Origin of the sequence: Sinomonas humi, assembly GCF_000802235.1 — a bacterium.
Lineage (GTDB): Bacteria > Actinomycetota > Actinomycetes > Actinomycetales > Micrococcaceae > Sinomonas > Sinomonas humi.
The window spans coordinates 1-57,523 of the sequence record NZ_JTDL01000145.1; the positions used below are offsets into that span (position 1 = coordinate 1).

Sequence of the window (57,523 nt, forward strand, 5' to 3'; positions counted from 1 at the left end):
CCCTCGTACACCGCATTCCGCCACCGCCGTATCCAGTCCGCCTTCAGGCCCCGCCCCGCCAGCCAGGCGCCCTTGTCCCCGTGCCGAACCAGCTCGTACTCATGGACCAGCTCACGGACCTCCTCCACCGTCCTGCCCAGAATCATGGACACAGACCTCCTCCTTCGCCGATCGGAACTGACTCACAACCAGCTTGGCAAAGAGGGGAGAGGCGACTTTCTGTACCCGAGACGCAGATAGGCGTGAATATCTGTACCCGAAACGCTAGTGGGAGGGGGTGCTTTTCGTTTCGGGTACAGATAATCTCCTCTGGATCCATTTCGGGTACGCGAAATTCCCGGAAGGACGACGGCGGGTGGCCGCCGAGCAGGTGGCAGACACCCGTCGTCGTGCTTAATGCCGGGGACGCGACTTTCTGTACCCGAGACGCACATAGGCGTGAATATCTGTACCAGAAACCCTGGTGGGAGGGGCCGCTTTTCGTTTCGGGTACAGATAATCTCTCCTGGATCCTTTTCGGGTACGCGAAATTCCCGGAAGGACGACGGCGGGTGGCCACCGAGCAGGTGGCAGGCGCCCGCCGTCGTGCTTAATGCCGGGGACGCGACCTTCTGTACCCGAGACGCTGATAGGCGTGAATATCTGTACCCGAGACGGTGGTGGGAGTGGAGCGCTCAGGCGGTGAAGGGGAGGCGGGGGTCGGTTTCCTGGACCCCCCAGGTGCTGCGGATCCAGCCGTGGTGCGGATCATCGCTGATGAGCCAATCACGCACCCGACCGGGCCCGGCCATGACGTTGAGGTAGTAGAGGTCGTAGCCGGGGGCGGCCATGGCGGGACCGTGCCAGCCGTAGGGGACCAGGACGACGTCGCCCGTTCGGACCTCGGCGTTCACATCAATGGGCCGCTCGTCAGAAGCGTAGACGCGCGCGTAGCCGACCGGGTCCTCGCCCGCGCCTTCCAGAGCGCCGACCGGGGAGTCGGGTGCGAGGCGCGTCTCGAAATAGTAGATCTCCTCGAGCGAGGTCTCGCCCTCCTTCTCCTCATCGTGCTTGTGAGGGGGATACGAGGACCAGTTGCCTGCGGGCGTGATGACCTCGCAGACAATGAACCGATCGGCCTCGAGGGCAGCCGGCGTTCCGAAGTTGTGCACTTGCCGAGAGCAGTTCCCCGCGCCGCGGAGCTCGACCGGCGTATCCTCGGCACGAATGAGCCGGGTCGGATACTCCGCCTTGGCCGGGGCAAGGGCGATAGCGACGCGGCCGCCCTGCAGGCTGGTGATCCCGACGGCCTTGCCGATCCCGGAGTAGAGGACATCGCTCGGCCCTGAGAAGACCGAGTCGCGGCCACCAAGATCGAAGATCTCGCCCTCGACGGTCACCTGGAAGGCGCCAGCCAGCGGGACGATGATGCGCTCCTCCGGGGCGGCCTCGAGTCTGATGCTCGCTCCCGGGGCCAGTTCGGCGACCTTGATGCCCGTGTGCTCCCAGCCGCTGACGCGGGTTGCGGAGTCGTGGGCGCCAAGCGAAACCTGCCACTCGCCGTCCGACGCGGAGCCGAGGGGGTAGACCCACTCTGCCATAGGGTGTGTTCCTCTCTCTGGGGTGCCAGCGACAATTGGCGCTGGCGTGTCTAGCGCTGAACTAGCGTCATTTCAAAGCTGTAGGAGTCGGCGCGGTAGACGTGACGGCCGGTCTCGACGTTCCGCCCCGTGTCGTCGACGGCGGTGCGCTCCATCGTCACGAGCGCCGAGCCCGGCAAGGTCTGCAGCAACTCGGCTTGGTATTCATCCGCGACCGTAGCGCCGATCCGCTGATTCGCGAGCCGGAAGTTCACGCCGGCTTCGCGCAGAATCTGGTACATGCCGCGCTGGCGCAGGCCTTCCTCGGTGAGCTCGGCGACGTCGTCCCTCACCCAGTTCTCCATGAGCGCGAGCGGCTTGTCCCCAACCGACCGGAGGCGGGTGAAGTGGTAGACGCCCGTGCCCGCTGGGAGCTGGAGCGTGTCGGCGATCTCGTCCTCCGCCGGGCCGTGGCGGAACGCGAGAACTCGTGTGGTGGGCTTTTGGCCACTTTGGGACAAGTCGTCGAAGAGGCTCGAGAGCTCGAGGTGGCGGCGCACTTGGCTCGACACCACCTGCGTCCCGACGCCGCGCTTCCGCACCAAGAGGCCTGCCCGCACGAGCTCGTCCATCGCCTTGCGCATCGTCGGGCGGGAGAGGTTGAGCTGGGAAGCAAGTTCTATTTCGTTCTCGAGCTTGGAACCGGGCTCAAGGGCTCCCGTTCGGATCATCCCCTCGATGCCCTGGACCACCTGATGATAGAGCGGAATCGGAGACGAGCGATCGATGGAGAACCCATGAGGCTCAGTCCGCGCGAGCAGGAGAAGCTCATGATCGTCGTCGCGGCGGATCTCGCTCGGAGGCGGCAGGCCCGGGGCCTCAAGCTCAACTATCCGGAAGCTGTCGCGATCATCAGCTACGAGCTCGTTGAGGGCGCCCGCGACGGCCGGAGCGTCGCCGAGCTCATGAGCTGGGGCACCACGATCCTCAAGAGGGAGGATGTCATGGAGGGTGTGCCGGAGATGATCCACGATGTCCAGATCGAGGCCACTTTCCCCGACGGCACGAAGCTCGTCACCGTCCACGAGCCGATCCGCTAGGAGGACCCCATGAGCGAGCAGGACGAGCCCTTCATTCCTGGCCAGACCTTTCCGGCGGCCGGCGAGATCGTCCTCAACGAGGGCCGTCCCGTCACCGAACTCGAAGTCACCAACACGGGCGACCGCCCTGTCCAGGTCGGCTCCCACTACCACTTCGCGGAGACGAACCGAGCCCTCGACTTCGACCGGGACGCTGCCCACGGCCTCCGCCTCGACATTCCGGCCGGCACCGCCGTGCGCTTCGAGCCCGGCGACCGCAAGATGGTCCGCCTCGTCCCGCTCGGGGGCGCGCGCGAGGTGTACGGGCTGCGAGATCTGACCGACGGCCCGCTCGACGCCGCCCGAGCGGGCGGTGAGGCGTACGACGACGGCGGGCTGGCGCCGTCGTCCGTCCCGCCGGAGGCCCGGCCTACCGAGGCAATCCCCAACCGCACTATCCCGCGCTCGCAGTACGCCCAGCTCTACGGCCCCACGGTCGGGGACCGCGTGCGCCTCGGCGACACGGGCCTGTTCGCCGAGGTCGAGGACGACTTCACGGTGTACGGGGACGAGGTCGTCTTCGGCGGCGGCAAGGTGCTGCGTGACGGCATGGGGCAGAACGGCCGGCTGACGAGAGGTGCGGCGGGCGGTTTGGAAGGAGTGCCGGACACCGTCATCACGAACGCCCTGATTGTCGACTACACGGGCATCTACAAGGCCGCCGTCGCGCTGCGCGACGGCCACATCCAAGCCATCGGGAAGGCCGGGAACCCGCTCCTGCAGGACGGCGTGGACATCACGGTCGGCGCGTCGACGGAGATCATCGCGGGGGAGCGGAAGATCCTCACGGCGGGCGGGATCGACACCCACATCCATTTCATCTCCCCGGATCAGGTCCCGACGGCGCTCGCCTCCGGGATCACGACCATGATCGGTGGCGGAACCGGCCCCGCGGAGGGAACGAAGGCGACGACGGTCACGCCCGGCGCGTGGCACATCGCCCGGATGCTCGAAGCCGTCGAGGGCCTGCCGATGAACTTCGGCTTCCTCGGCAAGGGGCACGCGAGCCGGACCGAACCGCTTGCCGAGCAGATCGAGGCGGGCGCGATCGGGCTCAAGATCCACGAGGACTGGGGTGCGACGCACTCGTCAATCGATACGTCCCTGCGTGTTGCCGACGAGTACGACGTGCAGATCGCCATCCACACCGACACCCTCAACGAGTGCGGGTTCGTCGAGGACACAATCGCCGCGATCGGCGACCGCGTCATCCACACGTTCCACACCGAGGGCGCGGGCGGCGGCCACGCTCCGGACATCATCGCGATCGCAGGGCGCCCCAACGTGCTCCCGGCCTCGACCAACCCCACCATCCCGTACACGAGGAACACAGCCGAGGAGCACCTCGACATGCTCATGGTGTGCCACCACCTGAGCCCCCAGATCCCGGAGGACGTCGCGTTCGCGGATTCCCGGATCCGACCCGAGACGATCGCGGCTGAGGACGTGCTCCACGATCTCGGTGTCTTCTCGATCATGTCGAGTGACTCGCAGGCGATGGGCAGAGTGGGGGAGGTCATCACCCGCACGTGGCAGCTCGCGGACAAGATGAAGGCCCAGCGGGGGCCACTCGCCCCGTCCGAGGGTGAGGCAGGGCCCGCCGACAACTTCCGCATCAAGCGCTACATCGCGAAGTACACGATCAACCCCGCCATCGCGCAGGGGATCAGCGACTTCGTCGGCTCGGTCGAGGTCGGCAAGTTCGCCGATCTCGTCCTGTGGGACCCCGCCTTCTTCGGCGTCAAACCTGACCTCGTCATCAAGGGCGGCACGATCGCGAATTCAGTCATGGGCGATCCCAACGGGTCGATTCCGACACCGCAGCCGCAGACCCTCCGCATGGCGTTCGCCGCCTACGGTGGAAGCGTCCAGAGCTCCTCGATCACGTTCCTCTCGCGCGCGGCGGTCGATCTCGGCGTGCCAGAGCGGCTCGCGCTCAAGAAGAACATCCGCGCGGTCGGGGGCATCCGCTCCCTGCGGAAAGCCGACCTCCCGTTCAATGGCGAGACGCCCGAGATCGAGGTCGATCCGGAAACCTACGAGGTGAGGGTCGACGGCGAACTCGCCACGTGCGAGCCGGTCGAGACCTTGCCGCTCGCCCAGCGCTATTTTCTCTTCTAGGTAGGGAAGCCATGATCGTCACCGAGATCCTCGGCAACATGTACGACGACGAGGCCGCCGTCGCGTACGAAGGTCGCCATCGCGAACGTGTCGTACTCCCGAGCGCGGACCTGGCAAAGCGCATCCTGCGCGCCCGCACGGACCACGGAACCGAGATCGGCATCCGGCTCCCGGCCGGCTCGCCCGACCTGCGGGACGGGGACATCCTCGCGGTCGAGCCCGGCAACGTCATCGTGGTGGCCGTCGAGCCGAGTGACGTACTCGTGATCGCGCCGAGGACCATCGGCGAGGCCCTCTTCACCGCGCATTCGCTCGGGAACCGGCACCTTCAGGCCCAGTTCTTCGGCGCGGGCAGCGGATACGGCGAGTCCGAGGTCATGGTCTGCCAGTACGACCACACAGTGCAGGACTTCCTGGACCGCCACGGCGTCCCGTATTCGCGCGAGGAACGGGTCATGGCGGTGCCGTTCCGCCACGCCGAGCACACGCACTGACATGTCCCGGACCAGCACGCTTCTCCAGCTCACCGACTCGGCCCTGCCCACCGGCGCGTTCAGCCATTCCTTCGGGCTCGAGGCCTATCTCGAGTCCGGCGAAGTCCGGGACGAGGCAACTCTCCTCGCGTGGCTCGAGGGCTTCCTCGCGACGCAGCTCACCCACACGGACGCGGTTGCGATCCGCCGCGCGCACGTTGCATCCCACGCCGAGGACATCGCCCAGATCGAGGCCCTCGACGCCGAACTCACCGCGCTCCTCATCCCCGTCCAGATCCGGGCGGCGAGCCTCAAGATGGGGCGCCGCCTGCTGGAGATCGCGCGGGACGCCTTCCCATCCCGGATTGTCGAGGAGTACAGCACCGCCGTTGCGGAGGGCGGGTGCCGCGGTCATTACACCATCGCATTCGCGCTCGCCGGCGGGGGCCAGGGCCTCGACGAGGAGACGCTCGTCGAGGCGTACCTCTATTCGACTCTCACCTCCCTGGCGTACAACGCCGTCCGGGCGATCCCGCTCGGCCAGCTTGCCGGCCAGCGGGTCCTCGCGACGCTCCGCACGAAGGTGCCCGCCGCCGTCGTCCGTTCCCGCGCCGCAGACCCGCGGCACTTCGGCGCCGCTGCCCCCGCCCTCGAAATCCACCAGATGCAGCACGAGCATCAACGCGCGCGGCTGTTCATGAGCTAAGGAGATTGACGTGAGTGATCCAGTGATCATCGGCATCGGCGGGCCCGTTGGCGCCGGCAAGACCCAACTCGTGGAGCGCGTGACGCGGGCGCTCATCGGCGACCTCTCGATGGCGGCCATCACGAACGACATCTACACGATCGAAGACGCCAAAATCCTGGCCCGGAACGGCGTGCTCCCAGAGGACCGCATCCTCGGCGTCGAGACTGGAGGCTGCCCGCACACCGCCATCCGCGAGGACACGTCGATGAACACCGCAGCCATCGAGGAGCTCAAGGAGCGGCACCCGGATCTCGAGCTCATCTTTGTCGAGTCCGGCGGTGACAACCTTTCGGCGACGTTCAGCCCAGAGCTCGTGGACTTCTCGATCTACGTCATCGACGTGGCCCAAGGCGAGAAGATCCCGCGGAAGGCTGGGCAGGGAATGATCAAGTCGGACCTGCTCGTCATCAACAAGACCGATCTCGCCCCCTTCGTCGGCGCCGACCTCGAGACCATGGAACGCGACTCGAAGTCCTTCCGCGGGGACAAGCCGTTCTGCTTCACCAATCTGAAGACGGACGAGGGCCTTGACTACGTGATCGAATGGATCCGGCGCGACGTGCTCATGACGGACCTCGCGTGACGCTTTCGGTGCATCCCGCCGTGCCCCACACTGGCGAGCTGCGCCTTCGCGTCGCCCGCCGCGGGAGCCGGAGCACCGCCGTCGGCCAGTTCACCTCCGGATCCCTGCGGGTGCTCCGAGCCCACTATCCCGATTCTTCGGGCCAGCCCTCGTTCACTTTCGTCAATCCGGGCGGCGGCTACCTCGGCGGCGACTCGTACGCGACGCGGGTCGAGGTCGAGGAAGGGGCGTCCGTACTGCTCACGACGCAGTCCGCGACGAAGGTCTACCGGACCCCTCAGGGGCCAGTCCGCGCTGTGCAGCACCTTCATCTCGGGCCCGGCGCCCGGCTCGAGTCCGTCCCAGACCCCCTCATTGCCTATCGCGAGGCGCGGTACCACCAGGACACGCACGTGGAGATGGCGCCAGACGCTTCGCTCGCGCTGGCCGAAATCGTCACTCAGGGCTGGTCCCCGGACCGCAAGCCGTTCCGCTTCGAGGAAGTCTCGCTCGTGACCCGCGTCCGCGTCGGGGGCCGGTTCGCGGTCGCCGACAACCTCCTCATCCAGCCCAGCGACGGTGGGACGGGGCCGCTCATGCTCGGCGGCCGGTCACACGTGGCCTCCCTGCTCGTCGTCGACCCGAGGGCCGACGACGGAGCTGTCGCCGCCGTTCGCGCGCTGCTCGCCGAACGGTTCGAGTCGCCTGGCGGTCGGGCGGCCGCGCACTCTTCTCGTGAACCGCTCGTCGGCGTCTCGCGCCTCGCCGTGCCGGGATTCGCCCTCCGCGCGCTCGCAGACTCCACACAGTCCGCCGAGGCCGTGATCCACACCGTGCTCAACTGGATGCGCGCCTCCTGGCACGGCCAAGCCCCGCTGGACCTGCGCAAGCTCTGAGGCCGGACCCCTGAAACCGCGCTCCTGGCCCGGCCGCGCCGTCCGGAATCGCGGGGGCCCGGCCTGTGATAGACCGGACGGCATGACGACAGCAGAACCGATCGGTGGCTCGCTCCCGGGCGAGCCCGCAACGGGCGGCGCCGGAACTCGCCTGCGAGTGCGCGTCCCCATGCGCTGGGGCGACATGGACGCCTACGGCCACATCAACAACGTGCAGATCGTCCGCATGCTCGAAGAAGCGCGTATTGCGGCCTTCGGTCCTCCCGGCGGCACGGGCGCCTCGGGCGTCGACCCGATCGTTCCCCTGTTCTCAGACGTCCCGGAGGGCACGCTCGCACTCGTCGTCGAACACCGGGTGCGGTACCTCAAGCCGCTCGACTACCGGAATGTGGCTGCCGAAGTCGATGTCTGGGTGAGCGGGCTCAAAGCCGCCGCCCTCACGCTCGACTACGTGATCCACGATCCGGTCGACGGCCATGAATGCGTGCGGGCGACGACGGCGGTCGCCTTCGTCGAGGAGTCTTCCGGGCGCCTTCTGCGCCTCACCGACGAGCAACGGGGCCGCCTCGCACCGTATGTGGGGAAGGGCCTGTTCGAGCGCTGAGAACTGGCGGGACGTACGGCCCTTGACAGGACTGCACTCCGGTCTATGCTGAACCGGTCTGCAGTGCAGCGCTACCCGGCCGGATGCTGGAGGCCGACGGGCGGCGAACGCGCCGGCTGTGGGAGGGGTCTATCCGCCCGGCGCCATCCGTTAACCGGGCCCGCACCCCCAAAGAGGCGCACCATGCCGACCAACGTCGTCACCTCCCTCACGCAATCCCTGAATCGAACAATACGTGCGTTGGGGGCCGCTGCTGCGCTTGTCCTGCCCCTCATCGTGAGCCCGTCGTTGCTGGCCGTGCCTGCGTCTGCCGTGACGTGCCAGCCCGGGACGAGCGCACCGAGCGACAGCTATCCCGGCACCGTCGTGAAGGCCGACAACTTCGAGTCCGGGAGCCTGTCAGGGTACGTCGTCCAGACCCAGGGCACCGGAACGGTGTCGGTGTCTTCGGCTCAGGCCCACGACGGTGCCTGCTCGGTCTACATCCATGCGACCACCGATTCGACCTCGCTCGCGGACATTTCAACCCCGTTGCCCACGGGCAGTCAGCAGGTCTACGCCGACGGTTGGTTCGACATCGCCCAGGCGGGTGTCTCCGGCAATGACGTCCCGTACTTCCGCTTCTTCTCAGGCAGCACGCGCTTCGTCGACGTCTACCGGTACAACAGCAATGGGCAGCTGTGGCTGCGAGTTCTCGCCCCCGACGGGACGTTCACTTACACGCGGCTGATCAGCTCCGCCATTTCGCTGAACGCCTGGCACCACGTCGTCGTGCATGTGATTCCGAACGGGGGCGCGACCACCGTTCAGGTGTGGTTCGACGGTTCCGCGGTCTATTCCAGCTCGCAGGTCGTCACTGTTGCCTCCTCCGTCACCAGCGTGATGAGCGGTGCCGAGCACTATCAGCAGATGGAGGACACCTACCTCGACGACCTCATCGTCAAGGCTGTTGTCCCGGCACCCGCGCCCGTTGCCTCCTTCACGGCGTCTCCTGCCTCTGGGGCGGCCCCTCTCAACGTGGCCTTCACCGACACATCTACCGGCTCGCCGACGTCGTGGGCTTGGGACTTCGGTGACGGCGGCACGTCCACTTCGCAGAACCCGACCCACACCTACGCCAGCGCCGGGACCTACACGGCCAAGCTGACTGCCACGAACGCCGCCGGGTCGAACTCGACCAGCTCGCCAATCACGGTCAACGCCGCTCCCGCGCCCGTTGCTTCCTTCACGGCGTCTCCCACCTCGGGTGCTGCTCCGCTGAACGTGGCCTTCACGGATACATCCACGGGCTCGCCGACGTCGTGGGCTTGGGACTTCGGCGACGGTGGCACGTCCGCTTCGCAGAACCCCAGCCACACGTATTCCGCCCCCGGGACGTACACGGCGAAGCTGACCGCCACGAATGGCGCGGGCTCGAGCTCAGCGAGCTCGAACATCGTGGTCGGCAAGGTGCAGCCGACCGTATCGACGGCGCAGGACATGATCCCGAACGACAGCTTCGTGCTGTCAGGCGGGTCCAGCCCCACGGGAACGATCACGTTCAACCTTTACCCCCCGAGCGACTCCACATGCTCTCTCGCCCCTGCCCTGACCCAGACGGTGCCGGTCAGTAGCGGCAACGGCACATACAGCACCACGAACACGACGTTCCACGCCGCCACCGCGGGGACCTGGCGCTGGGCCTCCAGCTACTCGGGGGACGCCAACAACCAAGCGGCCTCGTCGGCTTGCGGAGCCGAGGCGTTCACCATCGCCAACGGGTGATGGGGTGGTGCGACGACTCGCGTGGGCGTCACATCGTGTTGTACACGTAAAATTGTCGGTGCCCCGTGGCACGATGATGCCGACGCCGGAGATCGTCGGTATGGGGCCGGGGACATGGCGTCCGGAATCCTCAAGGGGGAAAAATGTCCACCACGCCCGGCTCGCCGACTCAGCAGCAGCCCTTCTACGGCACGCCTCAGCCTCGTCCGAGTGCAGCCCTTGCGATCGTCTCGCTTGTTCTCGGAGCGATTGCCATCCTGTTCAGCTTCATGCCCGTCGTCAACGTAGTGACCTTCATTCTCGCGGTCGCAGCCTTTGTGTGCGGGCTCATCGCGCTCATCCGCAAGCTCGGCGGCAAGGCGATGGCGATCATCGGCCTCGTCCTTGCAGCAATTGCTGTGATCATCGCGATTATCGTCGATGTGATCGTAGCCGCGGCCATCGGCTCCGCGGCCAATGAGGCCTCGAAGTCCATCGCGAGCTACTCCGCTCAGGCCAGCGCGCAGCATGCTATCGAGTACAAGATCACGACGAACGGAGCCGCATCGGTGAACTACTGGACACCGAATGGCACGAGCCAGGCAACCGTTAGCTCGGCGTGGACGAAGGACGTCACTTCGACCGGATTCACCTCGGCGCTTGTGAGCGTCACGTCTTCTGATTTTCAGAATGCCTCGGCTTCCGTCTCGTGCGAGATCATCATCGACGGCAAGAGCGTCGCGAAGAACACCGGTAGCGGCGCGGGCGCAATGGCATCCTGCAACGCCACGGCCCAGTAAGGACTTGTAGTCCCAGGGGTCCTCAGCGGCGGCCGGTCCTTCGGGACCGGCCGCCGCTGGCGTCTTGATTGCGCTCAGCCCTCGCAAAGGCCGATGAAGGCTCCCAGATCCTCGAGCGTTGCGGGCTTTGTGGGGAGGTAGGAGGTCAGGCGAGGTGAACGGACGACGACGGCCCGCCACATCGCGCGGGAGACCGCAACGTTGATTCGGTTCCGGTTGAGGAGGAACTCCATGCCGCGTGGAGCTTCCGACGGGTCCGAACACGCCATCGAGACGATCGCGACGATCGCTTCCTGGCCCTGGAACCGGTCGACGGTTCCGACGGGGGTCGCGCGGAGCCCGGCGGCGTCGAGCTCCGAACGGATGAGGTTGACCTGCGCGTTGTATGGGGCGACGACGATAACGTCCTCCGGACCGAGTTCGCGCGTTGCGTGCCCGTCATGCCAAGCGAGGCCGAGGTGCTTGCGCACCTGCCTCACGACTTCGGCGGCTTCCTCGGCGGATGCCGTTGCGTTCCCCTCGTGGTCCACGAACACAGCTTCGAGGCCTGGCGGAACGCCTTCAAGGGAACGCTCCCAGGCTGCTGGCGCTGATTCCAGACGGCCGGCGTAGGAGAGTCGCGAGACCTTCTCGCACAGTGCGGGCGACATGCGCCACGACTGCGGGAGGAAGTAGCCGAAGCGTTCTGGGAGCACGGCTTCGCCCGCGGCAAGCCAGCCGAGGGCGGAGGTGTCGACCGCTTCTGGGTGCTGGCCTTGGCTCACTTGGGGAAGCTGCTGCGGATCCCCGAGGAGAAGCAACCGCGAGGCGGCCCGGCTCACAGCGATCGTGTTCGCGAGGGAGAACTGGCCTGCTTCGTCGACGACGAGAAGGTCCAGCGAACCGGCCGGAACCGATGAGCCGGTCATGGTCCACGCGGTCCCGCCGACCAGGCATCCGCCCGGAAGGCCGAGGAGGGCCGCGACGGCCTTGTCTCCGACGTGATTCCATGGGACTTGTGTTCCCGGGTCGGCGCCGTCCTTGAGCTTCTTTGCGACGCGGTCAGCTGGAACGCCGGCCTCGACGGCCCTGCACAGCACATTCTCGACCACAGCGTGAGAGTTCCCGACCACGCCGACCTTCCAGCCCGACGCGACGAGCCGCTCGATGACTTGGCTCGCTACGAACGTCTTCCCACTCCCGGGAGGTCCTTGGACCGCGAGGTAGGAGCGGTCGAGCAGTCGGACCGCGGCCTCGACAGTGGAGGACAGTTCGGCGGCCTCCGCCGCGCGCGGTAGGGCAGCCCCATTCCGCGTCCGGGGCGAAATGCGTCGCAGGAGGTCGACGGAAGGCTGCTCAAGCATTCCAGGGAGCGTCTCGGCAGCCCGGACGGCGAGCTCTCGCTGCGCCGCCTCGATGGATTTCGAATCCGGCGGAGGGTCTTCGGTCAGGGCAACGGGGAACTGCGCGTAGGGCTCCATCCCCTTCCGGGTCTTCTCGAAAATGTCCAGCACATCATCCACACCATCCGAGCCCACGCTGAGCAACACGGTTCCCGCAATGCCATTCCGACCGAGGCCCTGAGCATCCGTTGGCTGGAGGGGCGCGGGAAGCGGCTGCGAGAACTCCCGGAACCACTTGCGGCTCGTTCGGAAGTCCGAACCAGGGGCGATCTGCCCTTTGAGCCGAACCGTCCGGGCCCACGTCTGCTTGTCCGGCTTCCAGTCGTCGAGAACCTGCGCCTCGCGCACCACGAATGCGTCGCGGACGGCTTCAAGCTCGGCGAGAGGCCGTTCGAGCCGATCGAAGTGCGACCACCAATAGGACTTTCGCTCCCTCGGGTAGAAGCGCACGGCCGCGGCGAGGAGCGCGATGGCTGTGTCGTCGGCGCCCTCCTGAGCATCCTGGGTCCCAGCCTCTGTCCCGTCACTGCCACGTCCGGAGAGGTACTCGAGCAGCGGCCTCTCCGCAGGTTCCAAGTCCGGAAGGATGGGCGGCTCAACGTCCTCGCGCGTGAGAGACCGCGCGCCCGGTCGGAGGCTGGCGAGGCCGCGCAGCCAACGATCCAAACGCAGGGTCGAGACGCAGTCGTCTTGGTTGTACTCAAGGATGAGGTCGATGAGCCGCTTGGCCTCGACGTCGTCCCCGTCCGCTCGCGCCGCGCAGAACGCCGCGTACATCTGGACTGATCCAGCCGCGCTCTGAAGCTCTGCCGTGCGCAGGTCGCTGCCCATGTAGAGCGGTTCGAGCTTCTTGATCGAGTACGAGCGCTCCGAGATCCGGATGCTGTGGCGGACGGTTTCGTAGAGGTCGACGAGCAGCCCTTCGCGAAGCCATTGGTCGATGATGCCCTCGGCAGCTGCATGCCGTTGGGAGAGGCGCCGCAAGGCGGTCTTCTCGTAGGACGCATAGTGGTAGACGTGCATCCGCGGGCGCCGCGCCCGCCGCTCCTCGATGTACTCGACGAACGCGAGGAACGCCGCCTTCTCCTCAGCCAACGTGTGGGCGAGGAAAGGGCGGAAGCGCGGTGCGTCGTCGTCTGCTGCCGGCTCTAGGACGCCGAACAGGTACTCGATGCCCCACAGGCCCGTCGTGGAGTCCTGCCAGAGTGGGTCCCCTTCGAAGTCGAAGTACACATCTCCGGCGTCCGACGGCGGGAGGGCGCCGATCGTGTGCTGCGGGAGTACCTTGAAGCGCACCTCGTGCGCGGGCTCGTCGCCGTGGGCGGGGGCGAGAACGCCGCCGTCGCCCGCCTCGAGGCCTGTCTGGAAGCGTGCTTGGTCCCGAAGCCGCGCGAGAGTCGGGTCGTCCGATGGTTCGGGGATGGCGGCGAGTTCGTCAATGGTTCGAATCCCACAGCTGCCCAACTTCTTCCGCCGCGCGAGATTCATGCCAGCGACGAGCAGCACGTCGCGGTGCTCGGCCACTTGGACGGTGCAGTACTCGCAGCGTCCGCATGCTGCAAGATGAGGCGAGTCCCACTGCGCGGGGGCGCCCAGCGCAAGGTGCGCCGCAGTGAGATCGGTGACCCTCCGGCGTCGTTCGCGGTAGGCGGGAAGCAGGTCGGGGAGGCTGAACGATGCCTGTTCGCCCGTGCCGAGGATGAGTGCCACCTCGTCCGACGGCGGGAAGCCCGCCTGCGCAAGCTGCTCGCCGTACGCGGCCAGCTGGAGAAGCGCCTCGACTTTCGCATGACGCGCGAGCTTCGTGTCGAACACCTGGTAGCGTCCGTCTGCTTGACGGACGAGGAAGTCCGAGCGCCCATGGAAGTGCCCGTCGAAGAAGCCGGCCTGATAGACGACGTCGGCGCCGGACCTGAGGGCCTCGAGCGACTCGGCGTGCTTTGCCTCGAGGATGGTCCGCTCCATGGCTGTGGCCTCTGCAATTTCGGCCACACCGCCCTCTCGGCCAGACGACCAAGGCCCGTATTTGCGCCGGAACTCCTCCAGAATCGACTGCTCGTGGCGGTCCCCCAGAACGGCTGCGCGTTCCCGCATCGGGTCGCTCACCACGAGCCGCGGGACGAGGCCGAGCTTCTCGTCGAGCTGGCGCAGCAGCGCGAACTCGCACTTCGCCGCCGTCACGATGTCCGAGGCTGAGAACACGAGCTCGCTCTGGTCGTCGAGAAAGAACATGAGACCCCTTCCGTTCCCTCGACACCATGAGATCATCCCGGTCCGACATTTTTGTTCGACCCACCTGCGGCAAACCGTAGTCTGCAATTAAGATGCTGAATACCCGGAGCGTCTACTCTGGGCAGACCGGCCTGTGCGGCACACGTGTGCGTCACAGTCGGTCACCTTGTCTCGAACCCACGAGTAACCCGCAAGCATGGGGAGGCAAGGTGTGTGATCCACGCAATGAGAGGGGATGGGATGGCGAAGAACGCCTCCGAGAAGCTGGATGCTCGACTCAAGGCGGTGCTCGACGGGCTGGCCGAGGCCCGCTGGGCGGGGGAGAACCCCAACGCCGGCACCGTTCTCGCCCAGGCTGTCGAGCTCGTCCCGTTCGATGAGAACGAGGCAACGCTGCTGTCCGGCGGGATTCCGCGCGGCCACAAGGCACTTACGACGGCCACGGCTAAGCTCGTGAAGGCGGGCTGGATGGTCAAGGGCCGCTCGGGCTGGTCGATCACGGATGAGGGGCTCCGCGCGCTTGTGGCGTTCCCCACCGTCGACACGCTTGCCGAGGCCCTCGCCCAGGGGACGCCGATCCCCGAGCATGTGGCCGTGCCTGCGGAGTCGCCGGTCCAGAAGAAGGCCGGCAAGAAGGCGAGCGCCAAGCGGACGACGGCGCAGAAGGTCGCCGAGAAGGTGGGAGAGGCCGCGGAGGTTGTAGCGGAAGCCGCTGAGGCGCTTGTGGAGGAGGAAGCTGCGGCCGAGTCGAACGCAGCCGAATCGAACGGGTCTCAGGCTCCCGTCCACCAGCCTGGTTCGGTTGCGATAGCAGGTGACTTCGGTGCCGCGCTGGGTGCCGAGGCTGACTGGGAGCCCAGCCTCGATGCTGTCCAGATGGGTCTTGACCAGGAGACGTCGATTTGGCGCCGTACGGTGGAGCTTCCGGCAGGAACCTACTCATTCAAGATCGCCATCAACCGCTCGTGGGACGAGAACTACGGTGCGTTCGGCTTCCCCAACGGGGCGAACCACGAGCTCAAGCACAGCGGCGGTCCGGTCACTATCGAGTACAACCATGCGACCAAGGATGTGGCATTCTCCTGAGGTGATTGGGGGCGGTTATCCACATAGCCCCTGACGCAAGGAAGCGGTGCTGTCCCTCTCGCCTAGAGTCGAGGGACAGCACCGCTAACTTTTTTGGGGGAGTCCATGCCGCCGCCCGTCCGAGCTGCCCGTCGAGCCGGGCGGCTTCGTCGATTCGTCTCGTTCATCGTCGTCGCAGCTTCGGCTGTGCTCGCAGCGTGGCTTGGGGGACTCATCGACCCGCCGGGTCTCGCCTCACCCGCGCCATGGGCGGCCTCACAGATAGGGAGCGTCCCCGGCGAGCGACTTGCTGCTGCCAAGGCCGCGCTCGGCCACATTGGCGTCAAGGGGCGTGCGCCCAAGACGGGGTATACCCGGGAACGCTTCGGGGACGCCTGGGACGATGTCGACCGCAATGGGTGCGACACGCGCAACGATGTATTGGCTCGAGACCTCAGGGACGTCGTCTTCGCCAAGAGTTCGGCCCGATGCATCGTCTCGTCCGGGACGCTCGACGATCCGTACACGGCGAAGCACATCAGCTTTTTGCGGGGGGAGCGGTCCGCGGACGTTCAGATCGACCATGTTGTGCCCCTTTCGGATGCGTGGCAGAAGGGTGCGCAGCAGTGGTCGGCGGAGCGACGACGCGCCTTCGCGAACGACCCAGCCAATCTTCTGGCCGTGGACGGCCCGGCGAATCAGGAGAAGGGCGACGGCGACCTAGCGACGTGGCTGCCGCCGCGGCGGACGTTCCGCTGCGAGTATGCCGTCCGGGTCGTCGAGGTCAAGGCCCGTTACGGGCTCTGGATGACCGATGCCGAACACGGCAAGGCGGCCGCCTTGCTCGGCCAGTGCAAGGTGGCCTGAGCGAGGGAGCTAGCCGAGGTAGGGCTTGACGGCGGCGATGAGCTGGTCGCGGACCTCGACCGAGGAGAGCGAGAGGTCGACGGTGGCCGCCCCCAGACGGTGCCCTGCTGTCACGAACGACTCCGCGACCGAGCAGCCGACTGCCGGGTAGAGCAGCAACCCGCCCGCGGACGCCGCCAACCGATCCAGCGAGGCCTCCTGAGCCCGTACGTAGGTGTAGAGCTCGTAGAGGTGGCCGCTCCGCAGCGTGACCTTCGCGAAACGGCCAGCGGTCAGCGCGGGTGCGAACTTCGTGTCGAGGATGAGCCGACGTCCTCTGCGGTCATCCTCGATCCACACATCGGTCACCATGTGCGGCAGGAGCGCGCCCAGACCCATGGTTGCTTCGCTCGCCTTCCAGTCGACCTTCCTGCCCCGCTGCACGGTCCAGCCACGGGCCGTCCCGTGCGCGGCGTAGAAGCCGCCGACTGCTCGCTCGAACAAGTGGCGAAACTGCCGCTCGGACAGCTCCCCGCGCCCGTGGCCAGGCGTCATGTAGCCGGAGGGCAGAGCGAGCTCGAGGGCGAGCTTCGCGGCGAGCAGCACGGACCGGTCCCGGGCGTCGTTCCGAGTGATCCGCACCTGCGCGTCGCGCTCGCCCGCACGGCGGTTCAGCAGGCCGACCCCGAGCCCGGAGAGCCGCTGGGATTGCGCTCGGCAACGCCGCGAGAGCTCCTCGTCGGAGCACAGCGGCGCGACCGATTCGAGCGCGGTCCGAATCATCCGATTCCGGGGGGTGTCGGCTGTGAGCTCGTCGAATCTGCACGCGACGAGTCCCCGGGACAGCAGCTGGTGCGATTCGGTGCGCAGGGTGTCGATCCCGCCGCGGACGCGGCTGAGGTCGCGGGACGTCCGCGCGAACGACGGCGTGAGAGGGCGCCTCAGGCGGTCCTCGGTGCTCGCCACAAGCAGTTCGGCCAGGAGTTCGGGAAGCTTCTCCGGGTACTCCTCGATCCCGTCGAATGCCTCGGGGCCCGACTGGTAGAACTCAGAAGCGTAGAGCACCAGGAGCCACACGTTCCGGACGGGTATCTCGGCTCCGCCGGCGGGGACGACGCCGGTTCCTCCCGGCGTCGTCATCCACCCCGAGCCCGTCACACGAGTCCTTCCGTCAGCGCTTCGGTCGCCGCCGCTGCCTTCGCCGGGTCGTCGAACCAGTACTCCTCGAGGGTGGGAACGATCTCGGTGTCCACGACCCCGCGGAACCAGTCTGGGAAGGAAGCCACCCGCTCCTCCGCCGGTGGCGTCACGAAGCTGTGGCCGAGGCGGAACTCGCCGCCGAGCGCTGGGTCCTCTGCGATGCGCTCGTTGAGCGCTTGGAAGCGGGTGCGGACCAGCTCGAGGTGCTCGGGAGCCACATTGTGCCGGTTCGACATCCACTCCTGCCACGCCTCGTTGACGTTCGGCTCAAGGGAGACGAAGGCGAAGCGCCGGCGGAACGCCAGGTCCATGATGGCGAGTGAACGGTCGGCCAGGTTCATCGTTCCGATGATGTACAGATTGCTCGGCACGTGCACCGATTCCGAACCCGACCGAGGGTACGCGAGCTGGAGCGACTCGCGGGGCGAGCGCTTCCCTGCCTCGATGAGGGTCAGGAGCTCGCCGAAGACCTGCACGGGGTTCCCGCGGTTGATCTCCTCGATGAGCATGACATGAGGCACGTCGGGGTTCGCGTTGGCGCGCTCGACCATCTCGAGGAAGGGGCCATCCACAAGGGTGAGCTTGCCGTCCGAGCCGGGGCGCCAGCCACGGACGAAATCCTCGTAGCTCGAGTTGGGATGGAACTGGGTTGCCCGGAGGGCGGACTTATTGTCCTTGGTGCCTATGAGCGCGTATGCGAGCCGCCGCGCAAGCCATGTCTTGCCGGTGCCCGGGGGGCCTTGGAGGATGAGGTTCTTCTTGGACCGCCAGCGAGCGAGGTACCCGTTGAGCGCCGGCTCCGGGATGAAGCAGCCGTCGGTCACGATGTCGTGCACCGTGTAACTCGCCTGCGGGGAGACGGGCGTGGGATCGTCGTCGTCCTCGACCTCGGGCGCCTCGGCCGTCTCAGCGTGGGCGCCGCGGCCGTCGCGCTCGAGGTAGGCCGTCCACGAGAGCTCGGGGAACGAATGAACTGCGAACTGCGGATCTTCGAACTTGGACGCGAGCGTGTCGAGGAGCTGCACGTACGCGATGCCGTCGGCCGCGAAGAAGTCCTGATCGAGCATGAGCTCGGTCTTGAGGTACTGGCGCGAGCGGCCGTCGAGCGGAACGAAATTCCAGGGCCGGATCCAGAACAGCCCCATGGTGAGCTTCGTGCCCACGCGGTAGATGTCCCGGGCCCGGCTGTAGGCGTCGGCGAAGCGGAGACGCTCGTGGTCCTCGCTCGAGTCTGCCGCCGCGAGTGCGCCTTCGAAGACGTCCCAGAGGGTGTCGATGTCGTCCTTATGCCGGGTTGCAGCAGTGGGAAAGAACCACGAGTTCTGATTGTTGAGCAGTGGGATGCCGTCAAAGCTCGTGGGTGCGGGTGTCTGCACCCCGAGGAGTTGGGCCCACCCCGCCGCGATCTCGGTGCGCTTCTCAGGCGTCGCGCCTCGGTTGAAGGTGCCCATGACAGTGAAGGGGCAGATGTCGCGGAGCGGCATGGGATTGTCGCGGCGGTCGCGGTCGACGAGGAAGCCGAGTTCCTCGTGCTTCTCCTGCATGTCCTTGAGATGAGCGAGGAGCTCGGGGCGGCGGCTGCGGTAGGCGAGCAGCGCCGTCGCCACCTCCTCGTAGAACGCCGTCCAGGCGAAGCGCTGCTCGGGCTTCGGATCCGCGTCTGCGAAGCGCTTGGCCCAGGCCGGATCGTTGCGGAACCTCTCCACGTCCTGGGGTTCCTTCCAGAACGCGAAGCGGATCAGCGCCTCGCGCATCCAGTGACTTGGGGTGACCTTCCAGATGGTGTGGCGGCCGGTGTAGAAATACCACTCGCGCGGCTTCTTGAGGCGCGTCCAGTCCACCTCAACGCGTCGGCCGTCGCCTGGATTCGCCGTCACGACGCCGATTGCCTTGATGCTCAGGACCGGTACTGCATGGCCGCGGGGGTCGAACGGCAGCCCGTCCTTCCGGACATAGGTGGACTTGATGGCGATCTGATCGCCAGCCTTCATGGACTTGACGGTCTCGAGGTAGCGGTCTTCGAAGCCGTTCTCCCAGATGCCCTCGGCCAGGAACCGATCGGTCTGGTCCTGGGGTTCCCGGTCCGAGTAGTACGAGCCGACGAACCAGTACTGGCCTTCGGGCACGCTCGCGTCCGCCATCATTCCTGCTCTCTGCGCCGTGTGCTAGGGGTGGGCACCCCCAGAATTAGATCACGGGAAGATGACGTAGCGGCTAACGGGAGAGTAGTCCAGCGGACCGGCACCCAAGTGTCAGAGAAGGATCATTTCTGGGACAGTTTGGCTTCGATATCCGCCACTCTGAGCGAGATGATCTCGCGGAGCACTTCGTCCGGGACGGGGTGAGCGGCCGAGAACCGCAGGGTTCCCGTCGCCCAGTCGAAGCCCTCGAGCTTGTCAGCGATTCTGGGGAACACCTGCCCGCTGAAAGGGTAGATCGCGAGGTGCTTCTTGGTCTCGAGAGTGCTGAGAAACGCCTTGCCGTGGACCATGAGCGCGGGCATCGCGTAGCTGGTCCCCTCGGTCGCTTCAGGAACGACCTCCCGAGCGATCGCGACGACGTGCTCGAGCGCCTCGCGGTTCGGCCCGGACAAGGTCGCAAGATAGTCCGTCACGGTTCCCATGAGCCAATGATGAGCACCTTCGGGCCAGAAGCAACCCTCAGCCGAACACTTTGCCCGGATTGAGAATGTTCGCAGGGTCGAAGACTGCCTTGATCTGCCGCTGAAGCTCATACTGCGTCGGGCCGAGTTCATCTGCGAGCCAGGCCCGCTTGAGCACTCCTATCCCATGTTCGCCCGTGAGCGTGCCGCCGAGCTCGAGAGCATAGGTGAAGAGCTCTCCCGCCGCTACCCAGACCTGCTCTGGAACCGTCTCGCCTTGGAACACGAAAGTGGGGTGGAGATTGCCGTCTCCCGCGTGGCAGGCGGTCGGTATGACGAGCCCGTATCGCTCCTCGAGTTCTCGGATCTTGGCGAACGCCTCGCTCAAGCGATCCCGCGGCACGGCGATGTCTTCGACGAGTACATGACCCAGCGTCTCCATCGCGGGGAAGGCCTGGCGTCGGAGGTCGACGAGGCGCTGCGACTCGGTGGGGTCGGCTGTTGCCTCGGCCCTGCCGCCGGCCGCACGGATCGAGTCGCTGATGAGTTGCGCCGTCGTCATTGCGCCGTCGCCGTCGCACTGGATCAGCAGGTACGCATCGCCCTGACCCACCAAGTCTTCCCCGATGAACCGGCTGACGCACTCGAGTGTACGGCGGTCCATGAGCTCCATGATTGCTGGGACATGGCCATTCCTCGTCACCTCGGACGCTGCCGCTGCGGCGGATTCGATCGAATCGAAGAAGGCCCCGATCGTCACGATCTCGCCCCGCACGAGAGGGCGCAGTTTGAGCGTGCATTCGACGATGACGCCGAGGGTGCCCTCGGAACCGATCATGAGTGCGCACAGGTCGTATCCGGTGACTCCCTTGACGGTCCGGTGGCCGACGGAGATGAGGCGCCCGTCAGCGAGCACGACCTTCAGCGCGAGGACCGCCTCACGCGTCACGCCGTATTTCGCGCACAGCAGCCCGCCGGCGTTCATCGCGATGTTTCCGCCGACCGTGGAGATGTCCTTGCTCGCGGGGTCCGGCGCCCACCAAAGTCCGCGTGACGCGAGCGCATGGTTGAGTTCCCCGTTGAGGATTCCCGGCTGAACGACGGCAAGCCAGTTCTCCTCGGAGACCTCGAGGACTTGGTCCATATCCCGCATCGAGAGCGCGATTTCGCCCGGTCCTGCGATCGCCCCGCCTGCCAACCCGGTCCCGGCGCCACGTGTCACGATCGGGGTCCCGGACGACGACGCTATCCGGCACACCGCCTGCACGTCGTCGACGCTGCGCGGATAGACGACAGCGAGCGGAACCCCTGGGGACCTGTGACCGGACCGGTCCGAGGTGTAGGTCAGGAGATGTTCCGCGTCGGTTTCCACCCGTCCGGGCAACGCGGCCCGCAAGTCCTCGACGACGTGAAGTGGCTTAGTCACGGCGGTTGTCACGGACGCTTGGTCTCCTTCATGGCGAGGGTGGGTTTCATGGCCGGAGGCGATAGTGAAGGTGGGCGAAGCCGCTCGCAAACCTGCCTGCGTGGAGGAGCTCCAAGTCCACACGAAAGTCCGGCATTGCGGCCGTTCCCCCGCCGACGGACACGGGCGCAGGGAACAGATGCACCTCGTCGATGAGACCCGCGGCGAACGCCGGAGCGGCCAGAGTGGCGCCGCCGAGAACTAAGTCGGTCTCGGCCGTTTCCTTGAGCTCTCGGACCGCAGCAGGGTCGAAGCGCCTCTCGATCCGGGTGCGGGCCGTGTCCACCTCTGACAGCGTCCCAGAGAAGACGACCTTGTCCGCCGCCCGCCATAGCTGTGAGAAATCGGCTACTGCGGGGGAACCCTCGGCCGCGAACTTCGGGTCTTCCCACACCTTCATGACCTCGAACATGCGGCGCCCGTACAGATAGGTGCCCACCGGCCGGAGGAGGTCGTTGACGAAGGCGTGCAGTTCTTCGTCGGGGACGGCCCAGCCGAATTCAGCGTCGCGGTCGGCGATGTAGCCGTCTACCGACGTGATTGCGGAGTAGATGAGCTTGGCCATGGCCTCCTCCTTGAGGGCAGCGTCGGTGATTCAGAGGGATTTGAGGGCGTCGGTGATGAGCGTTTCGCCCTGGTTGAAGCCGATGAATTTGCCGACGGTATTCGGCATCTCGAGGACCGCTGCGACGACCGCCGCCACATCGTCTCGACTCACGTTGCCGGGGCCCGTGTGATCAGCGAGCTCAATCCTGCCTGTGCCCGGGCTGAGCGTGAGGGTGCTCGGTGCGACGATGGTCCATTCGAGCGAAGTGCCTCGGAGGTACTCGTCGGCGGCAGCCTTGGCCTCGGCATAGGGGAAGAAGGCGTGGTCGGGGGAGACCCCGTGATCCTTCCGCGCCCCAAGGTAGGAGACCATGACGTAGCGACGCACACCCGCGTTCGCTGCAGCGTCCATCGAGCGGATGGCTGCGTCGCGGTCCACGGCGTAGGTGCGCGCAGGGCTTCCACCGCCCGCGCCCGCGGACCACACGATCGCGTCGTGGCCGTGGAGCAGCTCAGCCAGTCGCTCGGTGTCGAGCTGCTCGACATCGGCGACGACCGGGTGCGCACCGGCCGCGGTGACATCCGTGGTCTGCTCGCGACTGCGGATCACCGCGCTCACGAAGTCCCCTCGTCCGGCGAGCAGTGGTTCGAGCCTCAGCGCCACCTTCCCGTGCCCTCCGATGACGGCAATCCGTGCCATGAACGCTCTCCTCCCGTGCCGTGTGCTCGACGACGTTCACGAGCCACGCTAGCGAGTGCGCTGTCCCGCTTCTAGAGGTGCAGAAGCCGTGTCTCGCCCGATCCGCTGCGCTCCGGCCCGTTTGTGAGGCGCCAGGCTCGGTGTCGAGCGAGACTCGCCGCGCTCCCGACTGATTGGGAAAACACAATCGGGCGGGAGCGCGGCGCGTCCTCCTCTCAGCGGCCGAGCTGAGGGTCGCTCGTGAGCGGACGGCCGTTCTCGAGACGGCCTGCGAGCACGCGCACAAGCGCCGGGTCATCAGTCGAGGTGACGGCAAGGTCGTACCACCCGCCCTGCGTTCGAATCACGACCGCCTTCGCCTGGCCCGGATTGAGGGCAACGTTCTGTGATCCGCTCCCATACGCGTCCTGAAGCGCCAGCCGGACAGCCGTCGAACCCTTGTTCTCGAGCCGGAATTGGGCATGCGCGGCATCTCCATCACGCACGACAGTGACTCGGACATCCGCAGCCGCGGTCGTGCCCGCGAATCGGCGATACCAACCGGAAGGCCCGTGCATGTGGACGTCGTAAGTGGCGCCGAGGTCCCACGTTGCGTTGAGGGATGCACCCGCCCCGACCGTGTACGAGTACGGTCCCGTCGCGAGGAGATTCGAACGGACCTGTACGTGCGCGCCCAAGCTGCCGGCATTCGTCCAGTGCGCTGTGAGCTTTCCCGCGTTCAACGCGGCATCGACATCCAGCGCGTAACCGAGCGGGCGGGACGGGCGGACGCCCGGCTCCTGTTTTGGCATGGAGTTGATGGGAGGCGGCGTTGGAATGTAACTCGGGTGCCTGTTCTGGTCTGTGGGCTTGTAGGACGAGGTATCGGGCATTGCCGGAACAGCGGTGCCGGTACCCGCGAAGTCGAAGGCGCTCGTGAGATCACCGCATACGGCACGGCGCCACGCTGAGATGTTGGGCGACTCGGCCCCGAAGCGTGCCTCGAGGAAGCGGATGATCGAGGTGTGGTCGAACGTCTCCGAGCAGACCCACCCGCCCAGGCTCCAGGGAGAGGCGACGATCATGGGCACGCGGACGCCGAGGCCGAAGTGGCCGGGGACGTCGCTCTTCCCGGAGAAGGTCATACGGCCGTCGTAGTACTCATCAGCCGTCGAGACCGTCGAGGCTCCCGGGATCTGCGGTGTGTTGGGGTGTGGTGGAACGGCGTGGTCGAAGAAGCCGTCGTTCTCGTCGTACATCACGAACAAGGCGGTCTTGCTCCACACCTCAGGGTTCGACGTCAGGATGTCGAGGACGTTGGCCATGTACCAAGCGCCGAAGTTCGGGGGCCAGTTGGAGTGTTCCGAGTACGCCTCGGGCGCGACGATGTACGAGACCTGGGGCAGGTTGCCCGAGGCGACGTCATTGCGGAAGATCCGGAAGAGGTCATCTCCGCTCTTCGCGGTCGTCCCTGTGCGGGCCTTGTCGTAGAGCGGGCTCCCCGGCTGCGCGTTCTGGTACTGCTTGAAGTAGAGAAGCGAGTTGTCCCCGTAGTTTCCGATGTAGGCGTTGCTCGTCCAGCCCCAGTAGCCGGCCGCATCCAGCCCGTCGCCAGCGTCCTGATAGACCTTCCAGCTCACGCCCGCCTTCTCGAGCTGCTCTGGGTAAGTGCTCCACGAGTAGCCGACCTCCGCGTTCCACAGATCCGGCCCCCCGCCCGTCCCATCGTTGCCGTCCCAGCCCGAGAACATGAAGTAGCGGTTGGGGTCGGTCGGGCCAAGGACCGAGCAATGATAGTCATCGCAGATCGTGAAGGCGTCTGCCAGTGCGAAGTGGAACGGGATGTCCTTGCGCTCGTAGAACGCCATGGTGGCGTTCGACTTGGCGGGGAGCCACTTGTCGTAGTTGCCGTTGTTGAAGGCCTCATGCGTGAGCTTCCATGAGTGGTCGAGGTCCTCCATGAACTGCATTCCGAGATTCGGCGCGTCCGGGTGGTAGGGGAGAACGTCGCGGGTCCCGTTGTTCTGGTGCCACACTGTCTCTCCGCTCGGGAGGAGGGCAGGGTGCGGGTCGCCGAAGCCGCGGACGCCCTTGAGGGTTCCGAAGTAGTGGTCGAAGGCGCGGTTCTCCTGCATGAAGACGACCACGTGCTCGACATCCTTGATCGAGCCGGTTGCTCGGTTCGCTGGTATCGACGCGGCGCGGGCGATGCTCTCGCCCAGCATCTCTGAGATCGCGGTGGTCGCGGCGGCGGCCGCCGAAAGGCGAAGGAAATGACGACGGTTCAAGCCAGGCATATGCAGTGCTCCTTGTGGGTTCAGTGCTGCTGTCCCCCGCGGGGAGCCTGACATGGCTAAGTGAAGGGCGGGTTGCGTTGGGTTGAAGTCCCGCGATCAGAGCGGCCAGCGGGCGTGAGAGCGGCGTGTGCTGGCTTATCGGTCCGAACCGCCGCGCTCCAGCCCATTTCTCATGCCCCAAGGACGGTGTCAGACGTGACACGCCGTGGCCCCGACTGATTGGGAAAACACAACCGGGCGGGAGCGGGGCAGGAAGCCCGGCGCGAGCCCCGCCGACATGAGGCACAGGGGCCCGACGCGGGGCACGAAGGCAAGGCCTAGGCTTCGAGCCGGGCACTCTCCCACTCGTCGAGCAGCTCGGGCAGCCTGGCCATGAGGAACCGGTAGAACCTGCCCATCTCGTCGACGCGGCTACGCTCTGCCGAATCTTCGGGGAGCGCAGCCGCGGTTGTTTCCGCCAGATCAGCGAGCCGTTCGTACACGGGGTTCTGCCTCATCGACGCGATGTACCAAGCGTTCTCGGGGAGGGCGTAGCGGTCGCGCCGGCTGCCGGGCTGCGAGACACGGTGCACGAACCCGACGGTCTGGAGGTATCGGACCGCCCCGGACACGGCCGCGGGGCTGGCGCTGAGTATCTCGCCGAGCTCGGCTGCGGTCAGTGCCCCGTCGGGAGAAACGACGAGCGCCATCAGCGCGCGGGCAGGCATCTTGGGGAACCCCGCGGCCGTGAGGACGGCCGCGGAGGTCTCGGCAGAATCGGGCATCCTGGCGGGTTCGCTCACGCGGTGCCCACCTCCCTGCGCGGCACAGTCACGAGCGCGATCACGGCAATGACGGCCGCGATCCCCAGCATCCAGAATCCGCCGCTCCAGTCAGTGCCCGTGTCGGTGACAACAGGTGTGTGCGTGAACGGCGAGAGGTCCACGATCTTCTGGTCGAGGCCGACCATTCCGCCATACACACCGAGCACGACGCCGATTCCCAGGAGTGCCCAGCCTGCCGGGATGGTCGCGCGCGGCCACACGACGAAGACGACCGCGGGGACGGCGAGATAGATGAGCGCTGCCGGGAGCTGGGCGACTCCGGTCGCCCAGACGTCGCCGACGGCGGTCGACGTGTCGCCCGAGGCCACGAGCGAAAGCCATGCGCCGAGAGCCGTGAACGCCATCACGAGCACCACCGAGATCGCGCCGAGCCCCATGAAGCTTCCGAGCCAGCGGACGCGCCCAACCGGCTCGGACAGCACGAACTCGGCGGTCCCCGCGGCTTCCTCCTGCCGCATCCGCAGGATGGCTTGGACGCCACAGGCGGCGGCGAGCACGCCCGCGATCTCGAAGAGCGCGGCCACGAGCAGCTGCGTCATCGAGGTGCCTTGCGCCTGGATCATTTCGCGCAGGGCAGCAGTGATCGAGGCGTTGCTGTTGAGGGTCGACTGGATGGCCGAGCCGAGCGACCCGGTGATGAGGCCGGTCGCGAAGCCTCCGGCGCACCATCCGATAATCGACCCCTGCTGGAGGCGCCACGCGAGGGCGAACGGTCCACGCAGCCACGGCCGGGCCTCCCAGCGGCCCCGGCGCCCGACGAGGATACTCGCGCCCACATCGCGCCGCGACATAATGAGGACGACGACGGCGCCGCACACCGTGGCGAGCCCCACCGGCAGCAGGAGCGGCCAGAGCTGGTTGCCCGTGTAGGCGAAGGTCTGCTGCCCCCACCCGATGGGCGAGATCCAGCTTGGCCACGCGGCCGTGACCGTCATGCCGTCGGGGCTCACGCTGCCGGTTGCATCACCGAAGCCACGCAGCAGGTAGGCGACCATCACGAGCGTCGCCGAGATCCCGTTTGCGGCCCGCGACGTGCTGAAGAACTCGGCAGCGAGAAGCCCGACCCCGAGAAACGCGAGGCCAACAGCTCCGGTTGCGAGCCCGGCCACCACCGAGCCGGCCGGAGCGAGGCCGCCGCCCATGAACCCGAGCGCGACGGCCGCGGCGAGGACCAGATTCGCGACGATGCCGTGCAGCACGGTCGCGGCGAACGGAGCCCACCGGCCCGCTGCGGTGGCCGAGACGAGCTCCGCCCGCCCTGACTCCTCTTCGGCCCGCGTGTGCCGCACCGCCATGAACGTATTCATGAAGCCGGCCAGCAGCGCAAGGAACGTGAAGATCTCGAAGAACGTGAACGAATCGAGCCCCGGCCCTCGGGCCAGCCCGCGCAGTACGAGGATCGCGGGCGTCGCGGTCGCGAGCTTCAGGACCTGGGCGCGCGAGGCCTCGTCGCCGAACGTCTTCGTGATCGCTTCAACGGCGAACCACGCGAGCACACCGATAGAGAGCACCCAGCTGAGGAGCTGCCAGCGGTCCCGCCGGAGCCGCTGGCGGTAAAGGACCCAGACCGTAGGCATTTCAGGCTCCCGTCTTCGCAACGGTGCGATGACGACGGCGGTGCGGGGCGCCGTCGTGCGTAGGCTCCGGAGCGGCGGGGGCGACCTGGTCGCCGTAATGACGGAGGAAGAGTTCCTCGAGTGACGGCGGGGCCACGAGGAGACCCTTGACGCCGAGGCTGCCGAGAAGAGGCAGGACCTCGTGGACGCGGTCGGAATCGACGCCGAATTTGATCCGGCCTTCCGCAACGGCGAGGTCGTGGATCTGGCTGAGCGCGGCAAGCGCAGTCGTATCGACGCTGTCCTGCGCGAACGAAATCTCGGTGCGGGTGAGGTGACGCAGGGAATCGAGCGTGCCCCCGTCCACGATTCGTCCCGACCGGATAATGCTCACACGGTCGGCGAGCTGCTCGACCTCGGAGAGAATGTGGCTCGAGAGGAGCACGGAAGCGCCATTCTCACGTGACAGGCGCCGCACCTCGCGCGTGAAGACCGCCTCCATGAGGGGGTCCAGGCCGCTCGTAGGCTCGTCGAGAAGGTAGACCTCGGCAGGCGTGACGAGGGCTGCGATGAGCGCAACCTTTTGTCGATTTCCCTTCGAGTACGCGCGGCCCTTCTTGCTCGGGTCGAAGTCGAAGAGCTCACAAAGCTGCTGCTTGCGCTCGCGGTACGCGGCGTCGTCCACCCCGCCGCGAAGCCTCGAGATGAGGTCGATCGCTTCGCCTCCGGAGAGGTTGGGCCAGATGCTCACGTCGCCGGGGACGCTCGCCACACGACGGTGGAGTTCGACGGCGTCGCCCCACGGATCCTTCCCGAGGACGCTTGCGCTGCCGGATGACGCCCTCGCGAGCCCCAGGAGGATGCGCAGCGTCGTGGACTTCCCCGCGCCATTGGGGCCGAGGAAGCCGTGGATTTCGCCCGCGTGGACCTCGAGGTCGAGGCCGTCGAGCGCCTTGACTGGGCCGAAGCTCTTGTGGAGGTCGGTCGTCTGGATGACGGTGTCCATGCGCCCCAGTGTGCGCTGTTTTCACAAATTTGTGAATGTTCCGAAGGACCCTTGCGAGGACGGCCGCCGAGTGCTTCCCCCGGACGACGACGCCGGGTGCGGCACTGCAAAACCGTCGGGCGCATCCAGCGGGACGACGGGATGTGAAGGGAGGGTTGACGAAGCAGCTGTGGATATCTTGTGACAAGTTATTCGTTGAACCGAGAGTGTCAAATACATTTTCTAAATCCTCATTATCCGGTAAATTTCATCTCGTTGGATAAATTCAAGTCTCTTCGAAAGACTTGCGGGGAAGGGGAAATTATGGGGGACAGCTCTGTCTTTTTTCGGGGCGCACGGTCAGGTCCAGTTCGTGCCGCTTTCGTATTTCTCGCGGTAGGAACTGTCCTGGCGAGTGCCGCCTGCAGTACGCCAGCCGCCGCGAGCAAGGCCGCTGCTGGAGCCAGCGCCTCAGCGACGGCCTCGCCGACTGCAACGTTTGCTTGCCCGTCGCCGGCTCCCACTGCGACGGTGACGGTAAAAGCGAGTTCAGCAGCAGACGCTGCTGCAGCGGGTTCGATCACTGAGTCGGCCACGGCGGCCGATCCCTGCCCGACGTCGACGATGAATGTTGTCGTTGCTCTCTATGCCGATGGCGATTCGTGCGTCACTGTCGGAAGCCGTTACACCCTTGCGGGAGCTGACCTGACGTGTGAGGAGGTCTCGTCGGGGAAGGACGTCTGGATGGCCAAGGCTGCGGCGGATGCATTGGAGGCGAAGAAGAAAGCTGACGCCGCGGCTGCACAGCAGGCCGCCCAGCAGGCCGCCCAGCAGCAGGCTGCTCAGCAGGCCGCCCAGCAGCAGGCTGCTCAGCAGGCCGCCCAGCAGCAGGCCGCACAGCAGGCCGCCCAGCAGCAAGCGGCCCAGCAGCAAGCCGCCGAACAGCAAGCCCAGCAGCAGGCTCAGGCCCAACAGCAAGCGCAGCCCCAGGCGCCGGCCAGTGTCTACTACGCCAACTGCACTGCGGCGAGGGCCGCGGGCGCTGCTCCGATCTATCGCGGACAACCCGGATATCGCCCGGCCTTAGACCGCGACGGAGATGGGATTGCATGCGAGTAAAGCGAGCAACCCCGTTCGCGGGCAGGGGCGTCGGCACTCGGTGCCGGCGCCCCTGCCGCGGCGGGTGACTCACTTCGGCGGCAGCGAGCTCGCGTACTCGACGCCGACCTGAACCCAGCGCCGCAGGTCGTCGTCGGAAGCGACGGCTTCCGGGGAGACCCGCAGCCAGCCGTCCATGGGCCGCCCGCGCATGACGGCGAGTTCGACGCCGGGATGCGAGCAGAGCTCATCGCTCGCCTCGGGATCGGCGCGGAGGAGCATGCCGCCCTGCCCGCTAGCGCTCACGGCCATGTTCCCGCCGATCAGGAAGGCGAGCCCGCCGAACATCTTCTTCTCAGTGAAGCCAGCCGTGCCGGCCAGAACCTGGCCGGCCAAAACGCTGCGGATCCTGCCAGCGAGCTCCTCGTCGAATGCCACGATTCCATCCTTCCAACCCGCCGGTTGCGGGGGCAAGCAACTGGGTATGGGAACGGGTGGAACAAACGAGACCTGGAGGCGCAATGAGCATGTCAGTGGCAGTCCTTGGAACGGGAATCATGGGCAGCGGGATGGCGAAGAACCTCATCAAGGCGGGGTTCGACGTCACGGTTTGGAACCGCCACCGCGAGAAGGCCGAGCCGCTCGCGGAAGCAGGTGCGAAGATCGCCGGCGACCCGAAGGACGCAGTCGCGGAGGCCGACGTCGTCCTCACCATGCTCTTCGACACCGACGCTGTGGAAGGCGTCATGGGGGAGGCGCTCCCCGCAATGCGCGAGGATGCGGTCTGGATCCAGAGCAGCACCGTCGGCCTGCCCGGCGTCGCCCGGCTCGCCGAGCGTGCGGGCTATCAGGGGATCGCGTTTGTGGACGCGCCCGTGCTCGGTACGAAGCAGCCGGCCGAGGAGGGGAAGCTCCTCGTGCTCGCGGGCGGTCCCGAGGATCTGCGAGAGAGAGTCCAGCCGGTCTTCGACGCGATCGGTTCGAAGACCGTCTGGGTCGGGGAGCTGCCCGGCGACGGGCACAAGCTCAAGCTCGTCGCCAACTCGTGGGTGCTCTCGATCGTCGGAGCGACCGCCCAGGCGATCGACCTCATGAAGCGTTTTGGCCTCGATCCGCAGCTGTACCTCGACACGATCGCGGGCGGAGTGACGGACTGCGCCTATGCCCAGCTGAAGGGCAAGGCGATGATTGCGGGCGAGTTCCCGCCGTCGTTCCCGCTCACCGGCGCCGCCAAGGACGCGCAGCTCATCGCGGAGGCGATGGACCACGTCGGGACCCGGCCGGTGATCATGGAGGCCCTCGCCGCCCAGTTCCGGGACGCGATCGACGGCGGCCACGGCTCTGAGGACATGGCGTCCGTCATCGCCGCGTTCGACGGCGGCGGTCAGGACCGCGCGAGCCTGTAGGAGTGTTCGCGGAGCCGGCGCGTCCATTCGTACGTGCCGGCGCTCGGCAGGACGCTCAGGATCGGGTCGAAGCGGAGGGCCGTGTCCTGAACGCGGCCCTCGGCGTCGAGATCTGGTGCGAGGGTCAGCGAGCCGAACCTGCGCCAGGGCCCCAGCGGACTGGCCCAGAAGAGGTCGAGCTCCCACACAGCGTCAGGCCTGATGCGGCCGGGTGCCCCGGGGTCCGCGCTCGTCGTCTTCGCGCCGATCAGCACCGCGCCCGCTCGGCCGCGGTAGGGCATGAGCGAGGTGAGCCGCGCGGCCCCCGCCGTTCGATGCCACGTCAGCGCGAATCTTTCTGGAACGCGCCAGCCGGTCGAAGCGAGCAGGACATCGCCGTCGCCGTCGTCCGTGTGCACACGGATGGCGAGCCCGATGATGTCAGGCCAGGAAATCGGGACGCCGAGGGAGCGTGAGAGCCGGGCAGTGACGGCATTCGTGCCGGCCGTGTCAAGGAATTCAATGCCCGACGCCGCCCCGCCGCCTATGCGTTCAAGCGTCCCCTTGAGCAGAACTCCCTGGGGATGGATGGGCCGGCGAGGCCGATATGTCTTGAGAACGTCGAAGGCGGCGGCGAATAGCTGTCCGAAGGAATCGGTCGGATGCATCACCCCTTGGAGTCTGCCAAAGACGAGCCGCTTGTCATAGGGTCCGTCCCGCCTTTCGTGTGGGGCCTAGGGTTGGGGTCATGAGCATCTCCCGCACCATCCGCGGTGCCGTCCTGAACGCGATGGGCGCAGAAGCGCCGTACGCCGAGAGCCGCCCCATCACCATTGACGAGCTCGAGCTCGCGGGCCCAGGTCCGGGCGAGCTTCTGGTCCGGATCGAAGCGGCGGGGCTGTGCCATTCGGATCTGTCGGTCGTGAACGGCTCGCGTCCTCGCCCGCTGCCGATGCTGCTCGGGCACGAGGCCGCAGGAATCGTCGAGGAGGTCGGTCCTGGCGTTGAGTCTGTGCGTGTGGGCCAGCGAGTGGTCATGACCTTCCTGCCCCGGTGCGGCGAATGCGCGGCGTGCCGCACCGAGGGGCGCTTGCCGTGTTCGGCAGGCAGCGCCTCCAACGGGGCCGGGACCCTCCTGACCGGAACGCGGCACCTCACGAGAGGCGGCGAGCCCGTCGCCCACCACCTCGGCGTCTCCGGCTTCGCGACGTACTCCGTCGTCGACGAGCGTTCGGTCGTCCCCGTGGGCGACGACGTCCCGCCAACCCTCGCTGCCCTGCTGGGTTGCGCCGTGCTCACTGGCGGCGGCGCTCTGCTCAACGCGGGGAGGATCACCGCGGAGACGAGCGTCGCCGTCGTCGGCCTCGGCGGAGTGGGCATGGCCGGGCTCCTGACCGCCATCGCGACTGGGTGCCGCGTCGTCGCCGTTGACGCGCAGGAGTCCAAGCTGACGACAGCGCGCGAGTGGGGAGCGTCGGAGGCGTGGACCCCCGAGGAGGCGGTCGAGCGGGGTGTCGAGGCGGATGTCGTGCTGGAGGCCGTCGGGCACCCGCGGGCGTTCGAGACGGCGTTCCGACTCCTTGGCCTGGGCGGAACGCTCGTGACGATTGGCCTGCCCGCGCCAGGTGCGACTGCGACCATCGAGCCGCTCCAGCTGACCTCACGCGCCCAGATGATTGTGGGGAGCTACCTGGGCTCGGCTGTGCCGAAGCGCGACATTCCCGTGTTCGAGGGACTTTGGCGAGAGGGCCGGCTGCCGCTCGAGCGGCTCGTCTCGCGGGAGATCGGCCTCGAGGAGATCAACGAGGGCATGGATGCTCTGGCTTCAGGTCAGGTGATCCGGCAGGTGGTGACGTTCGACGGCGGAGGGCTGGGCTAGTCGGCGAGACGCCTTACCGCATTCTTAGACCTCGACAAGCGACCTAACCAGCGCTTTTACGTTTTCCGAAGGTTGCCCAAAGGATCAGCCCCAGCAGCGGAGCTGTCCAGATGAGTGCAATCCACAGGATTTTGGATTGCGAGTTCTGCCAGCTCTCCAGAATGCTTGTTGTCACCTTGAAGAGGATGGCACACCATATCAGGAAAATTGTGACGAGGAAGGCAGCTTCGACTCCGCCCATCGCCTCAACTAGTCCTTCCAGTCGAATTAGTCAGCGGCTCTCGACGCCGCTTCTGATACAGAATTAGCGCGTTGAGAACGGCGAGCATGCAGGCCACGAACTGCAGGATTCCCAGCATGATGTGGGAACTAAGGCTCAACACGCCGGATGCGAGCATGAGCAGTGCCGCGATCAGGTTAAGGGCAATCATGCTCGACCCTAACCTCGAGCCGGTCCACGCAGAGGACGCTTGCCCGTGATCTCAGTGGCGAAAGCTTCAGGCTTCCGTATTGCACCCGTGCGGTCCCTGTGTAAGGGGATTTCGGTTCGGCTTCGCCGACGCTATCTGCTTCTCTGGCGGAACTTGCAGGGAAGGCCTAAACTCGCCTACCACAGGCTTATTTGGGGGTGCAGCGTGGCTTACGACGCGTGGGCAATGGCTCGTAACGGGATCCAACCGATGAATTGGGCTTGGTATAGAGCGTTCGGCGGCGCGCATTTCAACGCGACTCCAGATGTGAAGAGAGCGAATCGGAAGATCGTCATGGTAACCGTCGCCCTTATGGCGGTGGACGTGCTTGCTGTCGCGGCGGGAAACGTCTGCATCTACTCGCTGGCGGTTCTGACGCATACGAGCCTCACGGCGTGGAGTCTCCTCACTCTGCTCGTCTTCCTGACAGGACTCGTCGCATTCATCCGGATTCCGATCCGTGGTTCCCATAGAGTACGGGCGAACTACACGGCAGCTGCTAAAGCAGCCCGGGATGCGAGAGTCTTCGGCATCCCAGGGGGCGTTCGATCAGCGGCTGCACGGTTCGGGGCAGGGAAGGTGGAGGCTGGCGCTCAGGGCGAGGAGAGCACTGCCGCGCTATTGGAATTGCTGCTGGGAATTCCGGGCACGGCCGTTTTCCACGGACTCCAATTTCCCGGAAGCCCCGACGCCGACGTGGATCATGCTGTCTCCCACGGCAATACCGTCTTCCTGCTCGATTCCAAGCTCCTGCGCTGGGGGACCTACGAATGGCGGTCGATGGGGGACCGCGACCTTATTGTCCGATCGGACGGCTACGGGGCCCCGCGTTCTAACGCGATGCACGTCGCCGCGGCCGGTTACCGCTACCTTCTTGGCCCTGATGTCGAGGTGATACCCGTCGTCATGATCCACGGCAGGAACACCTCGGTGGGGCCGTTCAGCATTTCCAAGCACGGTGTTCACATGGCCACCGCGGAGCAGGCCATGGAGCGGATCGGCGATACTTTCGCCTTCGCACTCGAATTCTGGCAGGACAACCCTTCGGTCCGTGCTGCATTGGCGAGCAAGCTCAAGACGTTCGGGGGAGCGGAGCAGAGCCCCACGTAGACCGAAGGCTCACACCCACGGAGACCGGATTGGAGCCGGGCCAGGGAGGAGGAGTAGCCGCCTACTCCTCCTCCGCCAGATGCAGCGCAGCAGCCTGGAGGATGCCGTCGATGTCGGCGTCCGGCACGTCCCTCCGATACGCATCGGCAACGGTTTTGAAGCCCGCGGCCATGCCGAGCACCAGCCGTGTGTAGTCAGGTGCGAGGGCCTCGATGACGCCCGCGACGATTTGGGGGAGAACGTCCCGGAGCGCTTCGATCTGCTCCTCGCTGCCGCCCGTGAAGGAAACCGACACCCCCTCGTCGAGCCGGACGAGCGACTTCAGCGATTCCTTGAACATCTTCGTCGCCGCCGGGTCGTCGGGTTCCCACGAGAGGGTCGCCGTGAGGATCCCGATGCCGCGTTGGACCATTTCCGTCTCATCGCTCATTAGCCCATCATTCCGCCTTGCCCCGCCGGGAGTACACCAGCACGACGGCGCGGCGCGGCCGCCGTCGTCGCCCGCGCCTTCGCTGCCTCTCGCCAAAGGGAAGCGTCTGAGTAGACGCTGGGGACTCGCCGTCGGGCCTTTACTGAATCCCCAGAGTGTTCAATACTCCGAAGGGTGCCGAGCGCAGCGGAGTTCAGGCGCCATGCCGAGCGAGCTCCCGCCCCGCCCTAGACCTCAAGCCCAAGACCGTCAGTGATCGGAAGCGAATACGGGATAGGAGACCCAGCCGTGTCTGAGAGTGGCAGCGAAAGCGAGAACCCGGTAATCCCGACTCCGACTCCGAAGGCGAGCCGGCCCAGGACGATCCAGGACTGGTGGCCGAACCAGCTCAACCTTCAAGTCCTGCATCAGCACTCGCCCAAGGCCGACCCGATGGGCCAGGACTACAACTACGCCGAGGAGTTCAAGACCCTCGACGTCGAGGCGCTGAGGCAAGACCTCATCGAACTCATGACCAACTCCCAGGATTGGTGGCCGGCGGACTACGGCCACTACGGTCCGTTCTTTATCCGCATGTCGTGGCATTCGGCCGGCACCTATCGGATCGAGGACGGCCGAGGAGGAGGTGGCAGCGGAGCGCAGCGCTTCGCGCCTCTCAACAGCTGGCCCGACAACGCGAGCCTCGACAAAGCACGCCGCCTCCTCTGGCCCATCAAGCAGAAGTACGGCCGGAAGATCTCGATGGCGGATCTGATCGTGTATGCCGGCAACGTCGCCATGGAGTCGATGGGCTTCAAGACGTTCGGGTTCGGCTTCGGGCGGGAGGACATCTGGGAGCCCGAGGAGGTCTTCTGGGGTCCCGAGGACACGTGGCTGGGCGACGAGCGCTACACCGCTCCCGGCGAGTTCGAGAACCCGCTCGGCGCAGTGCAGATGGGCCTCATCTACGTGAATCCGGAGGGTCCGCAAGGCAACCCGGATCCCCTCGGAGCAGCCCACGACGTCCGCGAAACCTTCCGACGGATGGCCATGAATGACGAGGAGACGGTTGCGCTCATCGCAGGCGGCCACACGTTCGGCAAGACCCACGGCGCCGTGAAGCCGGAGAACCTGGGCCCCGAGCCCGAGGCAGCGCCGCTCGAGCAGATGGGCCTCGGATGGAAGAACTTCGCCGGGACGGGCAACGGCCCGTACACCCTCACGAGCGGGCTCGAGGGGGCGTGGACCAACGAGCCGACCAAGTGGGACAACGGCTTCTACGAGAACCTCATGAAGTACGACTGGGAGGTCACCGAGAGCCCTGCGGGTGCGAAGCAGTTCAGGCCCACGAATCCGGAGGCCCAGAACACCGTTCCCGACGCCCACGATCCGTCGAAGCGGCACGCCCCCATGATGCTGACCACGGACCTCGCCCTGCGGGAGGACCCGGTCTACGGGCCGATTTCCCAGCACTACTACGAGAACCCCGACGAACTCGCCGACGCGTTCGCGAAGGCCTGGTACAAGCTGCTGCACCGCGACATGGGCCCCGTGTCGCGCTATCTCGGCCCCTGGGTGCCCGAGCCGCAGATCTGGCAGGATCCGGTTCCCGCCGTCGACCACGAGCTCATCGGGGAAGAGGATATCGCCGCTCTCAAGGCGAAGATCCTTGATTCCGGGCTGTCCATCTCCCAGCTCGTCTCGACGGCCTGGGCGTCGGCCTCGAGCTTCCGCGGCACGGACAAGCGGGGCGGCGCCAACGGTGCGCGGATTCGTCTCGCGCCGCAGAAGCATTGGGAGGTCAACCAGCCGGCCGAGCTGGCGAGGGTCCTGCAGACCCTGGAGCAGGTCCAGCAGGACTTCAACAACTCGCTTTCGGGCGGCAAGAAGGTCTCACTCGCCGACGTGATTGTCCTCGGCGGCTGCGCGGCCGTCGAGCAGGCGGCGAAGAAGGCGGGCGTTGAGATCACGGTCCCCTTTGCGCCAGGCCGCACGGATGCCTCGCAGGAGCAGACGGACGTGGAGTCGTTCGCAGTGCTCGAGCCGAAGGCGGACGGCTTCCGCGGCTACCTGCGAGCGGGGCAGAAGCTGCCGCCCGAGACGATGCTCGTGGACCGGGCGTTCATGCTGAACCTGACCGCGCCCGAGATGACGGTCCTCGTGGGCGGCATGCGGGCGCTCGGCGCCAACTTCGGGCAGTCCAAGCACGGTGTCTTCACCGATCGGCTAGAGACCCTGACCAACGACTTCTTCGTGAATCTGGTCGACATGGGAACGGAGTGGAAGGCGTCCGAATCCGAGGAGAACGTCTACGAGGGGCGCGACCGGGCGACTGGCGAACCTAAGTGGACGGCCACCGCCGTCGACCTCGTCTTCGGTGCGAATTCGCAGCTGCGCGCGATTTCGGAGGTCTACGCGTGCAACGACGCGAAGGAGAAGTTCGTGCGTGACTTCGTCAAGGCATGGGACAAGGTCATGAACCTCGATCGGTTCGATCTGCGCCGGTAACGGTCCTTCAGTGAAAGGCAGGCGGGCCGTGGCCATCGCAATGATGGCCACGGCCTGCCTTTTCTTGGCCGGGTGCGGCGGAGTGGGCGCGCCCAGTGGGCGGACGACGACGGCGCCGCCGAGCTCCACAGCATCGTCGCCTCCAGCGCCCACCGCCACGGGGACGACATCGGTGCCTCCTTCCGAGCCCTCATCCGGCACGGGCGCGTACGGGTTGGTGACAGCTGGACCGACTTGTCCTGTCGAGAGGGAGGACCAGCCGTGCCCGCCGCGTCCGGTCGCAACGGACGTTCAGGCGCTGACCGCGAGCGGTGTCGTCGTCTCCTCGACGCGTGGTGCCCCCTTGAGGGACGACGACGGCGCGCACCCCGGAGTGCGCGCCGTCGTCGTTCGCTACTCGGTGATCTCGCCCCAAAGGCGGGGTGTTCACATCAAGGCGAGACGTGGTCCAGGTGCCGGTTCCGGGTGTGCGGCGTGAACTGGACGATCACCGCCGAGACGACCATGAACGAGGTGATGAGGAGCAGCGCCCACAGTACGGAGAGGTGCGGCAGCAGGGGAGCGATCGCAAGGACGCCGATGCCGCCTCCGATGTGCCCCACACCGTCGACGAGCGCGAAGCCTGTGGTTCGTGCGCGGGTCGGGAACAGTTCGGCGGTGAGGGCGTAGGTGGGGGAGACCCACATGTTGAAGCCGGCGAAGATCAGCGCCGCGCCGATGAACGCGATCACGATGTCGGTGCCCGCGAGAGCCACCGTGAACGCGCCCGCGAGGGTCACGACCGCGGCGATCGGAAGCCAGACCCGCCGCTCGAGCTTTTCGACGATGAAGGACATGATCACCGCCTCTGCGACGAAGCCGAGCGTTCCGACGGCGGCGATGACGCCAGCCTCCGGCGGGGCGTAATGCAGCGACGTGAGCACAGCGGTGAACCCGGCCGCGAACGAGTACACCGTGATGTACCCGATGAACCACATGACCAACAGCAGGAGGATTCGCTTGAGGTAGAAGCGGTTCCCGAACAGTTCGCGGTATGGCGAGGACGACGACGACCGGTCGCCTTCCGCTGCCAAGGCGGCTTCGGCGTCGGACGTTTCAGGTGCAGCGGCAACCTCGGGGAGCGGGCCCTTCTTGAGGGCGCGCTGCTCCAGGTCGGCGACAGTCTTGTCTGCTTCCTGGAGCCGTCCCCGCTGGGCGAGCCATCTTGCCGACTCAGGGAGTTCGAACCGGAGCAGGATCGCGACGACGGCCAGGATCGCGCCGATGCCGTACATCCAGCGCCAGCCATCCTCGAAACCGGGGCCCGCGGCGGCGAACGGGAGGCCGAGGGGCCACGGCGTCGCCGGGGTCGTGAGCCAGAGGCCGAGCCAGATCCCGAAGAACGCGCCGAGGGCGGACATGATGAAGATGACGGTGGTGAACTTCGCGCGCGAACGCCTCGGTGCCACCTCGCTGATGTAGGTGTTGACGATCGCGAGGTCGGCGCCGATGCCGATACCCGTCACGATGCGGGAGATGGTGAAGTTCAGGTAGTCCGTCGAGAACGCCGTGTACAGGGAGCCCAAGCCGGTGATGAGCATGGTGAACAGCAGCATGTTGCGCCGTCCGATGCGGTCGGCGACGGGGCTGAGAACGAGCGTGCCCACCACGTAGCCGGCGAGGTTGAGTACCACCGGTAGGGGCAGGGCGTCGAGCGCCGTCTCGGGTGTGCAGCCCTTCTGGAGGCTCACGCACGTCTGGATGAACGAGACGTTGATGTCGAAGATGTCGTAGAAGGTGAACAGGAACCCCAGGCCGATGATGGCGATGAACGACGGCGAGAGCGACCAGACCTGGAGACGGTCGAGCCGGGCGTTGATGCTGCGCGCTGAGACCGCGGTCGGTGTGGCGCTCACCGGAGGCTGTTCTCCGGTGGGATGGACGCGAGGACCGGAAGAGACATGAGCTTCCCTCAATTCACATCGTTGTGACTGGCACTGGATCGGTGTTCGATATTAGAACTGGGTGTTCCCATATCGCCTAGACGATAGTAGGGGGTGCTCCCTTGACGGTTCAAGTGTTTTCTGGGGGCCAGAATCCTGGTGCTTGTCGAGGGGGCATCGGACAGGCGCTCCCCAGGGTGGCGTGCTCTTGTGACGGCTTGTACTTGTCGCGGTAGGGGGCCCTTACGGTAGCGACTGGGACAAGGCTGATGCCTTGAAGGGGCTGCCTGTCGCGCTTGGGCGGAAGGCTTGGCTCGATCGGCCCACTTGTATTTCTGACTTCTTCCGGCGCTCTCAGGGGAGGCTCGGCCTCCTCAATTCGTGGACGCTTTGAGCAAGGCCGCGGCTAGGGCCGTGGACGTCAAGAGCAATGAACAGACATGGAATGGGGGCAGGGATGAAGCTCTGGAAACGGGCTGCGGGGACAATGGCTGCGGCCGCGGCGGCTGGTGTCCTGGCGGTCCGCATCTTCTAGGGGCGTTTGAAGGCGGCATGAAGAAGATCATCGCGAGAGCGTCCCTAGTGTTCGTCGGGATGGCCTCAGTTGGGTGCGGGGCCAAGACTGTGCCCAGCAGTTCGTTGCCTATGGCGGACCCCAGCGAGCCGTATAGCGCGTATCTGGCCGACGATCTATTGAGCATTAACTCGGCAACCAGAGAGCTCGAGTACCGATGCTACGCGGAAAATGGATACCCCGAGTTTCTTGAGGTTTTATCTGAACAAAAGGCTAACGAGTTCCGATCTTCGGCCGCGACTCCAGATTTCAAGACGACTTTTAGGTCGTTTTCTAAATCGCCATGGTTTTCCTCTGAGCAGGATGCCCGAACGAGAGGCTACGGGAATACTATTCCCGGGTTGGATGCACAAGTCGTCACTATGGACGATTCGTTCGGCAAGACAGCCGACGCCTGTCGTGAAGCGACCCTGAAACGGACCTCAGGCAATGAGGATGTGCTCCAGGAGTATATCCAAGTGGGAAACGCGCTCGCTGAAGCCCTCGCGGTCATTCCGAATCAGGCCAAGGACTCTGGGACACAAAAAGTCTTCGCATGTATGAATAAAGGCGGATACCCCGTAGACCCAAACGGTCCTAATAAGTCAATGGGCTGGAACGTGGATTTTGGCGTCCCCCTCGGTGTCGAACCTCGGATGCCTCAGGCAGAGGATCTGACCAAGGGAGCAGTGACGAAGGTGATCCCTGCCGAGCCTGCTCTAGAGTATGTCCCCACGGCCAAGGAATCAGAGTCGGCGGCTGCGATGTACCGGTGTTCGGTCGAAACCGGAGCACATGACGACTGGCTGAAAATCGTCAATGATGCCAAGAACGCTGCGCTGGCGAAGAACGAGGCAGCCCTGATTGAGCTGAACCCGAAGATCAAAGAGTTGGCAAAGTCTGCAGCCCGCGCCTTGCAGGAGAAATCGTAAGCCAGTGGGGCAGAGTAAAAGGAAACGACTTTGGGTAGCTGGGGGAGTGGCCGTCGTCGTTATTGCCCTCGTTGCGGGTCTGGCGCTGTTCGTCTTCCCGCAAGTCCGCACGCCACAGCAAATGGCTGCGGAGGCGGCACCGCCCCCGCCGTCACTGATAACGGCGGTGGTGGAAAGGCGTGCGCTGAGTGCGAAAGTTGTCATGCGGGCCACCGTCGCCCCTGGTCCAGCCTTTGATCTCAAACCATCCGATGCACTGGCGACGGCAGGAATGATCGTCACTTCGATTCCGGCGGCATCCGCAACGACGGTGGCATCTGGAACGGTGGTCGTCGAGGCAAATGGAGAGCCGCTCATTGCGATGAACTGGGCCTTCCCTGCCTATCGTGACATTCGAGCGGGTGACGCAGGCCCTGACGTCGTCCAGCTGCAGAAGACTCTCGCGCGCCTCGGCTATGCCACTGGCGGTACCGGAATTTTCGACGCTAGCACCCGCAGGGGCCTCCAACAGCTCTATTCTGACCGCGGCTATAAGGCTCCCGCTGGGCAGGCGTCGTCTGGACAAGGAACGGGCCAAGGTTCCGCAAGTGGGGATCGAGGAAGCAGTTCGTCCGCTGTGTCGATCGGCTCCAACGAGGTGTACTTGGCAGCACGTCAGGTTTTAGTCATCCCTAAGCCAAGCAGCGCGGTGACGACGATACCCATCAAGGTCGGTGAAAGGATCGCGGCCGAGACAGTGCTTGCCAAGCTCGACGGGCAAGCCAGCAGCGTCGTGGCATCAACCACGCCCGAGCGGGCTTCGAAAGTCAAGGCCGGGGCGATCGGGAGGCTCACGAGCGCCGGCGGCGAACAATACGAAGTGAAGGTGACCGCGGTTGCTTCCACCGTTGCCGAGGTCTCCGGGCTGGGACAAGGCGTGAAGATCGACCTGGCGTTTGGGGACTCGGCAAGGGCCGCGCCAGTTTCGGCTGAAGGCACCACCTCGAGACTTGAAATTTCCACAGGATCGACCGCGGAAGGGCTCGTCGTGCCGGTGACCGCGATCTACTCAATGGAGGATGGATCGAGCTACGTGGTTCCCCGCTCGGATGCGAACAAGCGGATAGCGGTGACAGTCGGAGCGAACATTGATGGATCAGTCGAAATTAAGCCCGGCTCAGAACTCAAAGAAGGCGACGTCGTCGTTCTTGGAACAATGCCGTCCCGATGAAAGGCGCGGCTTGTTCTGATCCAGTCATTGAACTGCGAGACGTGACGAAGAGGTATCCGGGCCGTATCGCCGTTCACGCCCTTCAACCCACTAACCTCGCAATAGGACGAGGCGAATCTCTCGCCGTCGTCGGGCCCTCGGGCTCCGGGAAATCCACGCTACTGAACATTCTCGGGTTGCTCGACGCTCCCACTCATGGAACCTACCTTCTGGAAGGGGTGGATATCACGGCGGCTGACGAAGCCGTGCGCGGTGTTGTTCGCGGGCAAATGTTCGGTTTCGTCTTCCAAGCGTTCCACCTCCTGCCTCACCGAACCGTGGTTGAGAACGTCGAACTTGCCATGATGTACGCCACGGTCACCGTCAAGGACCGGCGCGAGCGGGCTCTGGAAGCGCTCGAAGCCCTTGGCCTCATGCATCGTCGAGACGCCGATCCTCGTGACCTTTCCGGAGGCGAGCGTCAGCGGACGGCGATTGCACGGGCCATCTGCCTCAGACCCAAGGTTCTCTTCTGCGACGAACCCACGGGCAATCTTGACACCCGCAACAGCGCGATCGTTATGGATGTCCTGGCGGACCTGAACGAGAAGGGACAGACGCTCGTTATGGTTACGCACAATTTGAGTCTTGCGAGTTCGTTGCTGCGGACGGTCACGGTCGAAGACGGAATAGTCGCGGACGGCGCAAGGCCACCGGCATGAAAGAGAACCGTCGAAGAAGCCGGAGGCATGAGCGGGAAGTCCTGACGCGCCTCGGACTGCGGAAGAGCCGTCTTGGGATTACAGATCTTCTTCGGGAATCGTGGCGGTCCGTGACAAGGGATTTCGGCCGATCGGTGGTCTCGGCGCTAGGGGCACTCTTGGGCTCCGCAGCCTTTGTTGTGACTCTCGGCCTCACGGGGACTGCCAGCCATCAGGTGTCCGCTGCCTTCGATATCCGCCGAGCCACCGAGGTAAGCGTGACGGAACGCGATACGGGCAGGGCTTCAAGCGAGGCGGCCGAGACGACGCCGCGATGGTTTACGCCCCTGGCGGCCCAAAGAGCGGGCGACATGGCCGGCGTCGTTCATGCTGGCCGCATCGCAACCGTGAAAGCGGTCGACGTCCGGCGGTTTTATCTGGCTGCCGGCGATGAGGTCCCGACTGACGTGTACGCCGTCGACCGCGAGAGCCTGGCGGCGATTGAGCCTCAAGGCATTGTGGGCAGGACGTTTGACGGCGGCCATGTGCTCCGCGCGGACGCCGTCGTGTTGCTCTCGAAGTCCGTCGCAGCCCGGCTCGGTGTGGTCCAACCTGGCGCTGCGGTGTTCATCGGAGACCTCGGCCTAACGGTCATCGGTATCTACAGTGACGTCGCCCGCGTACCGGGTGCAGCCGGAGGAATCATCCTTCCGATAACCGTCCAGGAAAATGCCAAGGCCTTCGATAAGCAGATGCCCAGCCGTCAGATCTTCTTCGAGACGGTCCCTGGTGCCGCCTCTCAGCTTGGTCTGCAAGCCGCCCTTGCGGTGTCACCCGCCCAACCGGACCTCGTCGAGGTCAATGCGCCACCAGATCCCAAAACCCTCAGGCAAGAAGTCGAAAGCAGTGTCCTTCAGCTGAGCGTTATTGTCAGCCTTGTCATCCTCGCTCTCGGTGCGATTTCCATCGGAAACACCACCGCCGTCCGAGTCGTGCTCCGCACCGGCGAAATCGGTCTTCGCCGAGCCCTTGGGGCACGCCGGACCGATATCTTCTGTCAGGTCCTCGGGGAGACCGCAGCACTCGGCCTTCTCGGGGGCACTCTGGGGACCGTAATAGGTGTCCTTGTCACCGTCGCGGTATCGCTCGGGAACCGATGGATACCAGTCCTCGACCCTACGATTCCAGCTCTTGCGATCATCGCTGGCGCGGCTGCGGGAGTCATTGCTGGTGCGTATCCAGCAATCCGAGCCACCAGAATCACTCCTGCCCAGGCGCTCAGCCGCTAGCTGGGGTAGGCACTGAGATTTTCTGCTCATGCTCAACCCGATTCGACCCACTGAAGGAAAATGCCGTGAATCGCAGTTCCACCATCTGGCTTTTACTGGCACTCGTACTTGGCTTCTACTCTCTCTACGTATTCTCTTCCGGGCCCCGAGAATCACTTTGGGTAGCGGTTTCGGGAGGTGTCCTCGCCGTCGCCTCCGTAGCGGCGCTGGCAAGCTTCGTGCGCTCCATCAAGTCTCGGGACTAGTGCGTCGGCTCCGGGGTCTATTTCGCGCGCTCCTTGAGCTGCCGTCAGCACTCCGAGCCATCAGAATCACTCCTGCCCAGGGCTCAGCCGCTAGATGCCTACGTCACCTTCCCCTCCCGGATCACTGCTACCGATATTCGGCCCCGTCATTTCATCGTCGAGACGAGCGTGGACTGCAGGGTGCTGAGGGCCTCGGTCGGGGTGGCCTTGAGGGAGAGCAGACTCTGGGCGAACGTCGTCATTGCTGGCGTGCTGTCCACCGTTGAGACATTGGCGAAGAGAGCACTTCCTCCCGGAGCAGCCCAGGTCTTGCAGATCGGCTGCCAGACATTGACCATCTTGACCGCGTTGGGATCTGACTTGAATTCAGGTGTTGAGGCGATTGATTTGAGAACGGGAAGCCCTGGTCCTGTCTTCTTGGTCCACAGCGGGCTCATGTTCTTGTAGTAGTAGGTCAGGAATGCTTCCGAGCCCCGCTGGCTGGAGGTGTTCTTGTACATCATGATGTTGTTCGGGAAGTACAGCGCGCCCTTGGTGCCCCTAGCACTGACCAGTGGATCACCGATCATCATGTCGTTAGCGACGGTTCCACTGAGTTGCTGGGCCAGGCCAGGACTTTCAAAGCCCATGGCGAACCTGTCGTTCTTCCATTGAGACTGGGCGTTGGTGGTCGAGTAACCGACACTGCCCGGATCCATATACCCCTTGCGGACCATTTCTACGATGTAGTCGAGGGCCTGAATGTTCTCCGGCGTGACGCAATTCGGCTTCTGGTTCTCGTCGAACAGCCCGCCGCCGTTGTTGATCATCAGTCCGACGATCACTTGGAACCCGTTGCCCTGTGCTCCAGCAGCGATCCCGAATCCGAACATGCCAGCCTTCTTGAGCGCCTCGCATACGTCGAGGTGGGACTGCCAGTCAGTGGGCGGCTCCACGCCGGCCTTCTCAAGCAGTGACTTCCGGTACCACAGGGCTCGCATGTCCAGGTTGTAGGGCACGGCTACGTGACCTTGCGAGGTCTTCATCGTGTCAATCAGACCGGGGAGGAAGTCATCGTAGAGGCCGGAGGACTTCCAAGACTCGAGCAGGTTGTCCGCCATCGCAATTTGGTTCTGCTCCGCGAACTGGAACGCCTGAGTACCGCTCCCGCTGCTAACGGCCGGTCCTGTGTTCGAAGCGACCGCCGAGGCGAAGGTGCTGGTGAAGTTGGCCCACTGGACGGACTGGTAGGAGGCCGCCGGCAGACCCTGGGCCGGTGCGTACTTGAGGGTGATCTCCTTGTCGAGCTGAGTGAACTCCGTATTTCCCCACGGCATGTTCCAGAACTTGAGCGTCCCAGAGCTTCCAGAGGCCCCTCCGCTCGGCCCGCACGCCGTCAGTGCGGCGAGGGCAGCAAGTCCTCCTGCGCCGGCGAGCAGTCCTCTCCGCGAGATCGTTGCCGCGTGATCGACGGGGGTCATCGTTCCTCCATTCCCGGCGTCGCCGGTGGTCGTCGTTGAGTGCATGGAGCTGTCATGAGGAGTGGAGCTTGGCAAAGAAATTTGCGCAAACTTGTCGTTAGAGCCGTTCAACTTGCCGATCTTGACAGAGCAAATATTGCGGAAACAAGGGAACCGACCAACGAAACTTTTTCGAAATCGAAACTAGGGTATCCTCACCTCATGCCGTCTCCTGGACCTGTGCGCGCGAAGCAGCCGACGCTCTCGGACGTTGCCGCCGTAGCCGGCACAAGCGTGCCCACAGTCTCGAAGGTGCTCAGAGGCGGGACAGACGTTTCTCCTGCCACTCGGGAGCGGGTGATGGACGCTGTCCGCGAGGTGGGGTACGCCAAAGGGGGCTCGCGCCCACGCGCAAAGGTGTCCGTCTCGGAAACCCCGCCCCTCATACACCTGGTCGTCAATCACGTTGACGGAAGCTGGGCCAACCGCGTTCTCGTCGGCGTGGAGCAGGCAGCGACGGCAGCCAATGTCGACGTCGTCATCACCATTGCCCGGGGCGACGGGGAGTGGGTGTCGCGCCTCCTTCGCCGCCCGTCGCAAGGGGCCGTCGTCGTCCTCGTCGATCCCACCAGCGTTCAGCTCGCCGTACTCTCTGCCGCTCGAATCCCTGTCGTGCTCGTTACACCGATGAGTCGGCCCGCTGCGGCGGTCCCGAGCGTCGGGGTGACCAACTGGGAGGGCGGACGCTCGGCGGCCGAGCACCTGCTTGGTCTTGGCCACCGTCGGTTCGGTGTCATTGGCGGCGGGCGGGAGCACCTCTACAGCACCGCGCGCATCGACGGGTTTCGCTCGGCCCTCCGTGAGGCTGGGGTGGAAGACTGCGAGGTCGCGTACGCAGACTGGAGCAGGGAGCAAGCCGCCCAGCAGGCGGCGGCGATGCTGTCAGCAGATGACCGGCCCACTGCCGTTTTCGCGTGCTCAGATGTCATGGCCCTTGGTGTTGTAGATGCCGCCTCCGAAGCAGGCCTTGGCATCCCAACTGAATTGAGCGTCGTCGGGTTTGACGATGTGCCGGAGGCGGAGTGGGCGAGCCCGCCGTTGACGACGGTGCACCAGCCGATCGCAGAGATGGGTGCAGAGGCGGTCGGCCTGCTCTTTCGGTCCCGGGCGTGGCTAGGAAGGCCAGAATCCAAATCGGCTCCGCCCCGCGTCGACTTGTCGACAAATCTGGTGGTGAGGCGCTCCACCGGCCCCGCGTCGACCGACAGGATCGCTGCTTCCTCATGAAGAAGATGAAGCTCCGCTACGCCGGAACGTGTCGGATGTGCAGCCAGCCGCTTCCCGCCAAAACCGAAGCGATGTATGAGAGCGAGACAAAGACGGTCCTCTGCTTGAAGTGTGCCGACGAGACGGGGCTGGTGATTCCGCAGGACCTCGAACCACCGGTGGCCGAGGAGCCCGCATCCATTGCTTCCGGGGTTGCCGGGTCGTCGGCACGGCGTGAATACGAGCGCCGGAAGGCCAAAGACGAGGAGAGGCTGCGGGAGAAGTGGGGCCGACTGGGAGGCTTGGCCGTCGCGCTCTCCGATGAGCGGCAGAGCACCAAAGCCTGGGAGCGCGGTGCGGTCGGCGAAGAGCGCCTGGGCGCGAGGCTGGACTCCCTCGTCGGCGATGGAATTGCCGTGCTGCACGACCGGCGGATTCCCGGCTCGAAGGCCAACATTGACCACATCGCCATAACGCGCGCTGGCATCTGGGTGATCGATGCCAAGCGTTACCAGGGGCGGCCTGAGCTGAAGATCGAGGGCGGTTTCCTGCGGCCGCGCGTCGAGAAGCTTCTGGTGGGTCGCCGCGACTGCACGAAATTGGTCGACGGCGTGCTGAAGCAGGTCGAGGTGCTGCGGGACGTGATGCCGGATGTGCCCCTCACGGGGGCACTCTGCTTCGTCGAGGCCGACTGGCCGCTGATCGGCGGCTTCTTCGCGACCCGGGGAGTTCACGTGCTCTCGCCGAGGCGGTTGGCCAAACGGCTCGAGCAGGAGCAGACCGGCGAGATCGATGTCCCTGCGGTGCTCGAGGTGGTGGCTTCTCGGTTCAAGCCGGCCTAAGGCGCTAGCCGTCGGGGCGCGTGCGGCTCCAAGCCACCAGAATCACTCCTCAGGCACCCAAGGTCCTCAACCCTCCGGAAGCGCCGAGTCTCTCGCTTGCGGAAGCCCGCTTCTCGGCCCAAGCAGCAAGTTCTTTTGATCCCGGCCGTGCTGTTAGGTAGAAGAATCCTTGGGAACGAGGTTTGGTGTCTCCGCCCCACCCAACCAGACCGGCGCAGAATGAGAGGATGTCGCGGACCGCACGTACTTCGTGATCGAACATTCCGTTGTCGGCGCCTCGAGGGAAGAAGCCGGGAAGGATGTTGATGGCGGTTCCGGACGCGCAATTGCCGAACGGACCCGCGCCTCGAACAGTCGAATTGAAGCCGACGAGGGCGCACCTCGAGATCGGAGTTTTCTTCCGTGAAGCTCGTAGTGGCTCCATCGATGGGTAAAGGGACGGCGGCAGCGACGGGAGTCGTGATTCGGATCATCGTTCGGCGGGAAATGGATCGATTAGTGGAGACAACTAACTCTCCTGATCAGAAATTGGATTGAATAAAGAGGATGCTGGGCGCGGCCACTCCGATGGCTCCGAGGATCCAGACCAGCCATGGGGCGGGAGAGCGGCGGGCGAGGGATCGTATGATCAGGAACCATACGAGAAGCAGGACGAGGGGTGGGACAAATCCCAAGAGCGCGAGGGAAGTGGCCCCCTGCACCCCTTCCCAGTCTCTTCTGAAGGTTGTGTCGAGCTTGGCGAGCCCGAGGTGGACCAGCACCAACTGTGTGAAGACTAGGGTGGCCATTCCAGTGGGCACTATCTCGAGCACGCCGATCGCGACGGAGGCGCCTGCAGAAGCGAGCGCAGTCCAGAACGTCCGTGCGGCGTGGGAGCGTTCGTGCGACATCTCAGCGTTCCCGCAGCATACGGTGGTATTTCTCGAAGACCCGATAGACGCCAAGAAGCTCGTAGCCGTACTCTATGGCTGCGTTGCCGATGCCGTTGTACCGCTCGAGCGTGCGGCGGGTGACATCATCGTTGGCGTCCAATCCCGGTCGGCCGAGCCCCTGCCATTTTTGCAGTATGCAGAAGGACTCGTGGCACGGTCTCGACATTCTTGTCATCCTGATTGTGCAGAAGCTGCTAACCCCAGCGACCAGGTGGTACGGCCGTTCTCCTCAACCTTGGTATCGCGCTGGCGTTGTAGGAATTGATCCACCGCTGCGCGCGCAGCACCATCTCGTCGGTCATGGTTTTCCCTGTTGCCTCTTGCCTTGGTTGAGTTGCAAACGTAACTGTGGAGGGTGGACACGGAGGCGCCGCAGGCTCGGGAGGATCCGTGCGCGGGGTCTCGCTCAACCCGTGATGAGGAAAATCTAAGTGGCGCGGCGTGGACTCGGTGTCGACTTGGAGGAACTCGACCTGCACTGGCCCGAACGTCGAAGGAGGGCACACAGGCGGACTCGTAGGCGCAGACCTGTGGCTCAAGCAATGGATGCCCCTGATCCTCAACTCCCGGCCTAGCGGAAGGGGCAGATGCTCGTCGTTGTCACCTGTTCGAGATGTGGAGGGTGGAAAGCCTCGGAATCCGAGGAGGATTGTCTATGAGAGTCGTGGTCCTGCCGCGGGCGATCTTAAGTGGTCGTCGGCCCTCCTCCGGGCGGAATTCAGCTGTGCGCGATCCGCGACGTGACGCATCCCTTCACTGGGCCGGGCGGCTGGACGAAAGCAGTTCGAGGCGGCGCTCGCCGCGGCCGAGTAGCGCGCCTCGACGCCCATCGCGCTTCGTCGCACGACGGATTTGAGTCACCCCCAGCCTCCCTTTGACAGGATCACGGCCTCTGCCACTTTTGCCCCGCCATTTGAGCTTCGGTGCGGTTCAAGTTGCGGAGCCGGAGGAAGGCGACGACGGTGGACCCCAAGATCAGGGTGCCGGACCCACTGTCGGGCCAATCTCGCCAGCACCAAGACCAGCAACTGGCCGGAATGAGGCCGCCATGGATGCTAGCGGTGATCGAAATCGGTGGGCTCTTTCTGCGTAGGAAGCGCAGGGTCCGGCGAGTTTCTTGGCGAGATCTGCCGCTTGATCTGATCAAGCTCTTCTTTGAGCTCCTCAACGGTCGCACTGTACCTTGCAAAGTCTGCGCTTCTCCGCTTGGCAGCGGCGAAATTAATAATAGCTGCGAGAACGGCAATCGGGAAAGCGAGCAGCAAGGCCCAGCCCGAGGCCGCAAGGAAATCCATCGCCGTGGGAAGAGCTTGTTTGAAGGCCAAGAACTCGTTCACCCCGCCGACCAGATTGTTAAGAGCGGAGTCTAGGGGCTTCAGGTATTGACCTATGAGAGGCGTCCCGGAAAACGATGGGGCGCTCAGCGGCGGCTCGCTCCCTGATGTCCAGCGTGAGTCAGCGAAATGGTTCAGAACATAGACCCCGGCCCCCGCATTCAGGGCTGCGAAGAGCAGGACGGCGCCAAGCGCGGCCCAATGAAATTGGCGCGGGCGCCAAAGCCCGGCCGCCAGCGCGAAGGCGGCGGGAACTATCCAAGTGAAGATGTGGAGTTGATCGCGGCTGATTCCAGCTAGCAGATCCAAAGGAGTTCCCGCCCCTTCCTATTGGAGTGAATGAGGTTCGGGTATCGAGGACATTGTCAGAGCGCGACTACGAACTGCTAGGAAATGCTCTGTCAAACGGTCTTGGGGTCGCCGTGCTGTAGCTCGGCGGCGTCGTCGATATCGCTCGCTGCCGGCTCTCCGTTCTTGCCGCGCTTCTTCGACTTGAAGAGGCCCACAACACTTCCGCCAACCGCGTCTGCCGCACCTGCGATGGCACCGCCGACCCCCTTGACCTTCGTGAGGGCCTGCGGTTCATCGGGGACTCCGTCACCGTCGATGTCGACCCTCCGGAAGGGGCGCGTCACAGTATCGGCTGCGCTCGTGACACCTGTGCCGACTGCGAGGGCGCCCGTGGCGACGCCGCCGCTGACAGTGCTTGCGGTATCGGCGATCCAGTTTCCAGTGGCCTTCGCCGCATCCTCCAAGGCAGCAAGAGCCGGGTTCAGCTCAGCCTCGGTATCGTCGGCTCCTGGCTTTTCCTTCAGTGGAACGGCCAGATGCGGAGGGAACACTTCTGGGGCATCGGCAAACGCAGCCCGGGCGGACTCGATGACCTCTCGGCCGAACACGAACCGGGCGACTCCTCCGGCCAGAGCTCCGACCCCATATTCAATCGCGGTCTGTTGCTTCCCGCTTAGGTTCTCGCGCACCGTGTCCAACTGTCCTGTCTGGATGGTTCGCACAAGACTCTGCGCCGCCCCTCCGGGGAGCGTGTCTGCAAGTGTATTCGCCCAATGTGACCAGTCCGCGCGACCGGTCACAATGCTCTGGCCAACGCCGACTGCGCCTGCTGAAGACACGCTCGCGAGGTCCGTAGCCATAGTCGCGATCTGCTGCTGGCTGACGCGTTCGTTCGTTAGTCCATAGACCAGAGCGTGGGCCTGGTCCTGATCGAGGTCCATTCCATGAATATCGGCAATGGCTAGTCCGAAGATCGCGGTGATCTCGAACTGCAGTTGCTGGTCACCCGCAGGCAGGAGCCCAGCGATGCGCTGGGCACCAGTCTTGGCCGCTCCCAACGCCACTCCCTTGGCCGCAACCTTCACGGCCTTCTTTGCAGCTTCCTTGCCAGCCTTCTTCGCAGCTTGACGGCCTGCGCTCTTCACACCCGCCGCCGCTGCACCGACACCCGGGATCATTCCGATCGCGACATCAGCCGCGATCACACTGGCGCTGATGACGGCACCTGCGGCGCTGATGGCGGCACCATAATGGCGCTCCAGTATCTTGATGACCTCGGCTGGCGTAGCGTCGGGGTGCCCGCGCCGAACCCGCATGACGTATTTGCGAGCGACCGAGCGACGACCGCTGACGGCGTGCGCGATGTCCCGCGCTGCCTCCTCATCCACGAGCTCGGCCTCAAGGGTGATGCCTTCAACGTCGCTAATCATTTCTTCAGGCACGACGGCGTGATCCCCCCATGTGCTTAGGTGCGTCCCATCTGTTTGGACCCCTCGGATGGCTGATAGAGCCCGGCGCTCCCCAGCGTCGGGTCAGGGATTTCCAGCCAAATATGCAGATCCAATGCATTTTTATCACAGGGCGTGGCGGCGTGGTGGGCGAATCGGCGAACATGACCCCACGCAGCTTCCGTTCTTATAGATCGGCGACTTGTCGCCACCGGAGATCGTGGACGACTTTGGATGGGAGGGCTATGTCTTCGGGGGAGTCGCATGAGGCCGCGGGGCCAATTTAAGTGGCGGGACTGGGGAAATCAGTGGTTGCTTCGAGTGGGCATCCGTGTCTAGAGCCGCGCCGCTGACCACCGTCTTGGTATGCCCCTCCAGAAGGAGGACGTTCGGGATGCCGGGGTTCAGGGCATGGCATAGGCCATACAGTGAGCCGGCTGTCCCGAGCATGAGACCTCGGACGGTGGTGATTCCCTGCGGGAGCCCGCTGCGTGGCTGCGATCTTTGAATACGGCTGATCACCCGGTTCCGGAAATCGTCCAGGCAGATGTTGGATCCCGCATATTCTGCAACTGGTTGTGAGGCCATCAGATTGCCGAGGCTGCCGTGGCACAGGGAGTCGTCCGATGGAAGCTCATCTCGGCTCGCCTCCCGGGCGCCGATGACGGCCAGGCCTAAGAGTTCAGGTGCTCCGAGAAGCGGGGCTGCGGAGGCGCGAGCCATTGCGATACCCGCCGCGCCATGGCACCAATGGGCAGGGAACATCTCGCCCACCATGAGCGACTCGGGTCGCGCGTCAAGCCATCTTTGCTTGGACGGACGGAACATCGCGTCGTCGAATCGGAGGGCCTCCATAGCGGCGGATGCGATCCTGTCGTCGTCGAGGGCGGAGGCCGCCCGGGCTAAGGCCCAACCGATGCCGGTCGCCCCGTGGGAGAACCCTCCTAGCTGAGCTTTGGCCGCCCCGGTCCGCCATACACGACTGTCGTCGTCGAGGAGCACGCTGCGGCTGATCAGGTGGGCAGTGACGGCCTGGAGGGCACTGCGGCCTTGGGGAGTGTGGGCCTCGGGCATCGAAGCGATGACGGCGCATGCGCCAGCAGCCCCGGCCATGACGTCGAAGTAGGTGTCCTGATCGACGGCTTGTTCCACGCGGGTGATCGCTTTGAGGCGGAGCTCTTGGTAGCGGTTGCCGCTCAGGATCCCGTCATAGTGCGAGAGCGCGTAGAGGAGTCCTGCGGCGCCGCTGTACGCGCCGATGGGAAGCGTTAGCCGCTCCTTGGTCCAGTCGTCGAGGATCGAAGCAATGGCGTGAGCCGTCCGATGCGCGAGGTCGTCGAGGCCGAGATTTGGAAGGAGCCCGTGCGCGTGTGTCGCTGCAAAACTGATTCCCGCGAGTCCGTCATAGAGCGTCGGGCCAATCGGTCGGTACTCAAGTCCGCTGCTGTCATTGCCGCTGCAGACGCTTATCCATGTCGCGTCGTGGTCGCCGAGGATCGCGGACTCGAGTAGAACCCTGGCCTGCTCGCGGGCCAGGGCGGTGATCGCGGATCCTATCTTCTCTGGTGCAATATGAGCCTGACTATCCTCCCGTCTCATCTCAGATTCGCCGGCTCGTGGTGCGGCGGCGAGGATCGACTCGTCAATGAGGCGCAGCGACTCGCGCATTCGCTCTGGGTCAAGGGAGTTCAGCCGCTCGGCGGCATCTTGGAGCGTGGTCTTCTCGAAGTAGTCCGGGATCACTTCGCGTCCGCTGGCGAACAGGCCGCGCTGATCCATGCGGGCGGTGAAGAGCGGGACGTCAAGTTGCCACAGGGATTCTTCCTCTGCGCTGACCAGAGAACTCTCGCCAGGGTGCTCGTCGATGTGTGCCCAGAGGCTGCGCAGAAGGTGGTCGCGATCGATGCCGCTGCGGAGCCGGCTCGGCTGCCGCATCTCAACCAGTAACAGCGAATATGAACGTGTAGCGCGGATGATGTGCCGCAACTCCATCTCAGGCACGGACGCCAGAATCGACTGGATCTGGGGTATGGACGCCATCACTGAAAGGTGGGCCTGCCTGTAGCCCTCGCCGATTTCTGCGCGTTGCTCGCGCACGAGGTCGAGGGTCATTCCACCAGGTTGGTTCTTGGCGCGACCGACCGGCATCTCGACAGCAGCGATACGCATGCCGTCGGTGAAAGGGAAGACGACCTGGTGGACAGTCGCATACTGGGTGGTGCGCTGTAGCCCGCCCGTGGCCACGCTCACGTCGATGCTGGTGGCCTCTCCGGCTGTGAGCTGGACAGGGAGAATTCCTGCTCCAAGCACCGATGCATTCAAATGTTCGATCGCCCTCCGGGTTGCGACCACGTCGGCGCCAGCTCGGCTTCTGTTTTGGATCAGTGTCTCCATGTCGATCGGCACTGGCCCCGCGGCTGAAGCGATGACGTTCTCGAGGTGCAGGTCGGATGCTCCGAGGATATGGGCGATGGCAAGGAACGAACCCAGCCGACGCAGATACGTCTTCGGGTCTAGCTTCCCTGCGGCATCGTGGTCGATGAACTCCACCCAGCCGTATCCGTCGCGAGCCAGCGAGGACGGAGCATAAAGTCGAGCGAGCGAGGGGAGCGCTTCGTTAAGGACATCGACGAGCCGACGGTAAACGGTGAAGGGGCTGCAGTCGCGCGGCTTATAAACCAGTCGGTGGTGGTGCGCGAATCGGAGGACGGCCACGGACTGACCTGCATCGTGGCTATCGCCCGAGCCGAGCTCCACGGCCTGCAGAGAGGCGGCGCCGTGCGGTAGGAGACCATTGTCAGCCAATTCCTCCTCGTCGTCGATGAGCCGGTCGAGAACTCGCCCAACGTTCGTCCGCCAGTTTTTCAGATAGACGGTCAGGTCGCGGGCCAAGACGGGGTACTTCGTGTAGAAGCCGATGCGCTTGAGCGGCTCTGATAGGGCCGCATTGAGTCGGTCATACGAACCGGGGGACGACTCGTGCGCGAGCTCGGAGAGAATGCATCGCAGTGACATCGACGCAAGCCGCCCGGCCAACCCGTCGAGGAGGCTGGCGCGCGCGCTGTCGCTCAGCCAAGGCCAACCGTCGAGGTGTTTACCTTGGTTGCTGACCACATCGGCCAGCAAGCCAGGGAAAGGAAGTCCGCTTAGAAGGGTTCCTTCGACGACGAGTCCTCCGTTTCCGGGCGTGTACCCGCGGGCGGTGGGCCTCGGAGGCAGGAGCCAATGTTGGACGTCTACGATCCAGCCCAACGCTCCGTGCTGTGGAGTCCAAGGCACGCCTGCGAGGAGAGCTCCTAGGTCTTTTGCCCCCATTGAATGCTCATCCAAATAACGGCCGAACACTTCTGCCTGGAGCAAGGCCCGGTTCCTCCATGCATCTACCGCCGAGGGATCATGAGCAGAACCGAGATCGCCGTCGGGAACACGTTCCTGGAGAGAAGCTGCCTGGGCCAATGAGACGATCTCGTTCTGTGAGAACATCGGGGACCAGCCCTCCTTCTAGACACCGGCGGACGGCTCAGGCATCGAAACCTGAACCGTCCGCCGAGGGTGCTATCGGCACGCACAAATGAACGTGCCGCACTCGATGGTGAGCGTACAGATCCAGCCGCTGCTGGCCATGTATGGGCTCGCGATCCGTTCGAACTCCGAGTCGATCTGCGCCTGTAGCGACGGAGTGCTGCCGTCAGTGGCGCGGGCATCGGTGTCCCATTGCGGGCTGACGATTGCCCCGAGTTCCTGCTGTTCAAGGATGTTGGCCATGTTCTTTCCTCCTTTCTGAGAATCGTGGGCGGTCGCGCATCGTGTGGGGGCCCGGGAGAAGATTCGTCTCGGCGACGATTCGTGAGTGTTGGGGAAGTAACGCCGGTGAAAGTCCGCTTCTATCTGCTCGTTTTCCTCGATATGAGATCCTCGAGACGCTCTCAGCCTAGGAACGCGAGACGGCGCCCACATCATGCTTGATAGGGATCTTTGACGTGACCCTCCCCCCTTGATCGCGGCCTCCTCCACCACTCGTATTGCCACCTTGGGAGGAGGGCACTGAGCTGAAGCCTGTAGTTGCACGGAGCGGGATCCTCCGCCACTACGCTGAACCCATGTCACAGCCTGGGGGGACACGGCGACGCACTGATTCACGCGTCGCCGCCTGCAGCGTCCTCGCCTGTGCCGGGATGGGCTTGGTGGGCCAGCCCGATTGGATGTGGTCCGCTGCGATGGCGGCGTGCCTCATTCTGCGAAGATCCGCTCCTGGGGGGTTCGCGGTCCTTGTCACAGTGATTTCAGGCGCTCACTTCGTTGCTGATGCAGCGCTGCTAATGCCCGGCGACCTCGTCCTTCTGACGGCTGTCTACTCGGTTGCTGCGTATGCCTCGGAACCACTGCGCAACTTGGGCCTGTTTCTCGGCGGAGCCTTCGTGGCACTGCTCGCGTGCAGGGCTCTTGTCGGCGACAGCGCCCGCGACCTTCGCTCAATTGTGCTACCGGTGGCTCTTGTCTTGGTCAGCATCATCGCCGCGTGGGCCCTCGGCCATCTCGAACGGCGCAAGGCAGGCGCCTTTCGCGACCTTGAACAGCGGCAGATACTCGCCGAGCGCCATGCGGAGGCCAACGCCCGGCTTGCTGCCTACGAGGAGCGAGAACGTATTAGCGACGATATGCACGACGTCCTTGCCCACACGCTGACTGCCATAGTCGTGCAGGCCGAAAGCGGCGGCACTGTCGCCCAGAACCGGGAGACTACTGAGCTGTTCGCTAGCATCTCCACGACCAGCCGGGCGGCACTCCGAGAAGTCCGAAGCTTGCTCTCTCCCGACGCTGGGCCCAAAACCCGCCCGACCCCTGGCATCGAGGATCTCGAGGACCTCATCGAGGGCTTCGCCCTAACTGGACTGAAAATCGATCTGACTCAGACAGGGAAGGCTTCCTCTCTCACTCCTGGAATGGGCGTCGCCGTCTATCGGGTCGTTCAAGAGTCGCTGACGAACGCGCTGCGGCATGGAGCCGAGAGAACGGTACGCCTGGCGATGGTCTGGTCGATGGATGAACTTTCGGTCTCTAGCGCGAATCCCCTCGACGAGCCCGCGCGGCACCGTCCTGTGCAGGAGCATCGCGGCCTTGCAAGCATCCGCCGTCGTTGCGAGCTCTACGGAGGACGGGTGCTGATAGAAGCAGGCTACGACTTCACTGTGAATGCAGCGTGGCCGTTGAGGCCGAAGAGCAGCCGGACGGCATGATCAATCTGCCCCATCAGATCACCGTCCTCGTGGTGGACGATCAGTCTCTCGTCCGCGATGGGTTCACTCGGATCGTCAACTCGCAGCCGGACATGACCACGGTCGGAGTCGCCGCGGACGGCAAGGAGGCGATCGCACGGGCGCGTGAGCTGCATCCCGACGTCGTACTCATGGACATTCGCATGCCTGTGCTCGATGGGATCGAAGCAACACGGACCATCGTCTCAGAAGGGGCCAGCCGGGGCACCCGCGTACTCGGATTGACCACCTACGACGCCGACGCCTACGCCATCCGCATTGTCAAGGCCGGAGCGATCGGATTCATCCTGAAGGACAGCACAGCCGCCCAGCTGGTTGGCGCCATCCGCTCCGCACATTGCGGCACGTTCACCGCTGCAGTCAGCACCAGCCGTCGGCTAATCGCCAGACTTACTGAGCGCCCAGCCGCATCGGCGTCGAATCCTTCCGCCTTGAGCGGCCTGACGAAACGAGAGATGGCGGTTTTCGATCACCTTGTCTCAGGAGCATCCAACCTGGAGATCGCCCGCGAGTTCGGAGTCGCCGAGGTAACCATCAAGACTCACGTTGGACACATCCTGTCCAAGCTAGGTGCCCGGGACCGTGTCCAACTGGTGGTCTGGGCCCACCGGCAAGGACTGGCAGACAGGGGTCCCGACGGTGAGGTTGATGGGAGAACTCCAGACGTATGACGAGCGCGGG

49 protein-coding genes are annotated in these 57,523 nt (G+C 65.0%); 24 read left to right on the forward strand and 25 right to left on the reverse strand.

The features are described from left to right. Positions 1-674: 674 nt before the first annotated feature. Positions 675-1,580, reverse strand: coding sequence for a 5-deoxy-glucuronate isomerase (iolB, locus tag LK10_RS17590; RefSeq protein ID WP_043126580.1), 906 nt, complete (start codon positions 1,578-1,580; stop codon positions 675-677). Between the two features lie 50 nt (positions 1,581-1,630). Further along, complete coding sequence (locus LK10_RS17595; protein WP_269429530.1) at positions 1,631-2,311, reverse strand: GntR family transcriptional regulator; 681 nt, start codon at positions 2,309-2,311, stop codon at positions 1,631-1,633. A gap of 45 nt (positions 2,312-2,356) precedes the next feature. Between LK10_RS17595 and LK10_RS17600 the strand changes: the two genes are divergently transcribed. The 9 genes from LK10_RS17600 to LK10_RS17645 all read left to right on the forward strand — a co-directional run bounded on the left by LK10_RS17600 (position 2,357) and on the right by LK10_RS17645 (position 10,645). Then, complete coding sequence (locus LK10_RS17600) at positions 2,357-2,659, forward strand: urease subunit gamma (protein WP_043126791.1); 303 nt, start codon at positions 2,357-2,359, stop codon at positions 2,657-2,659. Positions 2,660-2,668: 9 nt separating this feature from the next. Continuing rightward, positions 2,669-4,819, forward strand: coding sequence for an urease subunit alpha (ureC, locus tag LK10_RS17605; protein ID WP_081998652.1), 2,151 nt, complete (start codon positions 2,669-2,671; stop codon positions 4,817-4,819). A gap of 11 nt (positions 4,820-4,830) precedes the next feature. Then, positions 4,831-5,313, forward strand: a complete 483-nt coding sequence (gene ureE / locus LK10_RS17610) for an urease accessory protein UreE (RefSeq protein WP_043126582.1) — start codon at positions 4,831-4,833, stop codon at positions 5,311-5,313. Between the two features lies 1 nt (position 5,314). Further along, positions 5,315-5,998: an urease accessory protein UreF gene (locus LK10_RS17615; protein ID WP_043126585.1), complete on the forward strand. Its 684-nt coding sequence runs from the start codon at positions 5,315-5,317 to the stop codon at positions 5,996-5,998. Between the two features lie 10 nt (positions 5,999-6,008). Then, positions 6,009-6,623 carry an urease accessory protein UreG gene (ureG, locus tag LK10_RS17620; protein ID WP_043126587.1) on the forward strand — a complete coding sequence of 205 codons (615 nt, stop codon included), beginning with the start codon at positions 6,009-6,011 and terminating at the stop codon, positions 6,621-6,623. Continuing rightward, a complete protein-coding gene (locus tag LK10_RS17625; RefSeq protein WP_231567826.1) occupies positions 6,620-7,498 on the forward strand; it encodes an urease accessory protein UreD in 879 nt (292 codons plus the stop codon). The genes ureG and LK10_RS17625 overlap by 4 nt, the downstream gene beginning before the upstream one ends. Positions 7,499-7,580: 82 nt before the next feature. Continuing rightward, positions 7,581-8,102 carry an acyl-CoA thioesterase gene (locus LK10_RS17630; RefSeq protein WP_408021468.1) on the forward strand — a complete coding sequence of 174 codons (522 nt, stop codon included), beginning with the start codon at positions 7,581-7,583 and terminating at the stop codon, positions 8,100-8,102. A gap of 183 nt (positions 8,103-8,285) precedes the next feature. After that, positions 8,286-9,866, forward strand: coding sequence for a PKD domain-containing protein (locus tag LK10_RS22415; RefSeq protein ID WP_197061983.1), 1,581 nt, complete (start codon positions 8,286-8,288; stop codon positions 9,864-9,866). Between the two features lie 143 nt (positions 9,867-10,009). After that, positions 10,010-10,645 carry an MmpS family transport accessory protein gene (locus LK10_RS17645; RefSeq protein ID WP_043126590.1) on the forward strand — a complete coding sequence of 212 codons (636 nt, stop codon included), beginning with the start codon at positions 10,010-10,012 and terminating at the stop codon, positions 10,643-10,645. 74 nt (positions 10,646-10,719) lie between these two features. Here the strand turns inward: LK10_RS17645 and LK10_RS17650 are convergent, their stop codons facing one another. Continuing rightward, positions 10,720-14,259 carry a TM0106 family RecB-like putative nuclease gene (locus LK10_RS17650; protein ID WP_043126593.1) on the reverse strand — a complete coding sequence of 1,180 codons (3,540 nt, stop codon included), beginning with the start codon at positions 14,257-14,259 and terminating at the stop codon, positions 10,720-10,722. Positions 14,260-14,499: 240 nt separating this feature from the next. Between LK10_RS17650 and LK10_RS17655 the strand changes: the two genes are divergently transcribed. Both LK10_RS17655 and LK10_RS17660 read left to right on the forward strand, forming a co-directional pair. Further along, complete coding sequence (locus LK10_RS17655; RefSeq protein ID WP_043126595.1) at positions 14,500-15,345, forward strand: pullulanase X25 domain-containing protein; 846 nt, start codon at positions 14,500-14,502, stop codon at positions 15,343-15,345. Positions 15,346-15,450: 105 nt separating this feature from the next. Beyond that, the gene (locus LK10_RS17660) at positions 15,451-16,191 is read left to right on the forward strand and encodes an HNH endonuclease family protein (RefSeq protein ID WP_043126597.1); all 741 of its coding nucleotides are present in this window, start codon (positions 15,451-15,453) and stop codon (positions 16,189-16,191) included. Positions 16,192-16,200: 9 nt separating this feature from the next. Here the strand turns inward: LK10_RS17660 and LK10_RS17665 are convergent, their stop codons facing one another. The 10 genes from LK10_RS17665 to LK10_RS17710 all read right to left on the reverse strand — a co-directional run bounded on the left by LK10_RS17665 (position 16,201) and on the right by LK10_RS17710 (position 28,345). Beyond that, positions 16,201-17,328: a 5-methylcytosine restriction system specificity protein McrC gene (locus tag LK10_RS17665; protein ID WP_052207531.1), complete on the reverse strand. Its 1,128-nt coding sequence runs from the start codon at positions 17,326-17,328 to the stop codon at positions 16,201-16,203. Then, a complete protein-coding gene (locus LK10_RS17670; RefSeq protein ID WP_052207532.1) occupies positions 17,325-19,514 on the reverse strand; it encodes an McrB family protein in 2,190 nt (729 codons plus the stop codon). The genes LK10_RS17665 and LK10_RS17670 overlap by 4 nt, the downstream gene beginning before the upstream one ends. 119 nt (positions 19,515-19,633) lie before the next feature. Beyond that, positions 19,634-19,993 carry an iron chaperone gene (locus LK10_RS17675; RefSeq protein ID WP_043126598.1) on the reverse strand — a complete coding sequence of 120 codons (360 nt, stop codon included), beginning with the start codon at positions 19,991-19,993 and terminating at the stop codon, positions 19,634-19,636. Between the two features lie 37 nt (positions 19,994-20,030). Continuing rightward, a complete protein-coding gene (locus LK10_RS17680; protein WP_043126600.1) occupies positions 20,031-21,410 on the reverse strand; it encodes an FAD-binding oxidoreductase in 1,380 nt (459 codons plus the stop codon). Between the two features lie 34 nt (positions 21,411-21,444). Beyond that, positions 21,445-22,002 carry a dihydrofolate reductase family protein gene (locus LK10_RS17685; RefSeq protein WP_043126603.1) on the reverse strand — a complete coding sequence of 186 codons (558 nt, stop codon included), beginning with the start codon at positions 22,000-22,002 and terminating at the stop codon, positions 21,445-21,447. Positions 22,003-22,032: 30 nt separating this feature from the next. After that, on the reverse strand, positions 22,033-22,683 hold the full coding sequence (locus LK10_RS17690) for an SDR family oxidoreductase (RefSeq protein WP_043126607.1): 651 nt from the start codon (positions 22,681-22,683) through the stop codon (positions 22,033-22,035). Between the two features lie 215 nt (positions 22,684-22,898). Further along, positions 22,899-24,959 carry a phosphocholine-specific phospholipase C gene (locus tag LK10_RS17695; RefSeq protein ID WP_043126608.1) on the reverse strand — a complete coding sequence of 687 codons (2,061 nt, stop codon included), beginning with the start codon at positions 24,957-24,959 and terminating at the stop codon, positions 22,899-22,901. Between the two features lie 317 nt (positions 24,960-25,276). Further along, on the reverse strand, positions 25,277-25,741 hold the full coding sequence (locus LK10_RS17700) for a GbsR/MarR family transcriptional regulator (protein ID WP_231567827.1): 465 nt from the start codon (positions 25,739-25,741) through the stop codon (positions 25,277-25,279). After that, the gene (locus LK10_RS17705; RefSeq protein WP_043126614.1) at positions 25,738-27,360 is read right to left on the reverse strand and encodes an ABC transporter permease; all 1,623 of its coding nucleotides are present in this window, start codon (positions 27,358-27,360) and stop codon (positions 25,738-25,740) included. The genes LK10_RS17700 and LK10_RS17705 overlap by 4 nt, the downstream gene beginning before the upstream one ends. A 1-nt stretch (position 27,361) precedes the next feature. Beyond that, positions 27,362-28,345, reverse strand: coding sequence for an ABC transporter ATP-binding protein (locus LK10_RS17710; RefSeq protein WP_043126617.1), 984 nt, complete (start codon positions 28,343-28,345; stop codon positions 27,362-27,364). Between the two features lie 510 nt (positions 28,346-28,855). Between LK10_RS17710 and LK10_RS22745 the strand changes: the two genes are divergently transcribed. Next, complete coding sequence (locus LK10_RS22745; protein WP_231567828.1) at positions 28,856-29,443, forward strand: excalibur calcium-binding domain-containing protein; 588 nt, start codon at positions 28,856-28,858, stop codon at positions 29,441-29,443. Positions 29,444-29,512: 69 nt separating this feature from the next. Here LK10_RS22745 and LK10_RS17720 read toward each other — a convergent pair whose 3' ends face one another. Beyond that, positions 29,513-29,860: a TfoX/Sxy family protein gene (locus LK10_RS17720; protein WP_043126621.1), complete on the reverse strand. Its 348-nt coding sequence runs from the start codon at positions 29,858-29,860 to the stop codon at positions 29,513-29,515. Between LK10_RS17720 and LK10_RS17725 the strand changes: the two genes are divergently transcribed. Continuing rightward, the gene (locus tag LK10_RS17725; protein ID WP_081998655.1) at positions 29,854-30,828 is read left to right on the forward strand and encodes an NAD(P)-dependent oxidoreductase; all 975 of its coding nucleotides are present in this window, start codon (positions 29,854-29,856) and stop codon (positions 30,826-30,828) included. The genes LK10_RS17720 and LK10_RS17725 overlap by 7 nt on opposite strands. On the opposite strand, the gene LK10_RS17730 is transcribed toward LK10_RS17725, so the two are convergent. Then, on the reverse strand, positions 30,807-31,475 hold the full coding sequence (locus LK10_RS17730; protein ID WP_043126627.1) for a hypothetical protein: 669 nt from the start codon (positions 31,473-31,475) through the stop codon (positions 30,807-30,809). The genes LK10_RS17725 and LK10_RS17730 overlap by 22 nt on opposite strands. Before the next feature lie 80 nt (positions 31,476-31,555). On the opposite strand from LK10_RS17730, the gene LK10_RS17735 reads away from it, so the two are divergent. Then, positions 31,556-32,686, forward strand: a complete 1,131-nt coding sequence (locus LK10_RS17735; protein WP_043126628.1) for an alcohol dehydrogenase catalytic domain-containing protein — start codon at positions 31,556-31,558, stop codon at positions 32,684-32,686. Positions 32,687-32,729: 43 nt separating this feature from the next. Here the strand turns inward: LK10_RS17735 and LK10_RS17740 are convergent, their stop codons facing one another. Beyond that, complete coding sequence (locus LK10_RS17740) at positions 32,730-32,927, reverse strand: PLDc N-terminal domain-containing protein (protein WP_043126631.1); 198 nt, start codon at positions 32,925-32,927, stop codon at positions 32,730-32,732. A gap of 496 nt (positions 32,928-33,423) precedes the next feature. Here LK10_RS17740 and LK10_RS17750 point away from each other — a divergent pair, with 496 nt between their 5' ends. Continuing rightward, entirely contained in the window at positions 33,424-34,266 is an 843-nt protein-coding gene (locus tag LK10_RS17750) for a nuclease-related domain-containing protein (protein WP_197061984.1), read from the forward strand. A 61-nt stretch (positions 34,267-34,327) separates the two neighbouring features. On the opposite strand, the gene LK10_RS17755 is transcribed toward LK10_RS17750, so the two are convergent. Further along, entirely contained in the window at positions 34,328-34,696 is a 369-nt protein-coding gene (locus tag LK10_RS17755) for a hypothetical protein (RefSeq protein ID WP_043126638.1), read from the reverse strand. A gap of 288 nt (positions 34,697-34,984) precedes the next feature. On the opposite strand from LK10_RS17755, the gene katG reads away from it, so the two are divergent. Further along, positions 34,985-37,183 carry a catalase/peroxidase HPI gene (katG, locus tag LK10_RS17760; protein WP_043126641.1) on the forward strand — a complete coding sequence of 733 codons (2,199 nt, stop codon included), beginning with the start codon at positions 34,985-34,987 and terminating at the stop codon, positions 37,181-37,183. 431 nt (positions 37,184-37,614) lie between these two features. Here katG and LK10_RS17765 read toward each other — a convergent pair whose 3' ends face one another. Continuing rightward, positions 37,615-39,078, reverse strand: a complete 1,464-nt coding sequence (locus LK10_RS17765; RefSeq protein ID WP_043126644.1) for an MFS transporter — start codon at positions 39,076-39,078, stop codon at positions 37,615-37,617. Between the two features lie 579 nt (positions 39,079-39,657). Between LK10_RS17765 and LK10_RS22045 the strand changes: the two genes are divergently transcribed. The 4 genes from LK10_RS22045 to LK10_RS17785 all read left to right on the forward strand — a co-directional run bounded on the left by LK10_RS22045 (position 39,658) and on the right by LK10_RS17785 (position 43,769). Then, on the forward strand, positions 39,658-40,590 hold the full coding sequence (locus LK10_RS22045; protein ID WP_197061985.1) for a hypothetical protein: 933 nt from the start codon (positions 39,658-39,660) through the stop codon (positions 40,588-40,590). Positions 40,591-40,636: 46 nt separating this feature from the next. Continuing rightward, positions 40,637-41,800, forward strand: a complete 1,164-nt coding sequence (locus LK10_RS17775) for a peptidoglycan-binding protein (RefSeq protein ID WP_156144243.1) — start codon at positions 40,637-40,639, stop codon at positions 41,798-41,800. 41 nt (positions 41,801-41,841) lie between these two features. Further along, entirely contained in the window at positions 41,842-42,501 is a 660-nt protein-coding gene (locus LK10_RS17780) for an ABC transporter ATP-binding protein (RefSeq protein ID WP_231567830.1), read from the forward strand. Between the two features lie 110 nt (positions 42,502-42,611). Next, complete coding sequence (locus tag LK10_RS17785) at positions 42,612-43,769, forward strand: ABC transporter permease (protein ID WP_043126652.1); 1,158 nt, start codon at positions 42,612-42,614, stop codon at positions 43,767-43,769. A gap of 391 nt (positions 43,770-44,160) precedes the next feature. Here LK10_RS17785 and LK10_RS17790 read toward each other — a convergent pair whose 3' ends face one another. Beyond that, positions 44,161-45,474 (reverse strand): ABC transporter substrate-binding protein, encoded by a 1,314-nt coding sequence (locus tag LK10_RS17790; protein WP_043126655.1) that lies wholly within the window; start codon positions 45,472-45,474, stop codon positions 44,161-44,163. Between the two features lie 201 nt (positions 45,475-45,675). On the opposite strand from LK10_RS17790, the gene LK10_RS17795 reads away from it, so the two are divergent. Together LK10_RS17795 and LK10_RS17800 are read left to right on the forward strand one after the other, a co-directional pair. Continuing rightward, the gene (locus LK10_RS17795) at positions 45,676-46,740 is read left to right on the forward strand and encodes a LacI family DNA-binding transcriptional regulator (RefSeq protein WP_043126658.1); all 1,065 of its coding nucleotides are present in this window, start codon (positions 45,676-45,678) and stop codon (positions 46,738-46,740) included. 158 nt (positions 46,741-46,898) lie between these two features. Beyond that, positions 46,899-47,561, forward strand: coding sequence for a nuclease-related domain-containing protein (locus LK10_RS17800; protein ID WP_231567831.1), 663 nt, complete (start codon positions 46,899-46,901; stop codon positions 47,559-47,561). A gap of 521 nt (positions 47,562-48,082) precedes the next feature. Here the strand turns inward: LK10_RS17800 and LK10_RS17805 are convergent. The 6 genes from LK10_RS17805 to LK10_RS17825 all read right to left on the reverse strand — a co-directional run bounded on the left by LK10_RS17805 (position 48,083) and on the right by LK10_RS17825 (position 55,331). Beyond that, complete coding sequence (locus LK10_RS17805; protein ID WP_043126661.1) at positions 48,083-48,451, reverse strand: hypothetical protein; 369 nt, start codon at positions 48,449-48,451, stop codon at positions 48,083-48,085. Position 48,452: 1 nt separating this feature from the next. After that, complete coding sequence (locus tag LK10_RS22050; protein ID WP_156144245.1) at positions 48,453-48,659, reverse strand: hypothetical protein; 207 nt, start codon at positions 48,657-48,659, stop codon at positions 48,453-48,455. A gap of 889 nt (positions 48,660-49,548) precedes the next feature. Next, a complete protein-coding gene (locus tag LK10_RS17810) occupies positions 49,549-50,136 on the reverse strand; it encodes a hypothetical protein (protein ID WP_052207535.1) in 588 nt (195 codons plus the stop codon). A 92-nt stretch (positions 50,137-50,228) separates the two neighbouring features. Further along, positions 50,229-51,548, reverse strand: a complete 1,320-nt coding sequence (locus LK10_RS17815) for a hypothetical protein (RefSeq protein WP_231567832.1) — start codon at positions 51,546-51,548, stop codon at positions 50,229-50,231. A gap of 261 nt (positions 51,549-51,809) precedes the next feature. Continuing rightward, positions 51,810-55,049, reverse strand: coding sequence for a type 2 lanthipeptide synthetase LanM (gene lanM, locus LK10_RS17820; protein WP_081998657.1), 3,240 nt, complete (start codon positions 55,047-55,049; stop codon positions 51,810-51,812). 72 nt (positions 55,050-55,121) lie between these two features. Beyond that, on the reverse strand, positions 55,122-55,331 hold the full coding sequence (locus LK10_RS17825; RefSeq protein WP_043126667.1) for a hypothetical protein: 210 nt from the start codon (positions 55,329-55,331) through the stop codon (positions 55,122-55,124). Between the two features lie 335 nt (positions 55,332-55,666). Here LK10_RS17825 and LK10_RS17830 point away from each other — a divergent pair, with 335 nt between their 5' ends. Together LK10_RS17830 and LK10_RS17835 are read left to right on the forward strand one after the other, a co-directional pair. Next, positions 55,667-56,803, forward strand: coding sequence for a DUF7134 domain-containing protein (locus LK10_RS17830; RefSeq protein ID WP_081998658.1), 1,137 nt, complete (start codon positions 55,667-55,669; stop codon positions 56,801-56,803). After that, a complete protein-coding gene (locus LK10_RS17835; protein ID WP_043126822.1) occupies positions 56,800-57,513 on the forward strand; it encodes a response regulator in 714 nt (237 codons plus the stop codon). Before LK10_RS17830 ends, LK10_RS17835 begins: the two co-directional genes overlap by 4 nt. Positions 57,514-57,523 lie beyond the last annotated feature (10 nt).

What these genes read in the sequence shown, in the direction of transcription:
- LK10_RS22415 (WP_197061983.1), top strand. Translation starts at nt 8,286, where the DNA reads ATGCCGACCAACGTCGTCACCTCCCTCACGCAATCCCTGAATCGAACA.
- LK10_RS17670 (WP_052207532.1), bottom strand. Translation starts at nt 19,514, where the DNA reads ATGATGGCGGACGCGAGCGTGCCCGAAGGCCAGTACTGGTTCGTCGGC.
- ureC (WP_081998652.1), top strand. Translation starts at nt 2,669, where the DNA reads ATGAGCGAGCAGGACGAGCCCTTCATTCCTGGCCAGACCTTTCCGGCG.
- LK10_RS17710 (WP_043126617.1), bottom strand. Translation starts at nt 28,345, where the DNA reads ATGGACACCGTCATCCAGACGACCGACCTCCACAAGAGCTTCGGCCCA.
- LK10_RS17655 (WP_043126595.1), top strand. Translation starts at nt 14,500, where the DNA reads ATGGCGAAGAACGCCTCCGAGAAGCTGGATGCTCGACTCAAGGCGGTG.
- LK10_RS17600 (WP_043126791.1), top strand. Translation starts at nt 2,357, where the DNA reads ATGAGGCTCAGTCCGCGCGAGCAGGAGAAGCTCATGATCGTCGTCGCG.
- LK10_RS17685 (WP_043126603.1), bottom strand. Translation starts at nt 22,002, where the DNA reads ATGGCCAAGCTCATCTACTCCGCAATCACGTCGGTAGACGGCTACATC.
- LK10_RS17790 (WP_043126655.1), bottom strand. Translation starts at nt 45,474, where the DNA reads ATGACCCCCGTCGATCACGCGGCAACGATCTCGCGGAGAGGACTGCTC.
- iolB (WP_043126580.1), bottom strand. Translation starts at nt 1,580, where the DNA reads ATGGCAGAGTGGGTCTACCCCCTCGGCTCCGCGTCGGACGGCGAGTGG.
- LK10_RS17650 (WP_043126593.1), bottom strand. Translation starts at nt 14,259, where the DNA reads ATGTTCTTTCTCGACGACCAGAGCGAGCTCGTGTTCTCAGCCTCGGAC.
- LK10_RS17795 (WP_043126658.1), top strand. Translation starts at nt 45,676, where the DNA reads ATGCCGTCTCCTGGACCTGTGCGCGCGAAGCAGCCGACGCTCTCGGAC.
- LK10_RS22045 (WP_197061985.1), top strand. Translation starts at nt 39,658, where the DNA reads ATGAAGAAGATCATCGCGAGAGCGTCCCTAGTGTTCGTCGGGATGGCC.
- LK10_RS17705 (WP_043126614.1), bottom strand. Translation starts at nt 27,360, where the DNA reads ATGCCTACGGTCTGGGTCCTTTACCGCCAGCGGCTCCGGCGGGACCGC.
- LK10_RS17735 (WP_043126628.1), top strand. Translation starts at nt 31,556, where the DNA reads ATGAGCATCTCCCGCACCATCCGCGGTGCCGTCCTGAACGCGATGGGC.
- LK10_RS17690 (WP_043126607.1), bottom strand. Translation starts at nt 22,683, where the DNA reads ATGGCACGGATTGCCGTCATCGGAGGGCACGGGAAGGTGGCGCTGAGG.
- LK10_RS17825 (WP_043126667.1), bottom strand. Translation starts at nt 55,331, where the DNA reads ATGGCCAACATCCTTGAACAGCAGGAACTCGGGGCAATCGTCAGCCCG.
- LK10_RS17615 (WP_043126585.1), top strand. Translation starts at nt 5,315, where the DNA reads ATGTCCCGGACCAGCACGCTTCTCCAGCTCACCGACTCGGCCCTGCCC.
- LK10_RS17740 (WP_043126631.1), bottom strand. Translation starts at nt 32,927, where the DNA reads ATGGGCGGAGTCGAAGCTGCCTTCCTCGTCACAATTTTCCTGATATGG.
- ureE (WP_043126582.1), top strand. Translation starts at nt 4,831, where the DNA reads ATGATCGTCACCGAGATCCTCGGCAACATGTACGACGACGAGGCCGCC.
- LK10_RS17805 (WP_043126661.1), bottom strand. Translation starts at nt 48,451, where the DNA reads ATGTCGCACGAACGCTCCCACGCCGCACGGACGTTCTGGACTGCGCTC.
- LK10_RS17630 (WP_408021468.1), top strand. Translation starts at nt 7,581, where the DNA reads ATGACGACAGCAGAACCGATCGGTGGCTCGCTCCCGGGCGAGCCCGCA.
- lanM (WP_081998657.1), bottom strand. Translation starts at nt 55,049, where the DNA reads ATGTTCTCACAGAACGAGATCGTCTCATTGGCCCAGGCAGCTTCTCTC.
- LK10_RS17660 (WP_043126597.1), top strand. Translation starts at nt 15,451, where the DNA reads ATGCCGCCGCCCGTCCGAGCTGCCCGTCGAGCCGGGCGGCTTCGTCGA.
- LK10_RS22050 (WP_156144245.1), bottom strand. Translation starts at nt 48,659, where the DNA reads ATGTCGAGACCGTGCCACGAGTCCTTCTGCATACTGCAAAAATGGCAG.
- LK10_RS17835 (WP_043126822.1), top strand. Translation starts at nt 56,800, where the DNA reads ATGATCAATCTGCCCCATCAGATCACCGTCCTCGTGGTGGACGATCAG.
- LK10_RS17695 (WP_043126608.1), bottom strand. Translation starts at nt 24,959, where the DNA reads ATGCCTGGCTTGAACCGTCGTCATTTCCTTCGCCTTTCGGCGGCCGCC.
- LK10_RS17645 (WP_043126590.1), top strand. Translation starts at nt 10,010, where the DNA reads ATGTCCACCACGCCCGGCTCGCCGACTCAGCAGCAGCCCTTCTACGGC.
- LK10_RS17730 (WP_043126627.1), bottom strand. Translation starts at nt 31,475, where the DNA reads ATGCATCCGACCGATTCCTTCGGACAGCTATTCGCCGCCGCCTTCGAC.
- LK10_RS17675 (WP_043126598.1), bottom strand. Translation starts at nt 19,993, where the DNA reads ATGGGAACCGTGACGGACTATCTTGCGACCTTGTCCGGGCCGAACCGC.
- LK10_RS17815 (WP_231567832.1), bottom strand. Translation starts at nt 51,548, where the DNA reads ATGATTAGCGACGTTGAAGGCATCACCCTTGAGGCCGAGCTCGTGGAT.
- LK10_RS17725 (WP_081998655.1), top strand. Translation starts at nt 29,854, where the DNA reads ATGCCACGATTCCATCCTTCCAACCCGCCGGTTGCGGGGGCAAGCAAC.
- LK10_RS17755 (WP_043126638.1), bottom strand. Translation starts at nt 34,696, where the DNA reads ATGAGCGATGAGACGGAAATGGTCCAACGCGGCATCGGGATCCTCACG.
- LK10_RS17830 (WP_081998658.1), top strand. Translation starts at nt 55,667, where the DNA reads ATGTCACAGCCTGGGGGGACACGGCGACGCACTGATTCACGCGTCGCC.